This window comes from Verrucosispora sp. NA02020, from assembly GCF_013364215.1.
GTDB lineage: Bacteria > Actinomycetota > Actinomycetes > Mycobacteriales > Micromonosporaceae > Micromonospora.
Genome location: NZ_CP054923.1, coordinates 5616754 through 5672857 on the forward strand (window position 1 = coordinate 5616754; position 56104 = coordinate 5672857).

Consider the following 56104-nt stretch of genomic DNA (forward strand, 5'->3'; position numbering starts at 1 on the left):
GGCAGGGACCGGCCGGGGATCAACCGCGCGGCGAGCGACCACTAGACTCGGGCGCATGGCAAAGCCCCAGGAGAAGGTCTCGTTCGGCCAGCGGCTGAAGCAGATCGGGTTGGTGTTCCGGTTCACCGCCAAGCAGGACAAGTGGTTCGCGCCACTGGCGGCCGGCGCGGTGCTGATTCCGCTCGCGCTGACCGTGGTCGCGGTCATGATCTGGGGCTGGCTGTGGTTGCCGTTGGGCATCCTGTTCGCCCTGCTCGCCCTGCTGATCGTGCTCAACCTGCGGTCGAACCGGGCGATGATGAACGCGGCCGAGGGGCAGCCGGGCGCCGCCGCGCAGATCATGGAGAACATGCGGGGCGACTGGCGGGTCTCCCCGGCGGTCAGCTCGACCACCCAGATGGACATGGTCCACCTGGTCATCGGCAAGCCGGGCGTGATCCTGCTGGCGGAGGGCAACCCCCAGCGGGTACGCGGGCTGCTCGGCCAGGAGAAGCGTCGGCTCGCCAAGGTGATCGGCAATGCACCGCTCTACGACTACGTCATCGGCCAGGACGAGGGCGAGCTGCCGATCCGCAAGCTGCGGATGACGCTGATGCGGCTGCCGCGCAACCTCAGCGGCAAGGACGTCAACTCGCTGGACAAGCGACTCAAGGCGCTCACCGCCCGGCCGCAGATGCCCAAGGGCGCCATCCCGAAGAACCTCCGCCCGCCGCGCGGTGCCTTCCGGCAGAGCCGGGGCCGCTGAGGTCGGGTCGGGCGGTCAGCGCCCGGCGCGTACGGCCGGGACGACGACCGCGCCGCTGAGGCGGTCGTGCAGGCCCCGCCGGTGCTGGTCCATCAGCAGTGCGGGGACGACCAACGCCAGCAGGACGCCGCGCAGCAGGGCCCGGACCAGTCCGATCCGTCCGCCGTCGACCCAGGCCACGCAGCGGATCCTGGTGACGTACATGCCGGGGGTCTGTGCGAACAGGCCGAGGAAGAAGCCGTACATCACGATCAACACGACGACCGGTGCCCACGGGTCTCCGGTGGGGCTGGCGAACAGGCCCGACGCGAGCAGGCAGAGCACCCAGTCGATGACCAGTGCCCCGAAGCGGCGGCCCAGGTCGGCCGGGGCGAAGGTGGGGTCGGTGGCGGGCGGCGGCGCGTGGTGGGGCTCGGTCGTCACAGCGGACAAGACTAGCCAGCACACGGGCACGGGCCCGGCGCAGGTCCGGCACGTGATACCGAAAAGGGTCAATAGCAGCAATTTTCACTACACTGGCACAGCCGGACCAGTCCGTCGCGTATCGGGTCGGTCCCACCAGGGAACATGACACAACGCGAGGGACGTAACACGGCAGAAACACTGGAGACATGGCCGGGCAACCGCACGGCCATAGCGTCGCCAGGAGCCTAGCTACCCCGTGGACGTTGCCAGGAGGACGAGTGTTCGCCAATCCCGAGGAACTCCTGCGTTACCTCAAGAACGAGGACGTGAAGTTCGTCGACGTACGTTTCTGTGACCTGCCGGGTGTGATGCAGCATTTCAATCTGCCGGTGGAGTCTGTCGACGACAACTTCTTCACTGATGGTCTCGCGTTCGACGGGTCGTCGATCCGGGGCTTCCAGGCGATCCACGAGTCGGACATGCTCCTGCTCCCGGACGTCGCCACCGCCTTCATCGACCCGTTCCGGGCGCAGAAGACCCTCGCGTTGAACTTCTTCATCCACGACCCGTTCACCCGCGAGGCCTACTCCCGCGACCCGCGGAACGTCGCGAAGAAGGCCGAGGCGTACCTCGCCGCGTCCGGGATCGCCGACACCGCCTACTTCGGTGCCGAGGCCGAGTTCTACATCTTCGACTCGATCCGCCACGAAACCTCCGCCCACCAGTCGTTCTACTACATCGACTCGATCGAGGGCGCCTGGAACACCGGCCGCGAAGAAGAAGGCGGCAACCGCGGCTACAAGACCGCCTACAAGGGCGGCTACTTCCCCGTCCCCCCGGTCGACCACTACGCCGACCTCCGCGACAGCATCGTACGCCGCCTCATCGACACCGGCTTCACCGTGGAACGCTCCCACCACGAGGTCGGCACCGCCGGCCAAGCCGAGATCAACTACAAGTTCTCCACCCTGCTACACGCCGGCGACCAGCTCCAACTCTTCAAATACATCGTGAAGAACGAGGCCTGGGCCAACGGCAAGACCGCCACCTTCATGCCCAAGCCCCTCTTCGGCGACAACGGCTCCGGCATGCACACCCACCAGAGCCTCTGGCTCGGCGGCGAACCCCTCTTCTACGACGAGACCGGCTACGCCGGCCTGTCCGACACCGCCCGCTGGTACATCGGCGGCCTCCTACACCACGCCCCGTCACTGCTGGCCTTCACCAACCCGACGGTCAACTCCTACCGCCGCCTCGTGCCCGGCTACGAAGCACCGGTCAACCTGGTCTACTCCCAACGCAACCGCTCCGCCTGCACCCGCATCCCCGTCACCGGCAGCAACCCCAAGGCCAAACGCGTCGAGTTCCGCGTCCCCGACCCGTCCGCCAACGTCTACCTCGCCTTCTCCGCGATGATGATGGCCGGCCTCGACGGCATCAAGAGCAAAATCGAACCCCCCGCCCCCATCGACAAGGACCTCTACGACCTCCCGCCCGAGGAATGGGGCGACGTCAAGCAGGTCCCCGGCTCCCTCCCCGCCGTCCTCGACTCCCTCGAAGCCGACCACGACTACCTCCTCGAAGGCGGCGTCTTCACCCCCGACCTCGAGGCGATGTTCGGCACCTCCAACGCCAACCACCCACCCGGCGTCAACACCTGCCGCGCCGCCCGCAGGAACCGACGCGGATCATCCACGTGCTCCAACACATGCCACGCACACACCACATCCGCCCGCAACGACGGCGCGACCTGCTCGAAATACCCCTGCCGCACCGGCACACCCAGGTGATCCACGGCAAACGCCGCCGCCACCCGAGACACCTCCACCCCCGTCACCGTGAAACCGGCACCCCGCGCCGCCTCCAGGAAATAACCACCCGCACACCCCGCCTCCACCAACACCGACGGCCCCACCACCGACGACAACCACCGCAACCGCCGCCCCGCCTCGAACCGGCGCTGCCGGCCGGAGGCGAAGTAGTCCTGGTAGCCGCCGGTCAGGTAGTAGTCCTCGTCGTACAGTTCGTCGGGAGGCGGGGCGGCCTCCGCGGTCCACCGGAAGTCGCAGTCGGTGCAGCGGCGCAGCACTCCGTCGAGCGCCGGGGCGGCGTGCCCGTCCCGGCCGCACAACGCGCAGGTGGTCAGTTCGTCGTCTCTGAGCTTCATCAGCCGTTCCGTCCGTCGCGCGGTCTGCGGGCGATCACCCGCAGGAGGTCTCCCCGCCACCGATGGGTCAGGCGCGGCGAGCGCAGGGTGATCAGGTCCGGCGGCAGCAGCCGCCGCGCGTGTCGCATCCGGTATGCGACGGGCATGTAGAACCGGAAGACCGTGGTGTCCTGCCGGACCACCTCGAATCCGGTGGCGGCCAGGAGCCTGGTCAACGAGGTCGGGGTGAAGTGCCAGGGGTGGTACTCCGGTTGCAGGCCGGGCCAGCGGTGACCGAGGCGGGCGGCGGCGGGCGAGGCGATGTTCGGCACCTCCAACGCCAACCACCCACCCGGCGTCAACACCTGCCGCGCCGCCCGCAGGAACCGACGCGGATCATCCACGTGCTCCAACACATGCCACGCACACACCACATCCGCCCGCAACGACGGCGCGACCTGCTCGAAATACCCCTGCCGCACCGGCACACCCAGGTGATCCACGGCAAACGCCGCCGCCACCCGAGACACCTCCACCCCCGTCACCGTGAAACCGGCACCCCGCGCCGCCTCCAGGAAATAACCACCCGCACACCCCGCCTCCACCAACACCGACGGCCCCACCACCGACGACAACCACCGCAACCGCCGCCCCGCCTCGAACCGGCGCTGCCGGCCGGAGGCGAAGTAGTCCTGGTAGCCGCCGGTCAGGTAGTAGTCCTCGTCGTACAGTTCGTCGGGAGGCGGGGCGGCCTCCGCGGTCCACCGGAAGTCGCAGTCGGTGCAGCGGCGCAGCACTCCGTCGAGCGCCGGGGCGGCGTGCCCGTCCCGGCCGCACAACGCGCAGGTGGTCAGTTCGTCGTCTCTGAGCTTCATCAGCCGTTCCGTCCGTCGCGCGGTCTGCGGGCGATCACCCGCAGGAGGTCTCCCCGCCACCGATGGGTCAGGCGCGGCGAGCGCAGGGTGATCAGGTCCGGCGGCAGCAGCCGCCGCGCGTGTCGCATCCGGTATGCGACGGGCATGTAGAACCGGAAGACCGTGGTGTCCTGCCGGACCACCTCGAATCCGGTGGCGGCCAGGAGCCTGGTCAACGAGGTCGGGGTGAAGTGCCAGGGGTGGTACTCCGGTTGCAGGCCGGGCCAGCGGTGACCGAGGCGGGCGGCGGCGGGCGAGGCGATGTTCGGCACCTCCAACGCCAACCACCCACCCGGCGTCAACACCTGCCGCGCCGCCCGCAGGAACCGACGCGGATCATCCACGTGCTCCAACACATGCCACGCACACACCACATCCGCCCGCAACGACGGCGCGACCTGCTCGAAATACCCCTGCCGCACCGGCACACCCAGGTGATCCACGGCAAACGCCGCCGCCACCCGAGACACCTCCACCCCCGTCACCGTGAAACCGGCACCCCGCGCCGCCTCCAGGAAATAACCACCCGCACACCCCGCCTCCACCAACACCGACGGCCCCACCACCGACGACAACCACCGCAACCGCCGCCCCGCCTCGAACCGGCGGGGCGCGGCCAGGAAGTAGTCCTCGTAGCCGCCGCCGGTGAAGTAGTCCAGGTCGTAGCGGGCCGGAGCGGCGTGCGGGTCGGGCACGGTCCAACCGAGTCCACAGCCGGAGCAGCGGCGCAGCACGCCGTCCAGGTCACCCCGGTGCGGGTGGTCGTCGCCGCAGTTGAGGCAGGCCGTGGGGCGGACGTCGAGGCTCATCGGCGTACTCCCGGGGTCAGCGCGCGAGCCCGCCGGGCAAGCGTGCGCAGCCGGGCCCGCTCGTCGGTGCTCAGGTATCCGCCGCCGACGAGCAGCGCGGCGGCGAACGTCAGGGTCAGGCCGGCGCGGGTGGCCACGGCGAGCGCCGCGCCCACCCGTCCCGGCCCGTCCGGCAGATGCCCGAGCAATGCGGCGGTGGCGAGGCCCGCCACGGTCGCGGCGGCGATCGGCGGCCAGAGCGTGCGCAGCACCGGCCGGATCGGACGCCCCGTGGCCCGGTGGAAGTGGGCCAGGAAGTACCCGGTGGCGAGCACCACCGCGAGCGCCGTCGCGGTCGGCACGCCGAGCGGGCCGGCGAGCATCAGCAGCGGTACGGTCAGCGCCACGTTGAGCACGACCGACAGCAGGACGTAGCGGGTCTCGAGGCCGGGACGACCCTCGACCCGGGCGACGATGGTGGCCGCACCCATGATCAGGTTGAGCGCGTACGCCGGGGCGAGGATGGCGATGGTCGCCCCGGCCCAGGAGACCGGGTGTCCGAGCCAGAGCCGCACCAGCGGGTCGGCGCTGACCATCAGCGCCGCTCCGGCCGGTGCGAGGAAGACGGCCAGGTACCGCACCGTGGTCAGGTAGAAGGTGTCGAGCCAGGCCCGCCCGCCGGTGACCGCGCGTCGCACGGCCGCGGGAAAGAGCACCAGCAACGCGAAGCCGGGCGGCAGGCGCAGCAGGTTGAGCAGGCGGGTGCCGAGGTCGGCGTCACCGGCGACGGCCGGGCCGAAGAATCCGCCGAGCACCAGCCGGTCGAGTTCCACGTTCACCGCGGCGGCGCCGCTGGACACCTGGACCCGCAGGCCGTACCCGCCGACCCGGCGCAGGTCGGGTCCGGCCAGGCGGCCCCAGCGGGGCGTCAGGTCGCGGTGCCGGTGGTACGCGGCGGCGGCGAGCAGGATCGTCCGGATCGCGCCGGTGGACGCGGCGGCGGCGGCGAGCGCGACCAGACCGCCACCGAGGCGGACCACCGCGATCGTGAGCACCGCGCCGAGGACCGCCGTCACGGCGTTCACCAGGGCGAGCGCGCCGTACCGCTGGACTCCCTCCAGGACCGCCCGCCAGGGCAGTTCCACGCCGCCGGCCACCACGCCGAGCAGCAGCCACAGGGTGGCGTGCCACGCGTCGCGGGTCAGTTCGCCGAGCCGCAGCAGGTGGGCGATCCAGGGCCAGCCGGCGGCGAGGGCGGCGAAGGTGAGCCCGCCCAGGACGAGCCCCCAGGTCAGACCGAGACCGAGCAGCCGCCGCAGCACGTCGGAGGGGCCGGCCTCGGTCTCGGCCGCCGCCACCTCCCGGACCAGCGCCGAGCCGAGCCCGAGGTCGAAGAGGGCGACGACGGCGAGCAGTCCGGTCAGCAGCACCCAGACGCCGAACGCCTCCGGCCCGAGGTGCTGATAGACGACGGGCAACGAGACCAGGCCGGCCAGCGCCATGACGATCCGGGCGCCCAGCATGCTCAGCGTGTTGCGGGTCAGGCGTGCGCCGACCGTGCCGGCCGCGCTAGCCACGAGGGAATCCCCGGACCAACTCCAGGGCGGTCAGCGCCAGCAGGGTCAGGTCCACCCGCAGCGATCGACAGTTGAGATAGAGCAGGTCGCAGCGCAGCTTCTCCTCGACCGTGGCGGCGTAGCCACCGGTGAGCTGGGCGAGCCCGGTGAGTCCGGGCCGGACCAGGTGGCGCAGGTCGTAGTACGGCAACTGCCGGAACTCGGCGATGAACTCGGGCCGCTCCGGACGGGGACCGACCAGGCTCATGTCCCCGCGTACGACGTTCCACAGTTGCGGCAGTTCGTCAAGGCGGGTACGCCGCAGCAGGCGGCCGACGCGGGTGATCCGGGGGTCGTCCGGCTGGGCGAGTACCGGCCCGGTCTCGCGTTCCGCCCCGGGTCGCATGGTGCGGAACTTGACCATGGAGAAGAGTCGCCCGCCCGCACCGACGCGTTGCTGGCGATAGAACGGTGGCCCGGTGAACGAGACGACGACGGTGATGGCGAGGATCAGCGGGAGCACCAGGATCGCGCTGAGCGCGATGACGCCGAGGTCGAGGTAGCGCTTGACGCGTTCACCGGTGCGGCGGTGCGGTCCCGACCGGAGTCGGATCCAGGGCAGCCCGCCGAAGCGCCGCAGGCTGGGCGTGGGCAGCAGCCCGTAGACCGGCCGCGCCAGCACCAGGATCTCCACGCCCAGTTGCTGGCAGGCGGCCACGATCGGCTCGTCGATGCTGTCCAGCGAGTTCTTGAGCAGCAGGAGTTTGGGCCGCAGTCGCCGGAGGACCGCGGTGAGCTGCTCGACGTCGGCGGGTACGGGCAGCCGCAGGACGACGTCGAACTCGTCGTTGAGGCGGTCCGGCCGCGCGGGTGTCTCCACCGGTTCGATCACCAGCGCGCGGACGCGACCGCGTGCCGGTGGTGCCGCATGTTGCCCTGAGCCGCGTCGATGACCGTTGAGCAGGAACTCACGGCCGTGTCGGCGTACCGGCTCCGGGGCCACCGTTCGCAGGTCCTCGTCGAACGGGACGGCGACCGACGGTTTCTCCATGTGGCTTTCCTCCTCGCCACGCGGCGGAGCGCTCCCCCTGAATGCCCTCGACAGCACTATGAACGATTCAGCAGCATAAACAGTTCATTTGCCGCAAAACAAAGCTTTTTCGTTTATCGTAATCGACATCCCTTTGCGGGTGATATGTCAGAATGATCCCGCTGATAGTAGGGAATTGGCTGGTCACACCGCCGATGCCCACCAGAACTGACCACCCCGCCGCCAAGGAGTTCACGATGGAAGTTCCGCTGAACGGAGCCGAGCCATCCGCGCAAGGCAGCTCGGTTCCCAATCGCGTGCTGGTGACCGGTGGAGCCGGATTCATCGGAAGTCACGTCGTCGCACGCCTGATGCTGATGGGGATCCACGTCAAAGTGCTCGACGACTTCTCGACCGGTCGGGTCGAGAACCTCGCCGACGCCGCGTACGGCGGGCTGTCACAGTCGGATGTCCTGCGGGGTGACATCCGCACCGCCGAGGCAGTCGACGTGATCCACGAATGGAGGCCCGAGGTCGTGGTGCACCTCGCCGGTCAGGGCAGCCTCCAGGCAGCCCGGGAGTCGCCGCTGTTCGACGCCGACGTGAACACCTTCGGGACGATCAACGTGCTGGACGCCTGCGCCCGGAGCGGAGTTCGGCTGTTCGTACACGCGGCGAGCAGCGCCATCTACGGCAACGTCTCCTCGGACGCCCTGCCCATCCGGGAGGACCGGCCGCTGGCGGCCACCAGCCCGTACGGCATCAGCAAGGCCGTCGGGATCTGCTACCTGGACTGGTACCGGCGCGAACACGGCATGTCGTACACCGCCCTGGCCTTCGGCAACGTCTACGGACCGCGCCCGACCGGAGGCGGCACCAGCGTGGTGGCGCTGATGACCGAGGCCCTGCTCAACGGCCAACCGCCCACCATCTACGGCGACGGCCAGCAGACCCGCGACTACGTGCACATCGTGGACGTGGCCGACGCGGTGGCCCGCGCCTGCCACTACCCGGGTGCGGGGCTGGTCAACATCGCCACCGGCCGGGAGACCACCGTCAACGACCTCTTCGAGCTGGTCTGCTCGGTGGTCGGCGCGGACTGCGACCCGCACTACGCGCCGCATCCACACCCGCAGGAGGTGCGCCGGATGGCGCTGGACAGCAGCAAGGCCCTCGCCCAACTGGGCTGGCGTCCGACCATCGGGCTGACCGAGGGAGTCCAGCTGACCGTGCGGGAGGCACGGCGGCGGCGTACCGGCGCCCCGCGCAGCTACCAGCCTCGCCAGGGCCAGCCGGTGGGCGTCGGCCACTGACCTTCCGCACCGCCTCACCGATCTCCGTCACCTCGTAGCGCCCGGCGCCCGGCCGGGCCGGTCGGCCCGCGTCCGCGCGGCCCGACCGGCCGGCCGGTGGCCGGGCGCTACGCGCTGCCCCGGCCCAGCCGCCCGGCGCCGCCGACCCGGGCCGCTTCGCACACCCCGCCGATCGGGCCCGGAGCCCGTCCCGGTCCCGAGCTTTCGTCACGTTCTAGGAACATCCGCTACGTACGGTTCTGTCCGATATGTTCGCTTTGGCCCGCTTGGGGGCAGCGTTCCAACGGAGAGGTGACGGCGGATGTACCCGACGAAAGGTCCGGCGATCGGCGGAGGTCTCGCGACGACCGGAGTGGCGATTCAGTCCTGGCTGCTCGTGGGGATCGGGCTGGTCCTGCTCGGTGCCGCCCTGTGGCTCGCCACCTTCGTGAGCCGACCCAGATGAACGACCGGCCGACCACCCGGTCCACCGTGGCGAGCTGGCTGCAGGCGGCGCTCGGCGCCGTCTGCGGCGTCGCCCTGGGCGCCCTGCTGCTCAAGCGGTGGCACGACGTGGCAGTGGTCGAGGCGTGGCTGAACGCGCGGCTCGTCGCCGCGATCGGGCTCGCCGACACCGACTCCATCGGCGCGGCCGTCATCTTCCCGCTGGACCAGCGCTGGGTCGGTTTCCTGGTCTCCACCGGATGTTCGGTGGCGCTGTTGCTGATACCGCCGTTCGTGCTGGCCGCACTGCTGGTCGGCTTCCGGCGGGTGACCCTGACCCGGGGCCTGGTCGCGGTGGCACTCGCCGTCGGGCTGCTCGTGGTGGTCAACCAGATGCGCCTCGCCGCCGTCGTCGCCTCGATGCGGCTGTGGGGCTTCGAGGTCGGCTACCAGCGCAGCCATGTCCTGATCGGCTCGGCGATCAGCACCGTCGGGCTGATCGCCGTCGCCATCGTCTTCCTCTTCCTGGTGGGACGCGGCGGCCGGGTACGGAGGTCCGCCGGTGCCCGTTGAGATCCAGTCCCTGGCCGTCCTGAACACGGCGGCGTTCCTGCTCTGCGTCTACTTCTGCGCGTACGTGCTGAGCATCCTGGTGCTGCACCTGCGGACCCCGCGCTCCCAGGGCGGCGACCACACCGGCTTCGACTGGCACATCGTCATCCCGTGCCGCAACGAGGCCAGTGTCATCGCGGACACCCTGCACCGGCTGCTGCGTGACCTGCCGGACGTCACCGTCTGGTGTGTCGACGACGCCTCCGACGACGGCACCGACGCCGTCCTGCAGTCCTTCTCCGGCGATCCCCGCGTCCGGGTCGTCTCCCGCCGGTTGCCCGACGCCGTCCTGGGTAAGGGCGCGGCGCTGAACGCCGCGTGGCAGACGATCGAACGCCACCTGCCGGCGGACGTCGACCCGGAACGGGTCATCCTCGGTGTCCTCGACGCCGACAGCTACCTGGACCCCCGGTGCCGTTCCGCGCTCGCCGGCCCGCGCTACTTCGGCTCCATTTCGGTCGCCGCCGTCCAGGTCGAGGTCCGCATGATCCAGTGCGCCCGCCCGACCGCCGGAATGGGCCGCCTGGCCCGGCTGCTGGTCCGGTTGCAGGACATGGAGTTCCGGGCGCCGATCGCCGCGATGCAGTCGCTGCGCCGCTACACCGCGAGCGTGGCGATGGGCGGCAACGGCCAGTTCACCCGGGTGTCGCTGCTCAAGCAGCTCGCCGCCGAGCACGGCACACCCTGGCACGGGGCCCTGCTGGAGGACTTCGAACTCGGCCTGCACATCCTGCTCCAGGGCAGCCGCACCGAGTACTGCGCGGAGAGCTGGGTCGCCCAGGAGGCGCTGACCAGGATCCGGCCCCTGATCCGTCAGCGGACCCGCTGGGCCCAGGGCTCGATGCAGTGCGGTCGTTATCTCGCCGCCGTGCTGCACTCCCGGCGGGTCAGCAACTCGGCCACCCTGGAGATCGCCCACTTCCTCGCGGCACCGTGGTTCCAGCTTCTCGGCACCCCGGTCTACCTCGGCTGCCTCGCCGTCCTCGGCTGGTACGTCTCCCGGACACCGGGCGGCCTGACGGGTTGGTGGACGGCGGGTGGTTGGGGCGTACTGCCGCTGATCGTGGTCTTCGGGGTCCTGCCCTTCGCGATCTGGGGCCTGGTCTACCGCAACCGCTCCGAACCACACCTCTCCGTCTCCGCCGCGATCGGCCTCGGGGTCAGTCACTGGCTCTACAGCTACGTGCAGTCGGTGGCCGTCTGGTTCGCCTTCGCCCGGATGCTCACCTCCCGCTCGGAGTGGCAGAAGACCGCCCGCGACGCCGACCAGACCCCGGCCCCCGACGACGTGGCCGCCCCACCGGCACCCGCCGCCACCGGCACGGGCTCTGCCAGGACCGCCGGCCCTGTCACGGCCGCCGGCCCTGTCACGGCCGCCGGCCCTGTCACGGCCGCCGGCCCTGTCACGGGCTCCGGCACCGCCATCGGCACCGCCACCGTTCGGCGCCCGCACTACCGCCCGCGCGGCACGGTCTCCGTGCCGCAACCCCCGGTGCAGCCCACCCCGTTCGACCGCCCCGACGTCACCGTCAGAAGCAGAAAGAGAGATCTCACATGCACAAAGTAAGGTCCGGCGTCGCCCGGGCTGCGACGGCGATCGCCGGTGGTCTGGTGATGGCCCTGGCCGTCGCGTCGCCAGCGATGGCCGACACCTCGCAGTCCAGCGCCTCCGCACTGCAGATCAGCCTCGTCGGAGGCGGTCTGGCGAGTTCCGGCACCGCGAGCGCCACCAACGACGGCACCACGGAGTCGATCTCGGGCAACACGAACCCGCCGCTGGCCGTGCTCGGCGGTCAGACCGTCATCACCGCCGGTGTGCTCGGGCAGTCCGTCCGCGCCTACAACGACGGCACCTCCGCCGCCTGTGCCGGCGTGCTCGGTGCCGGTGGCGCCATCACCATCGGGGCCGGCGGCTCGTGCATCGTGACCCCCGGCTCCGAGGTGACCCTCACGCTGGGCACCAACGGGCTCGCCACGATCAGCCTCGTGGCGGACGCCATCTACTCCGAGTGCACCGCGACCAGCAGCCCGTCGGCGAGCGGCTCGGCGACCCTGGTCAACGCGCGCATCGTCTCGACCCTGCTGGGCATCCCGACGACGCTGCTCAGCCTGCCCGCCAACCCGGCGCCCAACACCGGGTTGAGCGTTCCGGGGCTGCTGAACCTGACCCTGAACGGCCAGACCAGCTCGACGACCGGGCAACTGACGGTCACCGCCCTGGACCTGTCCGCCCTGGGCGGCGCGCTCGCCTCGGTGGTCATCGGCACCTCCAGCTGCGGCGTCAACGCCGTGGCGCCGCCCATCCCGGTGATCCCGCTGGCCGGCGCTCCGGTCGCCCTCGGTCTCGGCGCGGTCGTCGCCGGCGCCGGTGGCTTCTTCCTGCGCCGTCACCGCGCCGCGCGCCGGAGCTGACCGATGGGTCGTGACAGAGTGGGGCCCCGCCAGATCATGGTCCTGGCCGGCACCCGTCCCGAGGGTGTCAAGATCGCGCCAGTGGTGCGCCTGCTCTGTCACGACCCACGCCTGACGGTGACGGTGGTCGACACCGGCCAGCAACCCGGCCGGGTGGACGAGGCGTTGGCGCCGTTCCGGCTCCACGCCACAGCCACCCTGAGCGTCGCCCGGGACACCGGCACGCTCGCCGAGCTCGCCGCCGGGTTGAGCACCGCCGTGGAGGGCCTGTTCGCCCTCCACCGGCCGGACGCGGTGGTGGTGCACGGGGACACCACCACCGCGCTGGTCGGCGGGCTGGTGGCCTTCTGGAACCGGATACCGGTGATCCATCTGGAAGCCGGCCTCCGCAGCCACGACCTCACGCAGCCCTTCCCCGAGGAGGCCAACCGGGCCATGCTCGCCCGGATCGCCGCGCTGCACCTGGCCCCGACCACCACCGCACGGGACAACCTGCTGGCCGAAGGAGTACCCGCCGACCGCGTCGTGGTCACCGGCAACACCGTGGTGGACGCCGTGCACACCCTGCTCCGCGAGGGCCTGGCCCGCGTACCGTCCTGGGTGGACCCCGATCGTCGACTGATCGTGGCGACCGCGCACCGGCGGGAGAACTGGGGCACCGGGATCAGCCAGGTGCTGCGGGCGCTGACCCGGGTCACCGCGACACACACCGACGTCGAGCTGGCCCTCATCACCCATCCGAACCCGCACCTGGCCGCACAGGTGCGGGCCGGCGTCGAGGGCGCGTCGAACGTCCGCCTCCTGCACCCGCTCCCCTACCCCGACATGATCGGCCTGCTCCGCGCCGCCCGGGTGGTCGTCACCGACTCCGGGGGCCTGCAGGAGGAGGCCGCCAGCCTCGGCGTACCCGTCGTGGTGACCCGGGCCGCGACCGAACGGCCGGAGATCGTCGCGCAGCACCTGGGCGACCTGGTCGGCACCGACCCCGACCGGATCGTCCGCGCGGTGCGCGACCGGCTCGACCACCCGACACCGGCCATGCAGAGCCGGGCCTTCGGCGACGGCCACGCCGCCCGGCGCTGCGGGCGGGCGATCACCGCCCTGCTGGGCCTGCCGGACGCCCCGTACCCGCGCCGTCGGCCCCCGGCCGTCGCGCCGCGTACCACCCGGGTCTGAGTCGTACCCGTCGAACGACCGGCCCGCAGGCGTCGCCGTGACCGGCCCATTGACGGCGACCGGCCCGGCAGCGCCGTGACCGGCCCAGTAGCGCCGTGACCGGCTGAGCCCGGGCGAAGCCGGGCGGATGGCCGACGTGACGCCGCACGTCGTCGTACCGTCAGGTGACGGCTCGCCGACCGCGCAGGTCAGGCCGCCGACCTGGCCGATGTCCGGACCACCGTGGGAGGACTCCATGTTCACCGACCCGCAGGAGCTTCCGCGCTATCTGGCGACCGAGGACGTGAAGTTCGTCGACGTACGTTTCTGTGACCTGCCGGGTGTGATGCAGCATTTCAATCTGCCGGTGGAGTCTGTCGACGACAACTTCTTCACTGATGGTCTCGCGTTCGACGGGTCGTCGATCCGGGGCTTCCAGGCGATCCACGAGTCGGACATGCTCCTGCTCCCGGACGTCGCCACCGCCTTCATCGACCCGTTCCGGGCGCAGAAGACCCTCGCGTTGAACTTCTTCATCCACGACCCGTTCACCCGCGAGGCCTACTCCCGCGACCCGCGGAACGTCGCGAAGAAGGCCGAGGCGTACCTCGCCGCGTCCGGGATCGCCGACACCGCCTACTTCGGTGCCGAGGCCGAGTTCTACATCTTCGACTCGATCCGCCACGAAACCTCCGCCCACCAGTCGTTCTACTACATCGACTCGATCGAGGGCGCCTGGAACACCGGCCGCGAAGAAGAAGGCGGCAACCGCGGCTACAAGACCGCCTACAAGGGCGGCTACTTCCCCGTCCCCCCGGTCGACCACTACGCCGACCTCCGCGACAGCATCGTACGCCGCCTCATCGACACCGGCTTCACCGTGGAACGCTCCCACCACGAGGTCGGCACCGCCGGCCAAGCCGAGATCAACTACAAGTTCTCCACCCTGCTACACGCCGGCGACCAGCTCCAACTCTTCAAATACATCGTGAAGAACGAGGCCTGGGCCAACGGCAAGACCGCCACCTTCATGCCCAAGCCCCTCTTCGGCGACAACGGCTCCGGCATGCACACCCACCAGAGCCTCTGGCTCGGCGGCGAACCCCTCTTCTACGACGAGACCGGCTACGCCGGCCTGTCCGACACCGCCCGCTGGTACATCGGCGGCCTCCTACACCACGCCCCGTCACTGCTGGCCTTCACCAACCCGACGGTCAACTCCTACCGCCGCCTCGTGCCCGGCTACGAAGCACCGGTCAACCTGGTCTACTCCCAACGCAACCGCTCCGCCTGCACCCGCATCCCCGTCACCGGCAGCAACCCCAAGGCCAAACGCGTCGAGTTCCGCGTCCCCGACCCGTCCGCCAACGTCTACCTCGCCTTCTCCGCGATGATGATGGCCGGCCTCGACGGCATCAAGAGCAAAATCGAACCCCCCGCCCCCATCGACAAGGACCTCTACGACCTCCCGCCCGAGGAATGGGGCGACGTCAAGCAGGTCCCCGGCTCCCTCCCCGCCGTCCTCGACTCCCTCGAAGCCGACCACGACTACCTCCTCGAAGGCGGCGTCTTCACCCCCGACCTACCTCAAGAACGAGGACGTGAAGTTCGTCGACGTACGTTTCTGTGACCTGCCGGGTGTGATGCAGCATTTCAATCTGCCGGTGGAGTCTGTCGACGACAACTTCTTCACTGATGGTCTCGCGTTCGACGGGTCGTCGATCCGGGGCTTCCAGGCGATCCACGAGTCGGACATGCTCCTGCTCCCGGACGTCGCCACCGCCTTCATCGACCCGTTCCGGGCGCAGAAGACCCTCGCGTTGAACTTCTTCATCCACGACCCGTTCACCCGCGAGGCCTACTCCCGCGACCCGCGGAACGTCGCGAAGAAGGCCGAGGCGTACCTCGCCGCGTCCGGGATCGCCGACACCGCCTACTTCGGTGCCGAGGCCGAGTTCTACATCTTCGACTCGATCCGCCACGAAACCTCCGCCCACCAGTCGTTCTACTACATCGACTCGATCGAGGGCGCCTGGAACACCGGCCGCGAAGAAGAAGGCGGCAACCGCGGCTACAAGACCGCCTACAAGGGCGGCTACTTCCCCGTCCCCCCGGTCGACCACTACGCCGACCTCCGCGACAGCATCGTACGCCGCCTCATCGACACCGGCTTCACCGTGGAACGCTCCCACCACGAGGTCGGCACCGCCGGCCAAGCCGAGATCAACTACAAGTTCTCCACCCTGCTACACGCCGGCGACCAGCTCCAACTCTTCAAATACATCGTGAAGAACGAGGCCTGGGCCAACGGCAAGACCGCCACCTTCATGCCCAAGCCCCTCTTCGGCGACAACGGCTCCGGCATGCACACCCACCAGAGCCTCTGGCTCGGCGGCGAACCCCTCTTCTACGACGAGACCGGCTACGCCGGCCTGTCCGACACCGCCCGCTGGTACATCGGCGGCCTCCTACACCACGCCCCGTCACTGCTGGCCTTCACCAACCCGACGGTCAACTCCTACCGCCGCCTCGTGCCCGGCTACGAAGCACCGGTCAACCTGGTCTACTCCCAACGCAACCGCTCCGCCTGCACCCGCATCCCCGTCACCGGCAGCAACCCCAAGGCCAAACGCGTCGAGTTCCGCGTCCCCGACCCGTCCGCCAACGTCTACCTCGCCTTCTCCGCGATGATGATGGCCGGCCTCGACGGCATCAAGAGCAAAATCGAACCCCCCGCCCCCATCGACAAGGACCTCTACGACCTCCCGCCCGAGGAATGGGGCGACGTCAAGCAGGTCCCCGGCTCCCTCCCCGCCGTCCTCGACTCCCTCGAAGCCGACCACGACTACCTCCTCGAAGGCGGCGTCTTCACCCCCGACCTCATCTCCACCTGGGTCGACTGGAAACGCGCCAACGAAGTCGACCCCGTCCGCCTGCGCCCCACCCCACACGAGTTCGCCATGTACTTCGACTGCTGACACCCACCAACACCACTCGGGCCGGCTCCGCTACCACGGAGCCGGCCCGAGCGCGTCACGGGCAGGCGGGCCACCAACCCACGACGAAGGGCGGGCCACCAACCCACGGCGAAGGGCGGGCCACCAACCCACGGCGAAGGGTGGGCCACCAACCCACGGCGAAGGGTGGGCCACCAACCCACGGCGAAGGGTGGGGAGATTTGTTGTCGCTCCAGCGACAACAAATCTCCCCACCTCCCCCAGCACGCCACAACGCTTCGCCGAGGCTCGGCAGCAGGCCGCGTTGGCACGACTCCCGGCGACAAGCTTGCACAGGGCCCACAGCCTCCACTCCCACACTCCGGTCCCAGCCCACGCCCCCGCACAGGGCCCACAACCTCCATCCCGCTCCCCGCCCCTCGCCCACTTACCTCCGCCCCATGCCCTCCGCGCATACCGCCCAGATCGGCAAGCGTGCCGGCTGTGCGGCGTGAGCCCACGCCGGGCCGCGCTGGCGCAGGCGCTGGCGGCAGGCGCGAGGGATCATGGCGGCGTCTCCAGCCGGGGCTGACGGTGTCGGTGCGGGTAGGTGGGGAGATTTGTTGTCGCTGGAGCGACAACAAATCTCCCCACCTCCGGCCGGCGGTCGGCGTGCGACCCGGCTTCGCGGCAACTGGGCTCAGTGTGGCTCACGGTTCCGGCGGATCCGGGACAGAAATCGGACCGCCAGGACAGAGACCAACAGGGTCATCGCCACCGCGCCGGGTGCCTTCACCAGCCGAGCCACGTTGGTGCCGTCCGGCAGGGCGAGGAAGGACGCCAGCGCGCTCGGCACCAGGAACCAGATGGTCCGGGTCGCCGTCACCGCGAGCAGCGCCAGCGGCCAGGTCGCGTACCAGGGGTGGAAGACCGGCGCGAGGACGACGGTGAGGGCCAGCGCCAAGCCCGCGCCGAGCAGCACCGAACGGTGCCGGCTCACCCCCGCGCCCACCCCCGACGGGCTGACACCGAACGCAGCAGGCGGGCCGTTGCCGGTCGCGCGGGCCGCAGGCGGGCCGTATGGAGCGGCGTCGGCGGCGCGGGCATCCCCGTGCTCACCGCGCTGTCCTCGGTCCGGCTGGCGGGGGTGGCGCAGCGCCGACCAGGTACGCCACCAGAGCAGCACCAGCAGGACCGCCAGCAGTGTCAGTGCCAGGATCCGGGCCACCGGCACACCGACGGGCGGCAGCCCGACCGCTTCACCGAGGTAGTCGACGAGCATGCCGACGGCGGTCGGCGGCGAGGTCCACTGCACGGTGTCGCCGCTGCTGCCGAGTCCACCGATCCAGCCCAGCCCGAGACCGGAGAGCAGTGAGGAGAGCAGGAGCGCGCCGAGCACTCCGATGGCGAGCGTGCCGCCGTCGCGTAGCAGTGCCGCCACCGTGTACCGGCCAAGGACGGCCGCCAGCGCGGCGAACGGCAGCACCACCACGGCGGTCGCCTTCACCGAGACCGCCAGGCCGAGCAGCACCCCGGCGACCAGCACCACGGCGACCGAGTGCCCCCTCGCAGCATCCGGCACACCACCGACCGGCGGCGGCGCCGCAGCGCCGGACAGCGCACCGGCAGAGCAGGCGGGACGTCGGACGAGCAGGAGCAGACCGAGCAGGAGCAGACCGAGCATCACGGCGTCGTTGTGCGCGCCGGACACCAGGTGCACCCCGACCAGCGGGCAGGCGAGCACCAGCCAGGTCGCCCGCGCGGGCGGCACCCCCGCCGCCCGCGCCAGGCCGGGCAGGCAGAACGCGGCCAGCAGCAGTCCCGCCACCGCCAGCACCCGCAACACCGCCAGCGTCCCGACCAGGGTGCCGCCGAGGACCACGGCGAGCGCGGCGAGAAGGACGAAGAACGGGCCGTACGGTGCCGCCGTGTCCCGCCACACCGGGGCGACGGCGTCCAGCCACGGACATCCCGCCTCGGCGACACCGGTGGCGTACGGGTCACCGCCGTCGGCGTACACCCAGCCCTGGCAGGCGTACGAGTAGAGGTCCCGACTGCCCAGCGGTGCGCTGACCAGCAGCGGCACCGTCCACAGCGCGGCGGTCCGTAACGCCCACCCGGTCGACGGGGCGCCCGCGCGCAGGGTCCACCAGGCGCCCACCATGGCGGTGGTGCCGAGCAGCCACAGCAGTACGGCCGGAAAGGGGTGGCCGGCCCGGGTGGTGATGCTGTCGGGCAGGGCGCCACCGGTGTACGCGGCGACGGTGAGGGCCACCGCCCCCAGCAGGCCGACGTACCGGACGCGGCGGTCGCGGGTGGAGGCGGGTCGGACGCCGGTCTCGGTCACCGGCGTGCCTCTCCTCAGTCGACGGGAACCGGGCGGCGGGCCGCCCGAGCCGACCGTACCAAGCGGACCGCCACCCAGATCACGAACAGCGTCATCAGCGGCGCACCGACCGTCTTGGTGTACCGGGGCAGGCCGGTGCCGTCGGCCAGCACCTGGAACGCGGCGAACACCGTGACCGCGCTGAACCACCAGGTGCGGTGGGCGGTGGCGGCGAGCAGCGCCAGCGGCCAGAACCAGTACCAGGGGTGGAACAGCGGGGCCAGCGCGACCGTAGCGGTCAGCGCCAGCGCGGCGTGCCAGAGCGGTTCCCGGTGACGCGCCCGGAACCACAACCACACCAGCAGCGCCGCCAGCACGACCATGCCGATCCCCCGGGTCACCGGCAGCGCGTCGACGTGCAGGCCGAACGGCAGCAGCACGTACCCGACGGTCTGCCCGACGGCGGTCGGCGGCGAGGTCCAGGCGATCACCTCGTTGCCGTGCGACAGCCCGGTGATCCAGCCGAGGTTCAACCCGGCGCCCAGGGTCACCCCGATCAGTGTCGCCACCGCTCCGCCGACCACCGGGGTGCCGTGGCGCAGCAACCCCCGCAGGGTGAAGCCGCCGCCGATCGCCAGCAGCGCCGCGAACGGGACCACCACCAGGGCGGTCACCTTGATCCCGGCGGCCATGCCGAGCACCACGCCACCGGCCAGCAGCGGCCACGGCCGGGCCGGTCGGCTGACCACGATCGCCAGGCCGGCCACCATGAACCCGACCATCAACGCGTCGTTGTGCACCCCGGAGATCAGGTGTACGCCCACCAGCGGACCGGCCAGCGCCAGCCAGAGCGCCCGGCCGACCGGCACACCGCAGTGGCGGGCCAGCACCGGCACACTCACCGCCGTCAGCAGCACACCGGCGACCGCGAGTACCCGGAACAGCGCGATGCTGGCGATCAGCGAGCCGGTCGCGGCGACGATCGCGCCGGAGAGCACCACGAACAGCGGCCCGTACGGCGCCGGGGTGTCCCGCCAGATGAACGACATGGTGTCCAGCCACGGACACGGCAACGTGGAGACGCCGTACTCGTACGGGCTGATGCCGTTGGCGAAGCTGGCCCCCTGACAGGCGTACGCGTAGGCGTCCCGGCTGCCCAGCGGCGGCGTGAACAGGAACGGCACGAGCCACAGCCCGGCGGTGACCAGCGCCCACCGTGCCGACGGCACCCGGTCCCGCAGCGTCCACCACGCGAACGCCATCGCGGCGGTACCGAACAGCCACAACGCGATGATCAGCGGCCCGTACGGCCCCTGCCAGATGCGCAGCGGAGTGGGCCGCAGGTCGCCGTCGGGCAGGGCGCCGCCGAGGAACGCCGCCACGGCGAGCATGATCGATCCGGCCAGTCCGGTCCAGCGCACGAGGTGATGGGACACGTCCGACATGCTGCCAGTACCGTGAGCGCGGTACGGAGGTGGGCATGCGGGGCAGTCGGGTGGTGGCGCTGGCCGCCGCGTCCGCCGGGGCGCTCGGTGTGGCGTACCTCATCCTTCCGGCGATGGGTTCGGACCTGGCGGCGCAGGTGGCCCGGGCCGACTTCTTCGCCGCACACGGCGCGACCCCGGTCGACCTGCGCTGGTACGCGGGGGTCCAGCAGTTCGGCTACAGCCTGCTGACCCAGCCGGTGATGGCCCTGCTCGGGGTACGCCTCACCGGCGTGATCGCGGTGGTCGCGGCGGCGGCCCTCCTCGCCGCGCTACTGGTCCGCACCGGAGTGCCTCGACCGCTGCTCGGCAGCCTGGTCGGGGTGGTCACCATCGCCGGCAATCTGGTCTCCGGCCGGGTGACGTACGGCCTCGGGGTGGCCTTCGGCCTCGCCGCCCTGCTCGCCCTCACCTGGCGCCGCAGTTCGTGGCGACCGCTCGTGCTGGCCGGTGCGGCGGCGTTGCTGGCCTCGGCGGCCAGTCCGGTGGCCGGACTCTTCGTCGGTCTCGCCGGGGTCGCCGTGCTGCTGTCCGGCCGGTACGCCGACGGGCTGACCGTCGCGGTCGCGGCGGCGGTGCCGCTGGGGGTGACCGCGGTGCTGTTCGGTGACGGCGGCTGGATGAACATCAGCCGGACCGACACGATCCGGGCGACGGTGACCGCCCTGCTGGTGGCCGCGCTGGTCGGCTACCGCCCGGTGCGGTCGGGTGCGGTGCTGGCAGCGGGCGGGGTGGTCGCGGCGGCGCTGGTGCACACCCCGGTCGGGCTGAACGCCACCCGGCTGGCGACCATGTTCGCCCTGCCGGTCCTGGCCGCCGCCGCCCGTCCCCCCGCCTGGCTGGCCCGCTCGGCCCACCTCCGCATCGCACCGCGACCCGACGCTTCGCCCCAGCCCGGCCGATCGGTCCAGGCCAGTCCCCCGACTCGGCCCGACCTCATCGGGCGACCCGAGGTGTCGGCGCGGCCGAGGCGGCGGGGCGTGGCGGCGGTGGCGCTCGCTGTGCTGCTGGCGGCGGTGTGCTGGTGGCAGCCGCCGGTGGTCTCCGCCGACCTGCGCAGCATCGGCGACCCGACCAGCCGTCCGAGTTACTACGCCCCCCTGCGGGCCGAGCTGGACCGGCGCGGGCTGACCGGCCGGCTGGAGGTGCCGCCCACCCGCAACTACTGGGAGGCCGCCCGGATGGGTGACGTGCCGCTGGCCCGGGGCTGGCTGCGGCAGGCGGACATCGACCGCAACCCGCTCTTCTTCACCACCGTGCCCGGCGCGGCCGGCACCGGTGTGCCGCTGACCGCCGACAGCTACCGGGACTGGCTCGACGAGTACGCGGTGCAGTACGTCGCGGTGCCCGACGCACCACTGTCCTGGGTCGGCCGCGCCGAGGCCGAGCTGGTCACGGGCGGCCTGCCGTACCTGACCGAGGTGTGGTCCGACCCCCACTGGCGGCTGTACGCGGTGACCGACCCGACGCCGCTGGTGGGTGGCCCTGCCGAGCTGGTCCGCTCCGACGGCGCCTCGGTGACCTTCCGCACCCCGGACGCGGGCCCGGTGCCGGTGCGGGTCCGGCACAGCCGCTGGCTGACCGCGTCCGGCGGCGCCACCGTCGACGCCGACGGGGACTGGACGGTGGTCACGGTGCCGGGCGCCGGCACGTACACCCTCGGTGGTTGATCCTCGGGCTCTCGACGGGGTGTTAGCAGGGGACCCCTGCTCTACCGCAGGCGTTAATAAGGTGCCCTTCCTTACATCTCCAGGACGCGTTGCATGGCGGCGCGGGAGCGGCGGCCGGTGCGCAGGTACTCGTCGAGGAACTCGCCCGGATCGTCGCGGCCGAGCAGCCGGACCACGCCGGCCAGTTCCACGCCGTGTCGGGGAAGTTGGTCGCCGGCCCGGCCCCGGACCAGCATGAGGGCGTTGCGGACCTGGGCGGTCAGGGTCCAGCCGGCGGTCATCGCCTCGGCGTCCGCCGGGTCGATCAGGCCGGCGTCGCGGGCGGCGGAGAGGGCGTCGAGGGTACGGGTGCCGCGCAGCGACGGGTGGGCACCGGCGTGCTGCAACTGGAGCAACTGCACCGCCCACTCGACGTCGGCGAGGCCGCCCCGGCCCAGTTTGGTGTGGGTGGCCGGGTCGGCGCCCCGGGGCAGCCGTTCGGTCTCCACCCGGGCCTTGATCCGGCGGATCTCGATGATCTGTTCCCGGGTGAGGCCGTCGGCCGGGTAGCGGACCGGGTCGACGAGTTGCTCGAAGCGGGTGCCCAGGTCGGCGTCGCCGCAGACGCAGCGGGCCCGCAGCAGCGCCTGCGCCTCCCACACCCGCGACCACCGGGCGTAGTACTGCTGGTAGGCGGCGAGACTGCGGACCAACGGCCCCTGCCGGCCCTCGGGGCGCAGGTCGGCGTCGACGCCGAGGGCCGGGTCGGGTGCCGGCATGCCGAGCAACCGGCGCAGTTCCTCGGCGATGGCGTGGGCGGCGGCGCTCGCCGCGCTCTCGGCGACGCCCTCGGGGGCCTCGTAGACAAAGAGGACGTCGGCGTCGGAGAGGTAGTTCGACTCGTACCCGCCGAGGCGGCCCATGCCGATCACCGCGAACGTCAGGTCGGGCATGGCGGGCTGGGCGGCGCGGACGGCCCGCAGCGCGGCGGCCAGGGTGGCGTCGGTGACGGCGGCCAGTGCGGTGCCGACGGTGATGACGTCGCCGAGCGTCGAGCGATCCGTGTCGGGGCGGGTGGGGGTCAGCGAGCCGGCGTGGCTGAGCACGTCGGCGCAGGCGAGCCGGAGCAGTTCCCGGCGGCGCAGCGCGCGGACCGCCCGGATCGCCTCGACCGGGTCGGTGTGGCGGGCGGCCGCGGCGGCGAACCCGTCGCCGAGCACCTCGCGGGGCCGGGGGGTCAGCTCGCTCTCCTCGGCCAGCAGACGCAGCGACTCGGGTTCCCGGCTCAGCAGGTCGGCGACGTACCGGGAGGAGGAGAGCACCCGGGCCAGCCTGCGGGCCACCGGGCCGGAGTCACGCAGCAGGCGCAGATACCAGGGGGTGCTGCCGAGGGAGTCGGAGACCTGGCGGTAGTTGAGCAGGCCACGGTCGGGTTCCGGGGCGTCGGCGAACTCGCTGAGCAGCACCGGCAGCAGGGTGCGCTGGATGGCGGCGGTGCGGCTCACCCCGCCGGTGAGGGCCTGGAGGTGACGCAGCGCCCCGGCCGGGTCGGCGAATCCGAGGATCTCCAGCCGGTTGCGGGCCGCCTCCGGGGTCAGGCGCAGGCCGTCGGCGGGTACCCGGGCCACCGACTCCAGCAGCGGCCGGTAGAGCAGTTTGGCGTGCAGTCGGCGTACCTCGGTGGCGTGGGTGACCCACTCGGCGCGGAACTCCTCGACGGCGCTGCGTCCCGGCGTGGCGGTGTAGCCGAGCGCGGCGGCGAGCCAACGCAGCGCGCCCGGTTCGGTCGGCACGGTGTGGGTGCGCCGCAGGCCCTGGAGTTGCAGGCGGTGCTCGACGCCGCGTAGGAAGCGGTAGCCGCGCAGCAGCGCCTCCCCGTCGGCCCGGCCGACGTAGCCGCCGGTGACCAGCGCCCGCAGGGTGGGGATGGTGCCGGGTGCGCGCAGGGACTCGTCGCCCCGGCCGTGCACGAGTTGCAGCAACTGCACCGCGAACTCGATGTCGCGCAGGCCGCCGGGACCGCGCTTGATCTCGCGTTCCTGCTCCTTGGCCGGGATGTTGTCGATGATCTTCCGACGCATGGCCCGGACGTCCTCGACCGCCTCGGGCCGCTCGGCGGCGTGCCAGAGCAGCGGCGCCAGCTCATTGATCCACTCCCGGCCGAGCGCCAGGTCACCGGCGGCCGGACGGGCCTTGAGCAGCGCCTGGAACTCCCAGGTGCGGGCCCAGCGCCGGTAGTACGCCAGGTGGCTGGCGAGCGTACGCACCAGCGGCCCCCGGTTGCCCTCGGGACGCAGCGCGGCGTCGACCGGCCAGGCGACCAGCCCGCAGATGTGGATCAGCCGGGTGGCGACGGTGGTGGCCGCCGCCAGGTCGTCGTCCTCGGCGGCCACGAAGATCACGTCGACGTCCGAGACGTAGTTCAGCTCGCCGCCGCCGCACTTGCCCATCGCCACCACGCCCAGGCGCGGCTCCCGGGCGCCCTCGGGCAGCTCGGTCACGGCGATCGCGTACGCGGCGGTGAGGGTGGCGTCGGCCAGCGTGGAGAGTGCGGCCATGGTCTGCTCCAGGCCGCGCCCGCCGGTCAGGTCGGCCGCCGCGACGCGCAGCAGCGCCAGCCGGTACGCCCGACGCAGCACCGCCACCGGGTTGCCCTCGCCGGTCAGGTCCAGCCGCCCGTCGGCGGTCGGGGCGAGCCCGTCCGACTCGGTGCGCAGCACCGTCCACTGGTCCGGGTTGGCGACGAGGTGGTCGCCCAGTGCCGAGGAGGCGCCCAGCACGGCGATCAGTCGACGGCGCAGCCCCGGGTCGTCGTGCAGCGCGGCCAGCAGCGGCGACCCGGCGCCGATGCCTCCGGTCGAGGCGGCCACCGGCTGCCCCTGGGCGGGGGCGGTGGCCTGGCCCGGTCCGGCGCCGCGCTGGCGTACCGCCGCACCGGTGCCGCCGTTCGTGCCGGCCAGGGCGCGGCGCTCGGCCTCGACCATCCGGTGCAGTTGGCGCAGCGCCAGGTCCGGGTCGGCGGCCCGGGACAGCGCGGTGAGCAGTTCCCGCGCCTGGTCGCCGGTGGGCTCCTGGGTCTGCGGGCGCCACAGGTCGAGCCCGTCCGGGCCGAGCAGGTCGGCGGCGCGGGCGCCGAGGTCGTCGTCGGTGATGCCGAAGCCGTACCGGGCGAGCCGGCCGGTGGCGTTGCTCGGGCGGCCCATCAGTGCCCGAGCAGCGGCAGGGTGCGGCGCGACCCGCTGTCGTCCAGTTCGCCCAGGGCCAGGGCGGCGAACCTGGCGGCGAAGGGCTGCCAGACGTCCTCCACGTCGGCCAGCACCGCGGCGCAGGCGGCGACCACCAGCTCCGGGTCGTAGTCGAGCTCGGCCAGCACCGCCGAGTCGGTCGCCCACTCGGCGATCATGTCGGCGTCGCACTCGATGTGGAACTGCAGGCCCCAGGCCCGGTCGCCGAGGCGGAACGCCTGGTGCGGGAAGCGGGTGGAGGCGGCCAGCAGGGTCGCACCGGCCGGCAGCTCGGTGATCTCGTCGGTGTGCCACTGGAGCACGTCGGGGATGAGCGGGACGTACCGGAACAGCGGATCGTTCTCGGCGGCGTCACGCCGGCCGACCACGGCGGGCCCCACCTCCGGCCCGGAGCGGCTGCGCTCGACCGTGCCGGCGTGCGCGGTGGCGAGCAGTTGCGCACCGAGGCAGACCCCGAGTGTCGGGACACGGTGCCGGACGGCCTTGCGGAGCAGCCCCTCCACCGCCGGCAGCCAGGACGCGCCGGGCTTGCCGTCCGGGTCCGGGTAGGCCTGCTGGTCGCCGCCGAGCACCACCAGCGCGGCGTACCCGTCGAGGTCGGCGGGGAGCGGGTCGCCCGCGTGCGGGCGGGACACCGACAGCTCCAGACCGGCCTCGGTCAGCCACTCGCCGAGCCGTCGCGCATCGTCGGTCGGGTCGTTCTCGATCACCAACGCGGTAGCCACGCCGTCGAGGCTATCCGGTCCGGCCGACGGGCCCGGCGCGCGGGACCGGTGCGGTGTCCAGGAACGTCGGCGGTGTCGCGGCGAGGTCCAGTGGACGTTCCTGGACACCGCACTAGGCTCTGCCGCTGTGTCCCACCACACCGCACCCGATCACGTCGTACGCCCGCCGGCGCTGCGCCCCGGCGACACGGTGATGCTGGTCTCGCCGTCCGGGCCGACCCGTCCGGAACGGGTGGCCCGGGGCATAGAGCTGCTCACCGGCTGGGGCCTGCGGCCGGTGCCCGCCCCGCACGTGTACGCGCGGCAGGGCTACCTGGCCGGCACGGACGCACAGCGGGCGGCCGACCTGAACACCGCCTTCGGCGACCCGACGGTGCGCGGGGTGATCTGCACCCGGGGCGGGTACGGCGCACAGCGGGTGGTGGACGCGATCGACATGGCGGCGGTGCGCCGCGATCCCAAGGTGGTGGCCGGGTTCTCCGACATCACCGCGCTGCAACTGGCGCTGTGGCGGGGCGCCCGGCTGGCCGGGGTGCACGGGCCGGGGGCGGCGTGGCGGGACGAGCGCACGCCGTTGGCGTCGGCCGAGTCCCTGCACGCGGCGCTGACCACCACCGCGCCGGTGACCGTACGCGCGGTCGAGACCGAGGACACCTTCCCGGTACGCACCTCGGGCCGGGCCGTCGGCCGACTGCTGGGCGGCAACCTCTGCCTGGTGGTGGCCTCGGTGGGCACCCCGGACATGCCGGACCTGAGCGGGGCGGTGCTGTTGCTGGAGGACGTGCAGGAGCCGCCCTACAAGGTCGACCGGATGCTGACCCAGTTGCGTCGGGCGGGCGCGTTGGACGGGCTGGCAGGGGTGGCGGTGGGCCAGTTCACCGACTGCGCGGACGGCTGGCCGGTGAGCGTCGCCGACGTACTCACCGAACGTCTGGGCGACCTGGGCGTACCGGTGCTGGGCGGGCTGCCGGTCGGGCACGGGCCCGGTCAGCTCAGTGTGCCGGTGGGCACCCGGGCCGTCCTCGACGCCGACGCCGGCACGGTGACCGTGGACCCGGCTGTCCACTGAACCACCCGAAAGTCCGGTTCATCCGGTATTCGCGGCGCGATTGCCAGCTCGCTGACAGGTCTGCCACGGCTCGACCCCAGCCAGGCTGGTCACTGTCGGTGACGTCATCGCATCACCGACGAGTTGGAGGACCGATGTCCCGCACGATCTCGAAGAAGCACCTGCTGGCCGGGCTGGCCGCCGCGGGTGTCCTCGGCGTGGGGATCGCCGCCCCCACGGTGGCGCTCGCCGACGACAAGGCCACCCCCAGCGCCAGCGCGAGCGCCGAGCAGCAGGACGAGAAGCGGCCGGAGCCGGGCGCGCACCGGGCGAAGTTCGCCGAGTCCCTGGCCGAGGAGCTGGGCGTACCCACCGAGAAGGTCACCGAGGCGCTGGAGAAGCTCCGTGAGGAGCACAAGCCGCAGGGTCGCCCGGACGGCGAGGGTCGCGAGCGTCCTGACGGGGACCGGGGGCCGAAGGGCTCTCCCGAGGACCGTACGGAGGCGCTGACCGAGCGGTTGGCCAAGGCGGTCGAGGACGGCAAGCTCACCCAGGAGCAGGCCGACGCGATCACCGCGGCCGTGGAGGCCGGCGTGTTCGGCGGGCCGGGCGGCTGGGCCGGCCGGGGCGGCCCCGCTGGGACCCCCGGGAAGTGACACCGCGCGCGGGGCGGCATCCGTCCGGATGCCGCCCCGCGGTCGTGTGAGTCGGCTTAGGCGATACAGGCGCAGACGATCAGCGCGGCACCGAAGTGGGTGGCGGCGCTGACCTTGGCGACCGGGTGCGGCTCGTCGGCGCAGATCACCTCGCCCAGCTTGCCGGGGGTGAGCAGGTCCAGCACGAAGAAGGCCAGCGCCATGATGCCCAGGCCGATCACTCCGAACAGGATCGTCGAGGCGAGCCCCTTGGCGAAGTCGCTGTAGCTGGTCAGGATCGCGGTGAAGACGATCCCGGCGACGCCGAGCTGGTTGGCGGCGAGCAGCAGGCCGGCGTTGGCGTTGCGGCGTATCCAGATCAGGTCCCGCAGCTTGCCCGGGGTCAGCAGGTCGACCAGGACGAAACCGGCGGCCATCAGCCCGACCCCGACCACCCCGAACACCACGCTCTGCCAGGCTCCGCTGAGCAGATCCTCCAGCACCGACTGCCTCCCCCACCGTCTGCGGCCGGCGGGCGCCGGCACGGTGATCGAGACGATAGCGGCACCGCGCAACGCCCGCCCGGGCGGTGGTGGCGGTCCTACAGCGACAGGTACCGCTGGCGCTCGTACGGGGTGACCTCGCGGCGGTACTGCTCCCACTCGGCCCGCTTGTTACGCAGGAAGAAGTCGAAGACGTGCTCGCCGAGCACCTCGGCGACCAGCTCCGAGCCGGCCATCACGTCGATCGCCTCGGCGAGGTTCTCCGGCAGTGGTTCGTACCCCATGGCGCGGCGCTCGGCGCTGGTCAGCGACCAGACGTCGTCCTCGGCGCCCGGCGGCAGCTCGTACCCCTCCTCGATGCCCTTCATCCCGGCGCCGAGCAGCACCGCGAAGGCGAGGTACGGGTTGGCCGCCGAGTCGGGCGAGCGGACCTCCACCCGGGCCGAGTTCGGCTTGCCGTACGCCGGGACGCGGACCAGCGCGGAGCGGTTCAGGTGCCCCCAGCACACGTACGCCGGGCTCTCGGTGACCCGGTCCGGCAACGCCTGGGGGAAGAGCCGCTTGTAGGAGTTGACCCACTGGTTGGTGACCGCCGTGTACTCGCGGGCGTGCACCAGCAGCCCGGCGATGAACGCCCGGGCCACCTTGGAGAGCTTCATCGGGTCGCCCGCGTCGTGGAACGCGTTGCGCTCCCCCTCGAACAGCGACAGGTGGGTGTGCATGCCGCTGCCGGGCTGGTCGGTGAAGGGCTTGGGCATGAAGGTGGCCTGCACGCCGGTGGAGAGCGCCACCTCCTTGACCACGTGCCGGAAGGTCATGATGTTGTCGGCGGTGGTCAGCGCGTCGGCGTAGCGCAGGTCGATCTCCTGCTGGCCGGGGGCGACCTCGTGGTGGCTGAACTCGACCGAGATGCCGATCCGTTCCAGCGACAGCACGGCCTGGCGGCGGAAGTCGCGGGCCACCGCGTGCGTGGTGTGCTCGAAGTAGCCGCCGCTGTCCACCGGCACCGGGACGCTGCCGTCCATCGGGCCGTTCTCCAGCAGGAAGAACTCGATCTCGGGGTGGGTGTAGAAGGTGAAGCCCTTCTCCGCCGCCCGGGACAGCGCCCGGCGCAGCACGTGCCGGGGGTCGGCCCAGGAGGGCCCGCCGTCGGGGAGCAGGATGTCGCAGAACATCCGGGCGCTCTCGCCGCTGACCCCGCCCTCGAACGGGAAGACCTGGAAGGTGGTCGGGTCGGGCATGGCGACCATGTCCGACTCGAAGACCCGGGCGAAGCCCTCGATCGCCGAGCCGTCGAACCCGATGCCCTCCTCGAAGGCGGCCTCCAACTCGGCGGGGGCGACGGAGACGCTCTTGAGCGTGCCGAGCACGTCGGTGAACCACAGCCGGACGAAACGGATGTCCCGCTCTTCGAGCGTGCGGAGGACGAACTCCTGCTGACGGTCCACTGCCCCAACCTTCCGCGACACGCTATGTCCGGCTTCGGACGGTGATTACCCGACCTGACCGACCAGTCTCCACCGACCCGATTACGCAGACGTTAACCGACCCGCGGCCACTGCGTCCCGCCCAGTCCCGACCCCCGGTCGCCGGGTGGCGTGGTCTGCGCGGACACCACGTGTCGAGTCCGCCCACCGTGGGCAAGATGAGGACATGCCCACCCTGCGTCTCGCTCTGTGCCAGGTCAACCCCCGGGTCGGCGACATCGCCGGCAACGCCGAGATGATCCGCTCGTGGACCCGGAGATCCGCCGACGCCGGAGCCGGACTCGTGCTCTTCCCGGAGCTGGCGCTGACCGGCTACCCGGTCGAGGACCTGGTGTTCCGGCGCTCCTTCGTCGCGGCGTCCCAGGCGGCGCTGCGCCGCCTCGCCGCCGACCTGGCCGCCGACGGGCTGGGAGACCTGCCGGTCGTGGTGGGATACCTCGACGCCGACGGCCCGCCCCAGGTCAGCCCGGACGCCGAGCCGGGCCGGGGGGCCCGCAACGCCGCCGCCCTGCTGCACCGGGGCGAGGTGGTGGTCTCCTACTACAAGCACCACCTGCCCAACTACGGCGTCTTCGACGAGGACCGCTACTTCGTGCCCGGCGACACGCTGACCGTCGTCCGGCTCGGCGGGGTGGACGTGGCGCTGACCATCTGCGAGGACCTGTGGCAGGCCGGCGGCCCGTTCGCCGCCGCCCGCGACGCCGGGGTCGGGCTGGTGGTCAGCATCAACGGCTCGCCGTACGAGCTGAACAAGGACGACCTGCGTCTGCCGGTGGTCCGCCGGCGCGCCGCCGAGGCCGAGGCGACCATCGCGTACGTCAACATGGTCGGCGGCCAGGACGAGCTGGTCTTCGAGGGCGACTCCATGATCGTCGCGGCGGACGGCACGCTGCTGACCCGTGCGCCGCAGTTCGTGGAGCACCTGCTCGTGCACGACGTGGAGCTGCCGGAGACGGGCAGCGGTCCGGGCGCCACCCTCGGCGGTGCCCGCGACGGCGCCGCGCTCACCGGCGGGCTGCGGATGGTGCGGGGCACGATCGACGCCCTGCCCCCGGCACCGGACGGCCCGCCGGTCCACGGCGGGATCGTCGAGCCGGTCGCCGACGAGGCCGAGGTGTGGGAGGCCCTGGTCCTGGCCCTGCGTGACTACGTCGACAAGAACGGCTTCCCCTCGGTGGTGCTCGGGCTCTCCGGCGGCATCGACTCGGCCGTGGTGGCCGCCATCGCGGTGGACGCGCTCGGTCCCGACCGGGTGGTCGCCCTCTCCATGCCCAGCCAGCACTCCTCCGGGCACAGCCGCGACGACGCCGCCGACCTGGCCGAGCGCACCGGCCTGGACTACCGGGTCGAGCCCATCCAACCGATGGTGGACACCTTCCTGGCGAACATGTCGCTCTCCGGGGTGGCGGTGGAGAACCTCCAGGCCCGGGTACGCGCCGTCATCCTGATGGCGCTGTCCAACCAGGAGGGCCACCTGGTGCTCACCACCGGCAACAAGAGCGAACTGGCGGTCGGCTACTCCACCATCTACGGCGACTCGGTCGGCGGCTTCAACCCGATCAAGGACGTCTGGAAGACACTGGTCTGGCGGCTGGCCACCTGGCGCAACGCCGAGGCGACCCGGCGGGGCGGGACGCCGCCGATCCCGGAGAACTCGATCGGCAAGCCGCCCAGCGCCGAACTGAGCCCCGGCCAGCTCGACAGCGACGCGCTGCCCGACTACGACGTCCTCGACCCGATCCTGATCGGCTACATCGACGGCGACCTGGGCCGCGACGGCCTGGTGGCCTCCGGGCACGACCCGGCGGTGGTGGACAAGGTGCTCCGGCTGGTGGATACCGCCGAGTTCAAGCGCCGCCAGTCCGCGCCCGGGGCGAAGATCTCGATGAAGGCGTTCGGGCGGGACCGGCGGCTGCCGATCACCAACCGGTGGCGCGAGGACGGCTGACCACCGGCGAGTGACATCCTCCACTGCGCTCTGCCGCGACCGGGGCCGCCGGTGCGACGATCGCGGCAGAGCCCGGGGACCGCGTACGCGGCCTCGAGGAAGGAGACAGTCATGGTGGAGTCCACCCCGACCGAGGTGACCGCCCTCTACGGCGGCCCGGTCACCCGACGGGTCCGCACCCGCGACCTGATCGCCGCCAAGGAACGCGGCGAGAAGTGGCCCATGCTCACCTCGTACGACCAGTACAGCGCCTCGATCTTCGACGCCGCCGGCATCCCGGTGCTGCTGGTCGGCGACTCGGCCGCCAACAACGTGTTCGGCTACGAGACCACCCTCCCGATCACCGCCGAGGAGCTGCTGCCGCTGGTCCGGGCCGTCGTCCGGGCCACCCGCCAGGCGCTCGTCGTCGGTGACCTGCCGTTCGGCTCGTACGAGGAGGGCCCCACCCAGGCCCTGCGGACCGCCGTGCGGTTCATGAAGGAGGGCGGCTGCCACGCGGTGAAGCTGGAGGGCGGCCGGCGCTGCGCCGACCAGATCGCCGCCGTCGTCGGCGCCGGCATCCCGGTGATGGCGCACATCGGGTTCACGCCGCAGAGCGAACACACCATCGGCGGCTACCGGGTGCAGGGCCGGGGCGACACCGCCGAGGACGTGATCGCCGACGCGCGGGCGGTGGCCGAGGCGGGCGCCTTCGCGGTGGTGCTGGAGATGGTGCCCGGTGAGGTCGCCAAACGGATCACCGCGGAGCTGAGCATCCCGACCGTGGGCATCGGCGCCGGCCCGGAGACCGACGCCCAGGTGCTGGTCTGGCAGGACATGGCGGGGCTGCGCACCGGCCGGACGCCCCGGTTCGTCAAGCGGTACGCCGACCTCGCGGGCGTGCTCGGCGAGGCCACCCGGCGCTTCGCCGACGAGGTACGCGGCGGGGAGTTCCCCGGCGCCGAACACACCTTCTGAGCGGACCGTCACGGCCCGTGGACGCACGCACGGGCCGTGACACGCCCACCGACCTGCCCGTCCCTGCGGCGGCACCGTCGGAACCGGGCAGCGGGATCTGCGGAAGGCGGCTAACGTACCGGCCCGTGAAGCGAATGCACACCTCCGTCCTGACCCTGGCGTGCGCCTGCCTGCTGGCGCTCACCGCCTGCGGCGGGGACTCGGCCGACACCGCCGCCGACACCGCCCCGTCCGCCGTACCCCCCACCGCCACGGTCGCGCCGCCCTCGGCCACCCCGACCCCCGCCGCCTCCGCGCCGTCGACGGCCAGCGCCGCCGACGTGGTCGGCGACAAGAAGTTGTGCCAGTCGGCGAAGAAGGCCAGTGACGGGATGCGGGCCGAACTCGTCAAGGCCCTTCAGTCCGGCGGCGAGCCGACCCCGGCCGTGTTCAAGGAGATCCTGGGCGGGTTGGAGAAGGAGATGACGAAGCTCGCCGCCAGCGGTGGCGGCGACAGCAAGGTGGCCGCCGCGATGGGCAAGTTCAGCACCGAGGCGGGTCGGGCGGCAGCCGCCGCCGATCCGGCCGCCGCCGCCGACAACCCGGGCTTCGCCAAGGCCGGCGAGAACCTCACCGCCGCCTGCAAGAAGGCCGGCGTCGAGGTCGTCTTCTGATCCCTGCGTACGACGCAGCGGCCCGCCGGGATCCCGGCGGGCCGCTGCGTCGTACGGTCACTCAGACGTCGGTGACGCGGACGCCCGCGTGCGCCTTGTAGCGCTTGTTGATCGCGATCAGGTTGGCGGTGAACGCCTCGATCTGGTGCGCGTTGCGCAGCCGTCCGGCGTAGATGCCCCGCATGCCGGGGATCCGGGCGGCGAGCGCGCCGACGATCCCGACCAGTTCCCGCTCCTCGGTGCAGATCAGCACGTCCAGCTCGATCCGGTCGATCTCCGGGTCGGCCAGCAGCGGCGCGCTGACGTGGTTGAACGCGGCGCAGACCCGGGAGTCGGGCAGTAGCGCGGCGGCCTGCTGGACGGCGCTGCCCTCCGACACCGGCAACGCGTACGGGCCCTGCTTGTCGAAGCCGAGCGGGTTCACGCAGTCGACCACGATCTTGCCGGCGAGCGGTGCGGCGAGCGCGGAGACGATGGCGGCGTGCCCGTCCCACGGCACCGCGATGATCACCACGTCGCTGCGCCGGGCCACCTCCTCGTTGTCCGCCCCGGTCACGCTGCCCTCCGCCGGTACGCCCGGCAGGGCCGCGATCTCCGCAGCCGACTCGGCCGCGCGCTGCGCGGAACGGGAACCGATGAGCACCGTCTGACCGGCCCGGGCGAACCGGTAGGCGAGCCCCCGGCCCTGGTCACCGGTGCCACCGATGATGCCGACGGTGAGCCCGGAAACGTCGGGCAGGTCGCTCGCGTCATATGCCATGGTCGTCATCCTCGCAAATCCTGCGGCCCCGCAGCAGCGCTCTGAGCTGTGACAAACCCCGCTGAGCAGGCCCGACGGCAACCGCCCGCAGCGTCGCGACTACGCACCGCCGACCGTTGCGGGGTCCCGGTGGTCGAGGATCGCGGCGAGCCGGGTCCCGCCGCCCGTCGGAGACCGCCGTGAGCCGGATCAGGCCAGGGCGAAGGTGACCGTGCGGGTGGCCGGGTCGGCCGCGACCAGTCGGACCCGGACCCGGGTGCCGAGCGTCAGCTCGCCGGTGCACCGGGCCCGTACCGGCGGATCGTCCAGGGCCACCGCGCCCCCGGGCGGACGGTTCGCGCGCCCCTTGCCGTTCGGCGGCGCGTCGACGTCCAGCACCGCCGCGTCGAACGTCTCCCCCACCCGGTGCGCCAACAACACCGCCTCGGCCAGGTCGATCGCACCCCGACTCGCCGCCGACGCGGCCCGGTCCGTCGTCGACATCACCGCCGGCAACCGGGGCAACGCCTCCCGGGCCCAGTCCGGCACCGCACGGCCGTCGTGCAGGGCCAGGCAGACCTCCGTGGCGTACCGGTCGGCCAGCCGACGCAGCGGCGCTGTCACGTGCGCGTACGCCGCCGCCACCCCACCGTGCACCGGCTGCTCCGGGACCTCGCCGTCGAACGCCGTGTACGCCGCCGACCGCATCAGCTCCGCCGCCTGATCGACGAAGGCGGCGGCCCTCGGTTGCGCCGGGTCCAACCCCAGCAGCAACTCCCCGACGCTCATCCCCTCCGGCCAGTCCACGCCCAGCGGCCCCGCCGCCGCCCGCAACCGCTGCACCGCCTCCGCCTTCGGCGCGGGCATCGTCCGCAACAGCCCGATCCCGCCGGCCAGCATCAGGTCCGCCGCCGCCATCCCGGTGAGCAGCGAAATCTGCGCGTTGTGCTCCTCCATCGGCACCGGTGCCCGCAGCACCAGCCGCCACCCGTCGCCGTCGGCCTCCACGTCCTGCTCGGGGATCGGCAGATTGATCGCACCCCGGCGCAGACCCCGCGCGGTCAGCAGCGCACCGATCTCCGGCAACAACGCGATCGGCTCCGGCAACCGGCCCGCGTCCGCGTCGGCCTGCACACTCGGATAATCCAACTGGGCCCGGCTGCGCACCAGCGCCCGCTCCAGCGAGACAGCCGTGGTCGCGCCCTCGGCGTCCAGGTCGATGGTCCACAGCACCGCCGCCCGGTCCACGTCCGGCAACAGGCTCGCCGCACCCTCACCGAGACTGTGCGGGTGCAACGGCACGTTGCCGTCGGGCAGGTACACCGTCTGCCCCCGCCGCCAGGTCTCCTCCTCCAACGCACCACCCGGGCGTACGTGCGCGGCCACGTCCGCGATCGCGTACCGCACCCGGAAGCCCCCACCCGTACGGCGGCTGAGGTGCATCGCCTGGTCCAGATCCCGCGACCCCGGCGGATCCACCGTGACCAGCGGCACGTCCGTCCGGTCCACCGCCGGCCGGGGCGGTGCGGCGACCGCCTCGTCGGCCTCCCGCTGCGCCTGCTCGGGGTACGCCTCAGGCAGCCCCAACTCACGACGTAGCCCGCCGAAATCGATGCGGGGTGCGACAACCCGTCGGATGACCATGGGCCAATCCTGACAGCCTCCCGCACACCCCGCCCTCCTCCGACCGACCACCCCACCACCACACGTCGGTGGCGGGTGCGGCGAGCCCGCACGCGTCGATCATGGAGTTGTGGCACCCGCCTCGCCCAATTTCGCGGCTTTCGCGGAGGGCCACAACTCCATGATCGCGCGAGGCCGACCGGCCTTGAGCGCGCGAGGGTGACCGACGGGCAACGCGTGGGTAGGGACCTGCTTCGTCGAAGTGGGGTGCCTACTTGGCGGTGGCTCGCTTGGCGGGGGCCTTGCGGGCCGAGGTCGTCGTCCGCTTCGCGGTGGACTTCGCCGCCGAACCCGTGGACTGACGCGCACGGCTCGCGGCGCTCGTCGTGGCCTTCTTCGCCGGGGCCGTGGACTTGCGGGCCGCCGCCCTGGTCGTCGCGCTCGCCGTGGACTTGCGGGCCGGTGCTGTCGACGTGCGCGCCGAGGCGGTGGACTTCTTCGCCGGTACGGCGGACTTCCGAGCCGCCGTGGCCCGGGTCGTCGTCTTCTTCGCTGCGGTCGCCGTCTTGCGTGTCGCGGCCGGCCGGGTCGAGGCCGCCTTCTTCGCCGGAGCGGTCTTACGGGCCGGAGCGACGCGACCTGTCGCCGCTTTCCTCGCCGGAGCCGCCTTCTTCGCCGGAGCGACGCGACTTGTCGCCTTCTTCGCCGGAGCGGTCTTGCGCGCCGGTGTGGCCCGACCAGTCGAGGCATTCTTCGTCGGAGCGGCTTTACGAGCCGGAGCGGCCCGACCTGTCGCCGCCTTCTTCGCCGGAGCCGTCTTCGTCGCGGGAGCGGCCTTGCGCGCGGAAACGGTCCGACCGGCCGTCGTCTTCGTCGCGGGGGCGGCGGTGGACGCCTTCTTCGCCGGGGCCTTCTTCGCGGGTGCCTTCGCCGCCGTCGTACGGGCGGGGGTCCGGGTCGACGCCGTGGTGGTCTTGCGCGCGGGTGCCTTGCTGGCCGCCGCCGTGGTCTTCGTGGCCGGTGCCTTGCGCGCGGTGGTGGCCCGCGCCATCGTCGCCTTGCGCGCGGGCGCGGCCTTCCGCGCGGCGGAAGCAGCCTTGCGCGCGGGCGCAGTCTTACCCACGGCGGAAGCAGCCTTCCGGGCCGGCGCGGCCTTGCCCACGGCGGAAGCAGCCTTCCGAGCCGGCGCGGCCTTGCGCGCGGCGGGCGCGGTCTTACGCGCCGGGGTCGCCGCGCTCGCGGACGCCTTGGCGGCCGTGGTGCGCGCTGCCGTGCCCCGGGCCGCTGTACTGCCGGCCGCCGCGCTCCGAGTGCTCGTGCTCCGGGTACCCGTGGTCCGCGCCGCCGTGGTCCGGGCCGCTGTGGCCGTCGCTGTGGTGGCCTTGTTGGCCGGTGCCCGCTTGGCCGCTGTCGTGGTGCGCGCCGGAGCCGGGCGCCCCTCGCTCGCCGCAGCCCGCGCCGAGGTGGTCTTCTTCCCCGCACCGGCAGCGGCCGTCTTCTTCGCCGCAGCCGCAGGCGTGGGCTTCACGCCGGTGGCAGCCGTAGCGGACCCGGGCGCGGTCTTCCGACCGGCAGCCGCAGGGGTCGCCGCGGTGATCTGACTGGCGGGGGACTTCACGGCGGCGCGCTTGCGGGCGGGGGCCGTCGTGGTGCCCGCTGACGCGGTCGCGTTCGCGGCCGGGGTCGCCGTGGCGGTGCGCCGGGCGGCCGGGGGCGTGGCGGTGGTGCGCTGGGAGGCCGGGGCCCGGCCGGCAGCACCGGACGCGGTACGGGTGGCCGGGGCGGTGCCGTTCGCGCGACGCGTGGTCGGCGTACGGGTGAGGCCGGCGGTGCGGTCCGTGGCGGCAGTCTGCCGGGCGGGTGTTCGCGTCGCGGCCGGTCGGGTGGCCTGTTGTGCTTCGGCCATCTCGGTTCCTCCTTGGGGACGTGCCGCCGCCCTCGCGGCGCACGTGGTGTCGCGACGCGAGGTCGTCCCGCGTCGGCTACTTCTCCTCCCCGTCCTCCTCGGCCCTACGGGCGTCCTCGGCTTCCCACGCTTCGTTGCGCTCCCGCACCTTCTGCAGGGCGTTCTCCGCGTCGGTGGCCGAGGCGTACGGGCCGAGGACGTGCCGGGCAGGGCACACGTCGGCTTCGTGCTCGACCCGGTGGTGTCGCGTACACCAGTAGTAGCGCCCATGTCCGCTGTCGTTCATGGGATCACTGTGCATCGGGACACGACGGCCCGCCACCGGAACACTGCAAGTCACCAGGCTTTTCCACAGTAGACCTGCTTGTGGCTTTACATGCGAAAACGGCGAAAAACACAAAATGTCGAGGTAGTGCGAACACTCTCCGTGCACGACAGGGTGTCGCTGCGACGGCGGATGTCGACGCCGACGGCACAATGTCGGCACGCCGCGACGGCGCGCGCACCGAGCGCGTCCGAGGCTCGCTAAATCCAAGCCTGCCAGGGAAATCGGGCCACCGGCCGGATCGTCCTGACCGGATGCGAGCGCCGATCGGCACCCGGCTAAGGTCGCCGGATGGGCGTACCGGAATACATCCTGAGGATGCGTGAACACGTCGGACACGAGCTGATTTGGCTACCCAGCGTCAGCGCGGTGGTCCGGAACGACGCGGGCGAGCTGTTGCTCTCCCGACTCGCCTACGACGGGCGATGGTCGGTGGTGAGTGGCTTCGTCGAGCCGGAGGAGCAGCCGGCCAGCGCGGTGGTCCGCGCGGTGCTGGAGGAGACCGGTCTGGAGGTCGAGCCGCTGCGGCTGAGCAGCGCGGTGACGCATCCGCGCACGTACCCGAACGGGGACCGCTGCGAGTACCTCAACCTCGGCTTCCGCTGCCGTCTGCTCGGCGGCGACCTGCGGGTCGACAACGAGGAGTCGCCGGACGTGCGGTGGTTCGCCCCGGGGCGGCTGCCCGACCTCGACGAGCACGCCCGGATGGTGATCCGGCACGCGCTGGGCACCGAGGTGTCGGCGTACTTCCTGCCCGCCGGGATGCGCTGGGGCGCGCCGGGCGAACTCGAGCATGCCTGACGCGCTGCTGCGCTACCTGACCGAGCTGGTCGCCGCCGCGCGCGAGGTGCTCGGCGACGACCTGCGCGGGGCGTACGCGGCGGGCTCGGTGGGGTTGGACGCGTACCAGCCGGGGCGCAGTGACGTGGACGTGGCGCTGGTCTGCGGCGGCCCGCTGGACCGCACGACGGCCGGTGAGCTGATGGCGCGGCTGCGACACGAGACGCTGCCCTGCCCGGCGCGCGGGCTGGAACTGGTGGTGTACCGGTGGGAGGTGGCCCGGTCGGGCACTCCCGAGCCGGGGTTCGAGGTGGAGCTGAACACCGGCGCGGGGATGGCCTTCCGGGTGTCGTACGGCCCGGCGGACCGGCCGCCCGCCGACGGCCTGTTCTGGTACGGCCTGGACCGCAGCATCCTGCACCAGAGCGGGCGGGCCCTCCTCGGCCCGCCCGCCGCCGACGTCGTCGCCGACCTCTCCCCCGACGACCTGCGGCGGCTCGTGGTCGAGGCGCTGCGGTGGTGGCTGGCGCTGCCGCTGCCCGCCGGCGACGTGCCCGCACCCGGAGCGGAGGACGCCGTGCTCGGCGCGTGCCGGTCCTGGGTACGCCTGCACCACGGGGTGTGGCTGCCCAAGGTGGCCGCCGGCCGGCGGCTGCTGGCCGAGGCCGGACCGCTCGTCGACGCCGCGACCACCGACCTGGTGGTCCGGTCGGTCGCCGCCCGCGACGGCGGCCCACCCCCGTCCGGCCCGCAGGCCCGCGCCTTCCAGCGCCGGGTGTTGGCCGACCTCACCGGTACGCCGTCCTGAGCGCTCAGGCCGCAACCGGCTCCACCGGGATCCACAGCTCCGCGTCGGCGTGAGCGCCGTCGGCCGAGATCCGGGTACGGGAGATCTCCGGACCGGGCCGGGAGCGGTACGGGTTGGACGGGAACCACTGCGTGAACACGTCCCGCCACAGGTGCTGCACCGCCTCCGGAAAGGCCCCGGAGATCTCGAAGACCGCCCACGTCCCCGCCGACACCGGCATGGCGTCCAGGTCCTCGGGCACGTCGGCGCCGGTGGCCACGCAGAACCAGTAGTCGAGTTCGGTGCCCTCGGCGCGACTGTCGGCGAGGCCGGCACCGACGTTGACGACGCCCGCCGGCTCCTGGTCGGACAGCGCCTCGATCCGGTCCCGGGTCGCCGCTTCGATGCTCCTGACGAACGCCACGATGGCCGGGTTCATGCCCCCGTGCACCAGCGGCACCCGGGCCTTGCGGCCGACCAGCCGGAAGGACTCCTTCTGCACGATGCGGTACCGCATGCTGCTGCTTCCCTCGACGGTCAGCCGGAAGGACATCCGGGGCTGGGCCCGCAACACCGCGCCGGTACGCCGGGCCTCACCGGGTCCGACCCCGTGCACCGCCTTGAACGCGCGGGCGAACGCCTCGGCCGAGCCGTACCCCCAGCGGACCGCGATGTCGAGCAGCGTGCGCTCCCCCGCGACCACCTCCGCGCCGGCCACCGTGAGCCGGCGACGCCGCACGTACTCGGAGAGCGGAACGCCGGCCAGCGCGGAGAACAGCCGCCGGAAGTGGTGCTCCGACGTGACCGCGATCCGCGCCAGCTCACCGGCGTCGACCGGCCGGTCCAGGTGCCGCTCGATGTGCTCCATGGCCTGGTTGAGTCGCTCCAGCACCTGGTGTCTCCTTCCCCTGCGCCACCCACACTATGGACGCGACGGCACCGGGCACCCGACAGGCTGTGCCCGGTGCCGTCGGTGGTACTCCATGCGCGTCCCCGGGTACCCGACGCCGCTCCGAAACGACGTCGACCCACCGACGATGCCCAGGTTGCAGACTGAGTAGCAGACGACGTCGGCACCGAGACATCAGCCGCAGCGACGAACTCGACCGGCCCGCCGGTCACCGAGCGTGGCCCACTCAGTTCGATCGCGCTGCCCCCGGGTGCACACCGCAGGTCAGGTGTGCCACCCTCGTCCGAGATTTGCTCACCCGGGGCCCGGCCCCCGGGAAGACCACGAGCTGGCGCGAACCCGGACGCCAGTCGAACCTGGAGGCACCGTGGCCAACCTCGACACCGCCCTCAAGGACGCCATGACGATCGACGGCGCGATCGGCGTCGCGCTCGTCGACTACACCAGCGGGATGACACTCGGCGTCGCGGGCGGCACACCGGAGATCGACCTGACCGTCGCCGCCGCCGGCAACACCGACGTGGTACGCGCCAAGATGCGGACCATCGAGATGCTCAAGCTCAACGACGAGATCGAGGACATGCTGATCACCCTCGGCGGTCAGTACCACATCATCCGGCCGCTGGCCGGCGCCAACGGCAAGGGCCTGTTCCTCTACCTGATGCTCAGCAAGACCCGCTCCAACCTGGCTCTCGCCCGCCACCAGCTGCGCAGCATCGAGGAGCGCCTCGAACTGTGAGCGAGACCTTCCTACCCCGCCGCACCGCGCAACGCCCGGCCGCCCCACCGCCGCCTGCCTTCCCGCCGTCCCTGGCCGGCAACCCGCGTCTGCCGTACCCGGCCATCGGCACCGAACTCGCCGAGCTGCGCCTACAGATCCCCGGCGTGCAGGGAAGCGTCCTCGGCGGCGTGGACGGACTGCGCATCACCCACGACGTACCACCACCGCTGGACCCCGACGACCTGGCCGCGATGGCGGCGGCGACCTTCGGCCTCGGCCGGCAGGTCAGCCTCCGACTCGGCCAGGGCGAGTTCCGGCAGTCCACCGTCCGCAACCAGGCCGGCTACTTCTCCGTGTACGCCGTCGGCCCGCAGGCCCTGCTCTCCGTGGTCGGCGCCGACGCGATCAACGTGGCCCGCCTCCACCTGCACGCCCCACCCGTCGCGGAACGCCTCGCCGCGCTGCTCACGCAGGTCTGACCGCTGCTGCTCACGCAGGTCTGATCGCTCTGTTGGTCGCGCGGTCTGACCGTTCTGTTGCTCGCGCAGGGATGACCGCTCTGCCACGAGCCGGGCTCACCGCCATCGTGTGCGCCACGCGCCGCGCGTGATTCCTCGCCACACGATGGCGGTGAGCCCACCACCCTAGTCACCCGTCGCGCGAGGACGTCTCGCTGACTGCCGCCCAGGCAAGCCGGAAGCCCTTCTGAGACCGGCGACGAGGACGAACACCGACCGCCGCTCGGTGGCCTGACCACGGTTGCCGATCTGGTATCCCTCAAGCCAGATCCAGCCGTCGAACGTCGTCCAGTCGAGAGCCCTGATCAGTCGGAAGTGGATCGGTCTGTGGAACTGCGGACTGGCCTCCCGGGTGAGGTAGAGCAGTTCTCCCGACCGAGGTACGCCAGGCGTTGACGGTCACTGCGGCGTCTTCGAGCCTTGGGCAGGCGGTGTGCGGTTGACAGCGCGTACAGACGCCCTTGTGGTGGGCGTCGATGACCGACCACGCGAGTTCGACACGGAACGGGACCTCAGGCCGGGTCATCGGCGGAGCCGTCCGGCCTCTCGTCAGAACTCGGACGGTGGTAGGGACGCTGGTTCGTCGACCCGCTGTGCGCCAGTCCAGCTCGGACGCGCACTTGGTCGACCGAGATCACCTGCCAGACGACGTCGATGGGCTCGTCCGGCCTCTGGAACCACTTCGACCGCGTCACTGGTTGCCTCCGGAAGTCGTAGGGCAACCGACACAGACACACCTACCCCTAGGTCACTCTCCGTGCCGGTTGCGTTGCAACCCTAAGCCCGTCCAGTCAACCTGTCTAGACAGGCTCGCCTAGGGTGCGGCGCAGAAGAGACTCCGGAAGATCGGCGGTACGGTGACGGACGTGCCTACCCCGCACCCAGAGCCACCCCGGTACCGGTTGATGGCGGAAGAACTGCGCCGCCGGATCATGTCCGGCGCGATCCCGCCTGGGGCGCTACTGCCCAGCGAATCGACCTTGATGACCGAGTTCTCCGTGGCGCGCGGAACGGTCCGGGAGGCGCTCGCCCTGCTGCGCGCCGAGGGCTTGGTGGTCACCGAGATGGGACGCGGGACGTACGCACGGCCCACCATGCCCGTACGGCGTCTCGGCTCCGACCGCTACCGTAAGGAACTCGACCAGGTCCGCTCCGGCGAACTTGGTACGTCGTTCACAGCGGACCAGCAGATCCCGTGGTCGGCGTACACCCTGGACAAGACCTTCCACGAGACGCCCGCAAGCGAGACGATCGCCGACCTCTTCGGCGTCGAGCCGGGCACGATGCTGCTCGAACGCCGCTTCGTCTTCCGGACACACGGCACGCCACAGCAGATGTCGACCTCATACCTGCTGCTGGAGATGGTGACCGGCACCCCTGTGGCCGACCCCGCCAACGAGCCGTGGCCCGGCGGCAACACCGCGCAACTTCACAGCCTGGGCCACACGATCACGTCGGTGCGGGAGCAGGTCCGGGCGAGGATGCCCGTACCCGACGAGGTCGACACCCTGCGGATTCCCGGCGGCGTGCCGGTGGTCGTCCTCACGCGGCAGACCTATGCCGGGGACCGCGTCCTTGAGGTCGCCGACATCACGATCCCCGCCGACAGGGTCAGCCTGGACTATCGAATCGACCTGGGTTAGGTCGCTGCTGGATGCCTGCGGAATTCTGCTCGCCGACAGCCAGCGCGAGCCGCCGTCCAAGGTTCGAGGCGATCGGGCAGCACTTGGGCCGTTATCGGCTCACCGGGGCCAGCGGTGAATGCGGTGGTGTCGGTCGCGGGCGGCTCGGTACTGTCCGGGCTCACGATCGACGGGAATAGCGGGGTCGAGTTGAGCAGTGGCGTGGGTACGACGGTGTTGTGGCGCCCGACCGGGCCACAGGAGCTGGAGCTTGTCCGCGCCTCGGGGTGGCGGCAGTGGCCGCCGCGCCTGCCCGATCAGCCGATCTTCTACCCGGTGTTGAACGAGGACTACGCGATCAAGATCGCCCGGGACTGGAACGTGCCCGCCTCCGGCACGGGTTACGTGACCCGCTTCCAGGTCGAGACGGAGTTCCTGAGCCGCTACCCCGTGCGCCAAGTCGGCGGCGACACCATCTTGGAGTTGTGGGTACCCGCCGAGGAACTGGACGAGTTCAACAAGCACATCGTCGGTGCGATCGAGGTCATCCACGAGTTCCGGTCGCAGTGATCAGGAGGGCCAGCGGTTAGCGGACGCCCCCCGTCCTGCATCGCAGCAGGTTCGGGCGATCCGTCTTAACCGACGGCTTCAGGCCCCGGCTGATACGCGGCGATCCAGTCCCGCAGGCGCTTCATCACCAAAGGATGCACGTCGGCCAGGAGTTCGATTCGCTCGGCGACCACGTCCGGTCTCACCAGTCCCGCTCGGAGCAACGCGTCAGCGAACTTGTTGTCCTTCTCCCTGCCGGCTACCAGCTTGGACACCACACAATCGTGCGGATCGAGCGCATAGCCACGTCCCGGCTGGGTGTTGTCGGACTCCACCAGCACCAAACGGTCGCGCCAGCCATCAGGCAACACCGCAGTCGACACACTCACACCCTGGGCGTAGTAGCCGAACGTCTCGTGGAACGGCGAGAACTCGCCGATGAACGCGTCGATCTGGTCGGCCTTCTGATCGTCCGGGTCGTCAAAGAACGCCACATCCACCTCCATCGAGGCAGTGGCTTCAAGCGGAAGATCACCTTCCAGGAACGTCCCTAGCACCGACTGACTGCCGATGATGAGGACGTTCCGGTCCTCGACAATCCGACCCGTCGATCTCAGGACATGCTCCAGCTCTGCGCGCTTCATGCCGCCCGGTCTCCGACGCTGCGCTTGAAGGACTCAAGAACCTTCCGACGCTGCGACTGCGAGAGCACGCCGGCGAAGGGCGAATTCTGCCGCAACTCGACAGCCTCCGGGTCTTCCGACGTCAACGACCGCAGGACAGAATCCACGCCTTCGTTGATCTTGTCCTGCCAGCGCCTCAGCCAGACCTCGGCCATAGTCCCCCGATGCTGTCGGAGCAGTCGATCAAGGTTCTCCGCAGCCTTACCCAGCACTTCGTCCGGATCGACGACCAGGCCGCCCGCCACCGCTTGGTGCAGCCACAGCGACTTGAGCTGATCACGGGTCAACGCCCGCTTTGGCCGCAACAACGCCTCGACATGCTCCCGCCTGACCTTGCGGTGCGCACCCACCCGCACGAACGGCAGGTCCCCACGTTCACACAGGTTGACCACCTGCTGACGCGACGACCCCAGCAACTTGGCCGCTTGGCCAGTGGTCAGGAGTTCCCCACTCATCTTGCCAGCATGCGCCGTAAACGCTAAAAACGCAACTCAGCAACTGCATCTGCGCTGCTCGCACCGCATCACCAGGCAAGAAGAAGAGACCGTCGATCGCCGTTGCGGGTGCGCTCCGCCGAGATCAGTTGATGCACTCCTGGGCCACCTCTTGACCGTCAGGGCGCCCTCAGGGCGTCAAACGCCGACCAACGTTGACCATGAACGACCATCGACGCCCGGACATAGGACCAGTTCAGAGCCTTGATCGGGGCTCTGAACTGGTGGGCGACGGACGAGTCGACCTGTACGCCGGATTATGAAGTTCATTAGTGCCCTGAGCAGGCGATTCGTTTGCCAGATACCCGCTCAGGGCGTCGCCAGGGCGTCAGAGAGAACCAGGCCACCCTCAGGCCGTCGGAGGTCGCACCTTGGCGGGATCAACGTCCCACCGGAGAACGGTTCGGGATGAGTGGTCACTGGTAACCGTCACCGGGTAGACGTGACCCGCCGCCCGCTCCCCCCGGTGCCGCATCGAATGGTCGCCCTCGTTCCAGCCGATGCCGAGGACGGGACAGCCGGCAACTTCGACCGGCCCGACGTGCAGCGGATGGTTGGCAGCGGACCGGCGAAAGTTGTCGTAGTCAGTACCTGGCTCCACGGATGGGCCGGCCCATGAATCGAGCGCGACGGCGTCGCCCAGGACCATGCCGCACCGGTCGGCCGGTAGGTCACCGAGCAACCGGCCGGCGCTTTCTCCGCCCAGACGAACCTCAAGCATCGTGATGGCGACCTCGCCGAAGAACGGGGACGGCTGGGTAGCCGCCAGCACGGGTAGGAGACGGTCTGGGTCGACAGGTACGGCGACCGCCTCGAACAGCCATTCCTGGATATGGCCACCACCAGTGGCAGCGACCGCCGCCGCACGATCGGAAAGCCGCTCGCCGATGCTCGGCCAGATGTAGTCGAGGTGCCCGACCGTCGCGAGGACCAAGACACCGGATGGGGCAGCGACCATACCCAACTCAACGAGATCCACCCGGACGAGTCTGGTCTTCTGGCACAACGCTGTCACCGGCGCGGACCCGGAACCTCAGCCGCAGGCCCGAACAGATTGTCGATCGCGTTGCGGGTGCGTTCCTCGCTGGCCGGCATCAGGTGCGTGTACACCCGGAGGGTGAAGCCGGGGTCGGCGTGGCCGAGGTAGGAGGCGAGGGCCTTGATGCTCTCCCCCGCGTCAAGCAGCGACGAGGCGTAGAAGTGGCGCAGCGCGTGCATCCCGGTCGCCCGGGTCGGCGTGATGCCGGCCGCCACGACGGCGGGACGCCAACTCTTGTTGTCGAAGGTGCGCCGATTGATCGCACCGCGCCGGGTGGTGGTGAACAGCAGCGGCACCGTGACCCGCTCGTCGTCCGCCGGGTTCTCCCACGGCAGGGTGAGCGATAGCGGAGCGAAGTCGTCGATGTGCTGCCGCAGCACCAGGCCGACGGAGTCAGGCAGCGGCACCCGGCGATCCCGGTCGTTCTTGGGTAGCCCGAAGACGAGCCGAGAGCGGACGAGCTTGACCTGACGCGAGACGTGCAACCAGCCCGCGTCAAGGTCGATGTCGTCGACACCGAGGCCCAGGATCTCCCCCTGTCGCAGTCCGCAGCCGGCGCCCAGGTCGACCATCGCGCGGTACCGCTGGGCGAGGCCACCGCGAATTGCCGAAACCTGTTCGTACCGCCACGGCACCACCCTGCGCTGCACCGGTCGCGGTGGCTTTACTGACTTTGCCGAACACGGATTCTTGGTGATCCGTTCGTCGTCGACCGCCGCGCCGAGGATGGTCCGCAGGTGGGCGAAGACCACGGCCCGGGTAGCCGGAGCCAGCTTGCCGACCATGCTCGCGTCCCATTCCCGGATGTGGCCCGGCTTGATCTCCGCCAACTTTCGAGAGCCGAAGCACGGAAGCAGGTGCTTCCGTACCCGAAACTCGGTGCTCTCCCGGGTCGACTCGTCGAACGAGCGCGTCCGTAGCCACGTCTCGGCGTACTCGGCGAAGGTCATCCGACCGGCGACCGGGTCGACGTACGAGCCGCGCAGCTTGTCCGTCTCGGTGGAGACGAGGAACGCCTCAGCCTCGCGCTTGGCCCGGTCGGGGTAGGACTTCTTCCGTTCCTTGCCGTCCGGCCCGACGTACCGCACCCGGTAGCGCAGCCCTTTGCCGAACAGGTTCGTCTTGACCCGCTCCCGTCGCCCGCCCGGGTGGTGAACCGTCTTATACCAGCGATCCTCTACGTGTCCCATCAGGCCGCAGCCTGCTCACGTACCCAGGACCGGACCGCTTCCGGCTCGTACCGCAGGTGTCGACCGACCCGAGCGGCCGGCGGACCGTACTTGACCTTGCGCCAGCGGTACAGCGTCTCGGTCGGTACCCGCAGGTACGCCGACACGTCCCGGATCGTCCAGAGCCCATCGTTCGCCACCGTCACTGCCCCTCCCCCGTCATGCCGTTCGTGCCCGACGTCGATTCGGTGTCGGGGAGCTGGGCGGCGCGGTCCTTGGCGGCGAGGAGTTCGGAGCGCCAGCGGGCGCGTTCGCCGATGGCCCGCAGGAGTCGATGCGCCAGTGGACCCACGTCGGGATCGTCGGGTCGGGCGAGTTCCCAGGCGTGGCGGACGGGTTCGACGGTGGCGCCCTGGTCGTCGACGCCCTCTAGACCGACAGTGACGCCGAGCAGTGCGCGCACCCATGCCCGCACGTCGTGCTTGTGGTCCGAGAGCGTCTTGCCGGACCAGTCGCGGGAGATGAGGATGCGCCGGCCGCCGATGCCGAGGGTGTCTCGTTGGTGGACTTTGCCCTTGCAACGGCCGGGCTTGAGTTTCGCGTTGGCCTTGCGGGGTTGGATGCCGTAGAGCAGCCAGTTCGCGCAGCGTTCCGTGCACGGGGTGACCTGGAGTTCCTGCCACAGCCGGTCGAGGTGTGCGCGCTGCCTGCTGCTGGTGATCTTGTGGACGTCGCCGGTGTGTTTGGTGATGTACTTCGTGACGTAGCGGATGGTGCGTTCGGCGTCGTCGGTGCCGGGCATGACCCCGCGTGCGTCGACCTGGGAGCCGAAGCGCACGACGTGCACCGGTTCCGCGTCGGGGTCGGCGTCGATGGCGTCGAGTGCTTCCGTCCAGGCGGTCAGCGGCGCGCGGGTGTCCGGGTCGACCCACGCCGAAGCCTGCTCGTCCCAGAGCGGGAGCCGGTCGAGGGTGTACCGCTGGACGTCGACCGAGGGCCACCACACCTGGTGGTACGTCGCCGACGCCACGGTGCGGAGCACGTCGCGGGGGATGGTGCCTCGGATGGCGAAGTGTGCGTGTGGGGCGAGTCGGCGTTGGGGCTCGACGCAGCCGGCGTACTGGACGTTCCATCCTTCGCAGCGGCGCAGGTTCTGCCAGAACCGGTCGAGCAGCCGGGGGAAGTGGACGGCGTCCCAGGCGGCGCGGCGGTAGTCGTACCGGTCGGGGTTGAGCGGGGTGCCGTCGGGCCTGACGGGGCCGTAGGAGTCGAGGGTGAGCGTGAGCCACATCGACGGCCGGTAGGCGGTGCCGTCGGGGGCGGTGTAGGTGCGGCCGACGGTGCGTCGCTCGACCTTGCGCCGAGGTAGCTCGGGGGCGTCCTGTCGACGGCGGGTGGAGCGCTTGCGGCGGCGGCCGTTGTCCTCGTCGGCCTGGTCGTCGTCGCCGGTCGGGTGTGGTGGGGCGACGCGGCCTCGGAGTCCTTCGGCCGTGATGGCGTCTTCGATTTCGCGGATGGCGTCGTCGAGGTCTTCGACCTGGTCCCATTGGCTTGCTCGGGATGCTTCGTCGCGGGAGAACTCCAGGTGACCGCGCAGCAGGATGAGCGCCTTCTGTTCCTCGGTCGCTGGTTCTGGTGGGGGTAGGGGTTCGTCGTTGCGGTGCCAGCCTTCCCGGATCTGGGCCTGTCGCAGTCGGCGGTTCTTCTTGGCGCACGGGCCGCACTTGTCTTCCCGGGTCGCGCCGCAGGGCAGGTCGATGACCTCGGTCAGGCCGGTGTTCAGGTCGGTGCGCCGCATGGCGAGGGGGCGGACGCAGACGCCGTACTCGGCCGCGATCTCCTTGAGCACGTCGACCGAGCGGGGCAGTGCCATGCGGGCCGCCCGCGATCCCGGCCGAGGAGCGGCAGCCGGGGTCGGGGCGGGTTCGAGGCCGGGCAGGGTGGCAGCGGTCATCGGATGATCCCGACGACGTGCGGCCGGTTGGGCTGAACGGCACGCGGAGGCAGCACCACCGCCGGAGCCGGGACAGCCGGCGGAACCGGGACAGCCGGCGCAGCAGGCTCGGTCACGCGGACCGGTTCGACATCGGGGGCCGGGCCGGGTTGCTCGGTCCGGTGCGCAATTGGCTGGTGTGGCTCGACGGCCGGTGCGGTAACTGGAGCGTTGGACAGGACAACCTTGACCAGGGCGAGGAACGCCAGCGACGGCACCGCCGCCACGATCCAGCCCCACACCGACGGTTCAGCGCCCGCGACCTGGGCTGCGAGGGAGAGCAGCGCGAACGCCACCAGGAGCGAGCCGACCAGGCCGACGGGGCGACCGGCGCGACGGCGGGCGCGTAGTTCCAGGCCGAGGTAGATCGCCATCAGTTCGACGGCTACGGCGTTGGCCCAGCCGATCCAGTGTGGTTGGCCGTGGGCGACGGACAGGTCGTGGACGTGGGTGAAGGCGGCGGCGCCGGCCATGGTGCCGATGGCGAGCAGGATCACCAGGCGTACCGCGGATTCGGTGCGGGCGGTCATCGCCATTCCTCCAATGGCGTCTCGCGGATGGTGAGGTCGATGCGGATGCGTCGGCCGTCCATGTCGGGGCGGCGGTGGAGCATCTGCGCGACGCCGTGGAGGGCGGCGGCGGTCTGGTGGGCGGGGCCGACGAGCCGGATGTGCAGCGGACGCCGGAGCCGGTTGAGGACGCGGGTGAGGGTGTTCACGGCGGTTACCTCCGGGCGGGTCGGATGTCGGTGCGGATGTAGTCGGGTGGGGTGCCGAGCGAGGCGACCGCTTCGGAGAGGCAGCGCCACAGCGCCCACGCCTCGTCGGGGGTCAGGGACATCCGTCGCCGTCCCGCACCGACCGCGAGATAGACCGGGTACGGGTCGGGCCGCTCCGGGTCGACGCGGACGGACACGGCGGTGACCGGGTCGGGGGTGCGCAGCCGGTAGAAGCGGCGACCGGGCGCGGTCATCGGCCCTCACCGCTGGTGTCGCGGTCGAGGAGGTTGCGCAGCGATTCGGGCAGCAGCGGTCCGGACGGCGTACGCGGCAGCGGTGGTCGGGCCGGTTCGGGGGCGGTTTCCCGCCGGACCTGGGCGAGGATGTCCGCCGCATCGCCGGGTGCCGGGTACTGGCGGGCCATGTCGCGGATGTCGTCGTCGGAGACGTACGAGAAGCGGACCCGCATCGGGTCGGGGGTGCCGTCGAGGATCACGTACCCGACGCCCTTGGCCCATCGCGGCATCTGGTCAGCGAGGGCACCCCGAGTGCGGGCACCGTCGCCAAGGACCATGTCGACCTGGGACGCCTCGGTCAGGCCGAGCGCGATGCGGGTCGGGAACAGGTCCCGGAACGGCAGCACGTCCTTACGCGGGTCCTGCAACGCCGCCACCACCAGGACACCGACCCCGGCCCCCTGGGACAGCAGCAACCCGAGCGACGAGGCGATGCGCTTACGCAGCTCGACATCTTGCAGGTAGGCGGTCAGTGCGGCCATCTCGTCGACGACGACCACGACCAGGGGGTCAGCCTCCGTCGGCGTGTGCACCCGCACCGTGCCCGCAAGCCGGGTCTGCCGCTCCCGGAGGACGGTGACGGCCTCGTCGAGGAGATCGGCCATGGCCTCGAAGGACTTGCAGGCGAACCGGGCGAACATCGGACGGCCGAGCGCGAACTCCATCCCGCCCTTCGGGTCGATCACCCAGAGCCGGACGAGGCCGGAGGCGATCCCGCCGCCGAGGACCCGCACCAGCGACCACAGCACCGACCCCTTACCGGAGCGGGTCGCCCCACCCACGAGAACATGCGTGGCAAGCAGGTGCAGCGACCAGGGACGCAGGTCCTCCCGACGGGCCAGGGGCAGCGCGGTGAAGTCCGGCACCGCCGGCACGTCGAACGGCGGGACCACGGTGCGCAGCGCGTCGGTCCGCACCACCGCCAGGTAGACCAGCGTCGGCCGATCCCGGAACCGCACCCGATCCACCAGGCGCAGCAGCCACGCACCATGGCCGGTACGGGTCGGTGGGTCGCCGGGACGTTCCGAGTAGACCCGGACGTGCCGCCGGCCGAACGCGTACGCGAGATTGGCGCTGACCGCCTGGAACTGTTCCGGCGTCTGGCCCCGCACCATGCGGACGGTCAACACGTCGAGCGCCTGATCTGAGCGCACCCGCAACAGTTGCGGCAGGACCGGCTGAAGGTCGTAGGTGTCGGCGAGCCCGCACAGCGTCATGGCCTCCCGCCACACCCGCCGGTACACGAACACCCGCCGGAACGAGCCGAGCAGCGGACCGGCGAGCCAGGTCCACCAGGACGACTCGTCCCGCCACCGCCACACCGCCGAGGCCGCCGACCCCAGCACCAGCGGCACCACCAGCCCGGACCAGCCGAACTCGACGAACAGCCACAACGCCAGCACCGCCGTACCGGTGGCCACCGGATGCCGCAGGCACCACCAGACAGCCCGGCCGGACCAGCGCAGCACCAGGCCGAGCAGCACCGCCCACATAGGCAGCGCGAACCGCTTCGGCCGGAACACCACCAAGTCCCCGGCCGAAGTCATCACCACGTCACCGCGAGGCCGCCCGAACATCAGGCACCCCGCAGCGACACGAACCGGCCCGCCGCGTCACGCACCGGCGGGAACGGAAGAACGAGCTGCCCGGCGCAGCACCCACACCGACCGTCAACACCGGTGGATGGTTCGAACCGGACCTGACACGCGACACACCGAGGCCAACCACGGCCAGCCCGACGCCTACCCTTGGACACGTCACGACCTCTCTCGACAGAGCAGGGGAAGAGACACCAGGGGGCGGGGCTGCCGTCCGCCAAGACCAGACAGCCCCGCCCCCACCTGAAACGGCTACGCCGCCGCCTTCTTGCCACCGACCACCGGAGCCCGCAGCCCGGTCGCCCGCAGCGAATACGCCATCCGACCGTTGTTCGCCACGTACGGCGTCACCGTCATCCCGTCGAACTCCACCGCCTCGAACGGCGCACCCGACGGCGGCACCGGCTGATAGTCAGCCGAGATCTTCACCGTCGTCTCCCGCGAGCGCTTGCCCAGCTCAGGGTCAAGATCCATCACCCGGACCTGCCACACCCGCTGACCAGTCAGCTTGTCCTTCGCCGGGGACCGCCGACCCGTCTTCTCGTCGTAGTCCTCGACCTCACCCAGCGACTCGGGCACCAACGCGCACCCCGCCGGGAACACGTCCTCGAACCGCACGGCGAACCTCGTACCGCCACGCAGAGCCATCGCTCCAACCTCCAACTTGTTGACTTGTCTGCCAAGTTGCGAGGTCCAAGGTAGACGGCACTTGGCAGACAAGTCAACAAGTTGGCTCGGCGCTGCGCTGTCGACGCGGGCGCGGGCGCGGGTTGCCACCAGCAAGCTGCACTCATCGGAAGTCATCACGGCGAGCGCGTGTGACGTTAATTACTGGAAGGCCAGTCCGAGACGCCCAACGAGAGAGCGGATTTACGTTACAGAAGGGGTCTAAGGAGAATGTCCAGAACTCCAGACAAATCGATCTAGCGCCACATATTACCGATTCGAGAAAGCCTGCCTCGGTACCGCATTTTTCCTGCTCAGGAGCCACGTGAACGCTAATCAAATAATAACATGTGCGAAGTTGCGCGACTTCCAAATATTACCACCGCAATCACCGGCGACCCGCCACAAGCCAGCAAGCAAGAGACGGCTGGCGACGCCGAGCTGCCTGTTTCCATTACCCTCGAAACCGATGCCGAGGGAGGTGAGAATGGAGCTTGTTTTCGCACTACGAATCTCGCGTCAGGTGATCATCCGCGTCATCGTCGTCGTGACGGTCGTAGTGGTCAGCGGCAACGTTTGGATCTACTGAGGACCACAGATGGCAAGGGCGGGACCACCGGGTCCCGCCCGGCCTCGTTCACCGAGAAGCGGGGTGCTGCATCACCGCCTAGCGGGTATCCGGCGGTCATGTCCGACCGTGTTCCAAGAACATCCGAGCGCGAGCACGCGCGTCCTCGCGGCCTCGATGACCCGACTGTCGAGGCGCTCGGCGAGCTAAGCAAGGCGTTGGAGACGATTCACCGGGTGCGTGGGCACCTGTACGCCGCTCACCAACTCGTCGGCGGCGCAGACCTCACCCTGGACCGCGTCGTCGAGCTGCTACGGCAAGCGGGCCACGACGAGGTAGCCAAGCGGGTAGAGCGGGAGTTGCTGGGCCGGAACGTCCTACCCGGTCGCTGGACCTTCCAGATCATGGAGGAGTTCGACGATGGGTACTACGCCGCGTTCCAGGAGGTCGAGCGGTACGCCCGCGAGACGCTTGCCGGCGGCCAACGGCACATCTTCGAGGCAGAGATGAAGGAGCGTCGGCGCACTCATGGCATGCCGGGACATGAGGCTACGCCGCAAAAGTGACCGGCAGCCCGTTCGGGAGCATCGAGGCCAGGGCAACGGCTCTGGCCTCGATGATCTTCATGCGGCCCTCGTACTCGACGGGTTCGCGGTGCGCGGCTTGGCTCGTGACCTGACCTGGCCACTTGCGGTAGAGCAAACCGTGTTCACGGGTGAAGTAACCCTCGCTGACCGCGCTGGCAGCGAGGAGTAGGCCAGTGTCCTCGGAGGCCGGGAGTGCCATCCAGCCGCCGAGGGCGAGGAGCAGATCCCGGCGGATGCAGAGAGTGGCGGGGTGGACCTGGGCGCGGTAACCGTTGGCCTGCCAGAAGGCGAGCACGGCACCGCGGCTGATGGGTCCGCCGGCCGGATCCTTGTCCCATCCGACGGTAGACCCATCGGGCATCAGGTCCAGGACGCGCGAGGTCGTCCAGCCGATCTGCGGGTGGATGTCGAAGGCGGCGATGTCGCGGGCGAGTGCACCGGCCGTGAGTTGGTCGTCAGCGTCGAGCACCTTGACCAGATCGCCGGTGACACGGGAAAGAGCGAGGGTGCGGGCAACACCCGGGCCGCCGGAACGACCACCGCCGAGGCTGATGCGAGGGTCGTCCGGCAGAACCCCGTCCAACGCACCGGTCTGCCCGTCCTCCTGGACGAGCCACTGCCAGTCCCACCCGTCGGGCATGTCTTGCTTGACCAACGAGTCGTACGCACCGGCCAGGTACTCGACGCTGGGCGCATGGACCGGAGTGATGACCGTGACGAGATGCGTCAAGTTTTCCACCGTTGCAGTTTGTGGGAGTACACAAGCTCGGTCCGGTCCCCTGGCATCACCACGTCGGCCACCTCGACGGCCCGGCCGGTGGTGTCGATGGACGTCTTGCGCACGGTCAACACGGAGACGCCGGGGTCGATGTCGAGGAGTTCGGCCTCATCCGGCGACGGCGGACGCGCCCGAACCTCGTCCTCGATGCGGTCCAACTCGACGCCGATCGTGTAGAGCTGGTGCTGGGAGCCACCGGGCCACGGCTCGTTGCTGGCGTCGAGCAGGTCCGGGTTCGCGGCCACCAGGTCATAGGGCAGGTACGAGTACGACATGGTCAGCGGGGCGTTCTCATGCCTGGACGAGGTCCAGTAAACCCGGCGCAGCAGCGGCGTACCCGGCTCGACCCGCAGCGCCGCTGCCATCTCCGCATCGGCCTCGACGCGGGTGTACTCGGCGTGGAACTTGAGGTCGTCGACGGTCAGGCCGGTGTCATGCTCGGTCGCGCCGGTCTTGAGCCGCTCGTCCTGGTCGAGCAACACCCGGTCCTTCTCCCACTGGTACCGCTCCGCGTTACGACGCCGTACCCGCTGGCGAGGTGCCCGAACGTAGGTGCCGCGCCCCTGCTCTGCGCGGACCAGGCCCCACTCGCGGAGCTGGCGGATGGCGTTGCGGACACTCGTGCGCGACAGGCCCGACGTCTCGGCCAACTCCGTCTCCGACGGCATCAGGGTGCCGGGCGCGAGTTCTCCGCTCGTGATTTTGACCCGCAACTCTTCCGCGAGTTGCAGGTAACGAGGGCGCCAGTCCCGGCCATGCACACCGGTCACCGTACCCCCTAGACGTTCCAACGACTGCCAGGTAGTCCCACCCGCCGGCCGCTCCGGCACCGCCGGTACTTCCACCACCGGCCCACGACGACGAGACACCGCAGGAGTACGGCGAGAGTTGCGGCGATCAGTCGCGGTCATAGGTGCCCTCCAACGGTCGTCCCTTGGTCATCACTCGCCACCGGACATAGGTCAGTTCATAGATCAGCCGGTCGAGCTGCACCCGCGACAACAACACCGATTCGGTTCCCCCGGAACGGGTGACGTCGACCTTGACCATCGGGTCGCGGCGGCGAAACCGGTCCAGGAGCAGTTGCACACTCACCCATCCGCTGCGTTCGGTGCCGACCGTGGCGAGCAGCCCCCGATGCATCGGATCGCTCGGCCCGCAGCCCTGGCACCAGTCGGGACACTCGGCGTCCTTAGCCGGTCGCCTGCCAGTCGGCTCGTCAGGCATTGCCATCCTCGCCCCCATGAGGTCCGACCTGGGCCAGCAGCGACCGCAGTTGCTCCACCAACTGCCGGACCTGAGGCAGCGGCAGTTCCGCCCAGGGGCCACCGATCCGGCAGGACACATGGACCATGACTCTCGGATCCTGACCATCGGATCCGACCAGGTACGACACGACCGACCCGGACGCCCAGGCATCTCCGACCTTCAACGACGCGCCCCGGTGACGCCGAGGCATGTGCGCCATCACCGGCGGGACCAGATGGCCGCACCGATCCGGCGCACACCAGTCCGGATGCACAGGCGGCCACGTCGGCCGGTGCGGCGCAGTCACTTCGACCACCTCCCACCGTTGCCCCGGTACGCCTGCCCCGGGGTCATGAACGGTGGCTGCCGCAGCGTCGGCATCGCCCGCGTCCACTCCGTCGACCAACGCGACGAGTTCCGGGAGGTAGCGACGGGACGAACCTCGTCACGGCTGCTGGCTGCTGCCGGAGCGGTTCGGTCTGCTCGTCGGCGTGAACGCCAGGACGAGAACCAGGAACGTCGACGATGAGAGCCAGGCATCGCACCTCCACACGTAGGGAGCCGGCGACCGACCAGGGGGACCAATCGGCCGCCGGCCCGACAGAGGGCACGGCGCACCGTCCGACACCGGACGGGTCGGATATCGCCGAGCCACCTCGTGCACGCGACCACCGCAACCGGCCCACCAGGAC

At 71.1% G+C, this 56104-nt stretch carries 53 protein-coding genes and 1 pseudogene; 24 read left to right on the plus strand and 30 right to left on the minus strand.

All coding sequences use genetic code 11. The features are described 5' to 3' along the window. The first annotated feature begins 55 nt into the window (after positions 1-55). Complete coding sequence (locus HUT12_RS24950; RefSeq protein WP_131055719.1) at positions 56-745, plus strand: DUF4191 domain-containing protein; 690 nt, start codon at positions 56-58, stop codon at positions 743-745. Between the two features lie 15 nt (positions 746-760). Here HUT12_RS24950 and HUT12_RS24955 read toward each other — a convergent pair whose 3' ends face one another. Continuing rightward, a complete protein-coding gene (locus HUT12_RS24955; RefSeq protein ID WP_254877077.1) occupies positions 761-1105 on the minus strand; it encodes an RDD family protein in 345 nt (114 codons plus the stop codon). Positions 1106-1428: 323 nt separating this feature from the next. On the opposite strand from HUT12_RS24955, the pseudogene glnA (HUT12_RS24960) reads away from it, so the two are divergent. Next, positions 1429-2757 (plus strand): annotated as a pseudogene (gene glnA, locus HUT12_RS24960) (type I glutamate--ammonia ligase); the annotation flags it as partial. Here the strand turns inward: glnA (HUT12_RS24960) and HUT12_RS33395 are convergent. Genes HUT12_RS33395 through HUT12_RS24985 form a run of 5 tightly spaced genes read right to left on the minus strand, consistent with a single transcriptional unit; the run spans position 2721 to position 7605 of the window. Further along, positions 2721-3317 (minus strand): bifunctional 2-polyprenyl-6-hydroxyphenol methylase/3-demethylubiquinol 3-O-methyltransferase UbiG, encoded by a 597-nt coding sequence (locus HUT12_RS33395; RefSeq protein ID WP_176094944.1) that lies wholly within the window; start codon positions 3315-3317, stop codon positions 2721-2723. The pseudogene glnA (HUT12_RS24960) and the gene HUT12_RS33395 sit on opposite strands and share 37 nt — an antisense overlap. Then, positions 3317-4171, minus strand: a complete 855-nt coding sequence (locus tag HUT12_RS24970) for a class I SAM-dependent methyltransferase (RefSeq protein WP_176094945.1) — start codon at positions 4169-4171, stop codon at positions 3317-3319. Before HUT12_RS24970 ends, HUT12_RS33395 begins: the two co-directional genes overlap by 1 nt. After that, positions 4171-5019, minus strand: coding sequence for a class I SAM-dependent methyltransferase (locus HUT12_RS24975; RefSeq protein WP_176094946.1), 849 nt, complete (start codon positions 5017-5019; stop codon positions 4171-4173). Before HUT12_RS24975 ends, HUT12_RS24970 begins: the two co-directional genes overlap by 1 nt. Continuing rightward, positions 5016-6575, minus strand: a complete 1560-nt coding sequence (locus HUT12_RS24980; protein WP_176094947.1) for a lipopolysaccharide biosynthesis protein — start codon at positions 6573-6575, stop codon at positions 5016-5018. Before HUT12_RS24980 ends, HUT12_RS24975 begins: the two co-directional genes overlap by 4 nt. Next, positions 6568-7605 (minus strand): sugar transferase, encoded by a 1038-nt coding sequence (locus HUT12_RS24985; RefSeq protein ID WP_131057589.1) that lies wholly within the window; start codon positions 7603-7605, stop codon positions 6568-6570. Before HUT12_RS24985 ends, HUT12_RS24980 begins: the two co-directional genes overlap by 8 nt. A 236-nt stretch (positions 7606-7841) precedes the next feature. On the opposite strand from HUT12_RS24985, the gene HUT12_RS24990 reads away from it, so the two are divergent. The 8 genes from HUT12_RS24990 (at position 7842) to glnA (HUT12_RS25025) (ending at position 16477) form a co-directional block, all read left to right on the plus strand. Then, entirely contained in the window at positions 7842-8897 is a 1056-nt protein-coding gene (locus HUT12_RS24990; protein ID WP_161595070.1) for a GDP-mannose 4,6-dehydratase, read from the plus strand. A 301-nt stretch (positions 8898-9198) separates the two neighbouring features. Continuing rightward, positions 9199-9342 carry a hypothetical protein gene (locus tag HUT12_RS24995; RefSeq protein WP_161595048.1) on the plus strand — a complete coding sequence of 48 codons (144 nt, stop codon included), beginning with the start codon at positions 9199-9201 and terminating at the stop codon, positions 9340-9342. After that, positions 9339-9893 carry a hypothetical protein gene (locus HUT12_RS25000; RefSeq protein ID WP_131056399.1) on the plus strand — a complete coding sequence of 185 codons (555 nt, stop codon included), beginning with the start codon at positions 9339-9341 and terminating at the stop codon, positions 9891-9893. The genes HUT12_RS24995 and HUT12_RS25000 overlap by 4 nt, the downstream gene beginning before the upstream one ends. Then, complete coding sequence (locus tag HUT12_RS25005) at positions 9883-11499, plus strand: glycosyltransferase family 2 protein (protein WP_176094948.1); 1617 nt, start codon at positions 9883-9885, stop codon at positions 11497-11499. Before HUT12_RS25000 ends, HUT12_RS25005 begins: the two co-directional genes overlap by 11 nt. Continuing rightward, on the plus strand, positions 11487-12344 hold the full coding sequence (locus tag HUT12_RS25010; RefSeq protein ID WP_131056403.1) for a choice-of-anchor P family protein: 858 nt from the start codon (positions 11487-11489) through the stop codon (positions 12342-12344). Before HUT12_RS25005 ends, HUT12_RS25010 begins: the two co-directional genes overlap by 13 nt. Positions 12345-12347: 3 nt before the next feature. Beyond that, positions 12348-13520 (plus strand): non-hydrolyzing UDP-N-acetylglucosamine 2-epimerase, encoded by a 1173-nt coding sequence (gene wecB, locus HUT12_RS25015; protein WP_131056405.1) that lies wholly within the window; start codon positions 12348-12350, stop codon positions 13518-13520. A gap of 127 nt (positions 13521-13647) precedes the next feature. Further along, a complete protein-coding gene (gene glnA, locus HUT12_RS25020; protein ID WP_217706044.1) occupies positions 13648-15129 on the plus strand; it encodes a type I glutamate--ammonia ligase in 1482 nt (493 codons plus the stop codon). Further along, on the plus strand, positions 15101-16477 hold the full coding sequence (gene glnA / locus HUT12_RS25025) for a type I glutamate--ammonia ligase (RefSeq protein ID WP_176094949.1): 1377 nt from the start codon (positions 15101-15103) through the stop codon (positions 16475-16477). Before glnA (HUT12_RS25020) ends, glnA (HUT12_RS25025) begins: the two co-directional genes overlap by 29 nt. Positions 16478-17135: 658 nt before the next feature. Here glnA (HUT12_RS25025) and mptB (HUT12_RS25030) read toward each other — a convergent pair. Next, positions 17136-18782, minus strand: coding sequence for a polyprenol phosphomannose-dependent alpha 1,6 mannosyltransferase MptB (gene mptB, locus HUT12_RS25030; RefSeq protein ID WP_176094950.1), 1647 nt, complete (start codon positions 18780-18782; stop codon positions 17136-17138). A gap of 14 nt (positions 18783-18796) precedes the next feature. Beyond that, positions 18797-20197 (minus strand): polyprenol phosphomannose-dependent alpha 1,6 mannosyltransferase MptB, encoded by a 1401-nt coding sequence (mptB, locus tag HUT12_RS25035; RefSeq protein ID WP_176094951.1) that lies wholly within the window; start codon positions 20195-20197, stop codon positions 18797-18799. A gap of 44 nt (positions 20198-20241) precedes the next feature. On the opposite strand from mptB (HUT12_RS25035), the gene HUT12_RS25040 reads away from it, so the two are divergent. Further along, positions 20242-21915, plus strand: coding sequence for a hypothetical protein (locus tag HUT12_RS25040; protein ID WP_176094952.1), 1674 nt, complete (start codon positions 20242-20244; stop codon positions 21913-21915). A 71-nt stretch (positions 21916-21986) separates the two neighbouring features. Here HUT12_RS25040 and HUT12_RS25045 read toward each other — a convergent pair whose 3' ends face one another. Then, positions 21987-25097, minus strand: a complete 3111-nt coding sequence (locus HUT12_RS25045) for a bifunctional [glutamine synthetase] adenylyltransferase/[glutamine synthetase]-adenylyl-L-tyrosine phosphorylase (protein ID WP_176094953.1) — start codon at positions 25095-25097, stop codon at positions 21987-21989. Then, complete coding sequence (locus HUT12_RS25050) at positions 25097-25864, minus strand: type 1 glutamine amidotransferase (protein ID WP_131054869.1); 768 nt, start codon at positions 25862-25864, stop codon at positions 25097-25099. The genes HUT12_RS25045 and HUT12_RS25050 overlap by 1 nt, the downstream gene beginning before the upstream one ends. A gap of 193 nt (positions 25865-26057) precedes the next feature. On the opposite strand from HUT12_RS25050, the gene HUT12_RS25055 reads away from it, so the two are divergent. Both HUT12_RS25055 and HUT12_RS25060 read left to right on the plus strand, forming a co-directional pair. Then, positions 26058-26933: an LD-carboxypeptidase gene (locus tag HUT12_RS25055; protein WP_131054875.1), complete on the plus strand. Its 876-nt coding sequence runs from the start codon at positions 26058-26060 to the stop codon at positions 26931-26933. 134 nt (positions 26934-27067) lie between these two features. Continuing rightward, entirely contained in the window at positions 27068-27568 is a 501-nt protein-coding gene (locus tag HUT12_RS25060) for a hypothetical protein (protein WP_176094954.1), read from the plus strand. Between the two features lie 56 nt (positions 27569-27624). Here HUT12_RS25060 and HUT12_RS25065 read toward each other — a convergent pair whose 3' ends face one another. Both HUT12_RS25065 and glnA (HUT12_RS25070) read right to left on the minus strand, forming a co-directional pair. Beyond that, positions 27625-28050: a DUF350 domain-containing protein gene (locus tag HUT12_RS25065; protein WP_131054871.1), complete on the minus strand. Its 426-nt coding sequence runs from the start codon at positions 28048-28050 to the stop codon at positions 27625-27627. A gap of 98 nt (positions 28051-28148) precedes the next feature. Further along, positions 28149-29498, minus strand: a complete 1350-nt coding sequence (gene glnA / locus HUT12_RS25070) for a type I glutamate--ammonia ligase (RefSeq protein WP_131054872.1) — start codon at positions 29496-29498, stop codon at positions 28149-28151. Between the two features lie 205 nt (positions 29499-29703). Between glnA (HUT12_RS25070) and HUT12_RS25075 the strand changes: the two genes are divergently transcribed. The 3 genes from HUT12_RS25075 to HUT12_RS25085 all read left to right on the plus strand — a co-directional run bounded on the left by HUT12_RS25075 (position 29704) and on the right by HUT12_RS25085 (position 33095). After that, the gene (locus HUT12_RS25075; protein WP_176094955.1) at positions 29704-31485 is read left to right on the plus strand and encodes an NAD+ synthase; all 1782 of its coding nucleotides are present in this window, start codon (positions 29704-29706) and stop codon (positions 31483-31485) included. A 111-nt stretch (positions 31486-31596) separates the two neighbouring features. Continuing rightward, positions 31597-32442, plus strand: coding sequence for a 3-methyl-2-oxobutanoate hydroxymethyltransferase (gene panB / locus HUT12_RS25080; protein WP_131054874.1), 846 nt, complete (start codon positions 31597-31599; stop codon positions 32440-32442). 134 nt (positions 32443-32576) lie between these two features. Beyond that, a complete protein-coding gene (locus HUT12_RS25085) occupies positions 32577-33095 on the plus strand; it encodes a hypothetical protein (protein WP_176095959.1) in 519 nt (172 codons plus the stop codon). A 61-nt stretch (positions 33096-33156) separates the two neighbouring features. Here HUT12_RS25085 and npdG read toward each other — a convergent pair whose 3' ends face one another. Then, entirely contained in the window at positions 33157-33855 is a 699-nt protein-coding gene (gene npdG, locus HUT12_RS25090; RefSeq protein ID WP_176094956.1) for an NADPH-dependent F420 reductase, read from the minus strand. A 189-nt stretch (positions 33856-34044) separates the two neighbouring features. Further along, positions 34045-35478 (minus strand): RNB domain-containing ribonuclease, encoded by a 1434-nt coding sequence (locus HUT12_RS25095; protein WP_176094957.1) that lies wholly within the window; start codon positions 35476-35478, stop codon positions 34045-34047. Positions 35479-35843: 365 nt separating this feature from the next. Between HUT12_RS25095 and HUT12_RS33260 the strand changes: the two genes are divergently transcribed. Then, the gene (locus tag HUT12_RS33260) at positions 35844-37058 is read left to right on the plus strand and encodes a hypothetical protein (RefSeq protein ID WP_303393502.1); all 1215 of its coding nucleotides are present in this window, start codon (positions 35844-35846) and stop codon (positions 37056-37058) included. 381 nt (positions 37059-37439) lie between these two features. Here the strand turns inward: HUT12_RS33260 and HUT12_RS25110 are convergent, their stop codons facing one another. Next, positions 37440-37649 carry a hypothetical protein gene (locus HUT12_RS25110; protein ID WP_176094958.1) on the minus strand — a complete coding sequence of 70 codons (210 nt, stop codon included), beginning with the start codon at positions 37647-37649 and terminating at the stop codon, positions 37440-37442. A gap of 330 nt (positions 37650-37979) precedes the next feature. Between HUT12_RS25110 and HUT12_RS25115 the strand changes: the two genes are divergently transcribed. Together HUT12_RS25115 and HUT12_RS25120 are read left to right on the plus strand one after the other, a co-directional pair. Continuing rightward, positions 37980-38489, plus strand: a complete 510-nt coding sequence (locus HUT12_RS25115; protein ID WP_131052042.1) for an NUDIX domain-containing protein — start codon at positions 37980-37982, stop codon at positions 38487-38489. Next, entirely contained in the window at positions 38482-39276 is a 795-nt protein-coding gene (locus HUT12_RS25120) for a nucleotidyltransferase domain-containing protein (protein WP_176094959.1), read from the plus strand. The genes HUT12_RS25115 and HUT12_RS25120 overlap by 8 nt, the downstream gene beginning before the upstream one ends. A 4-nt stretch (positions 39277-39280) precedes the next feature. Here the strand turns inward: HUT12_RS25120 and HUT12_RS25125 are convergent, their stop codons facing one another. Further along, positions 39281-40147, minus strand: coding sequence for an AraC family transcriptional regulator (locus HUT12_RS25125; protein ID WP_176094960.1), 867 nt, complete (start codon positions 40145-40147; stop codon positions 39281-39283). 385 nt (positions 40148-40532) lie between these two features. Here HUT12_RS25125 and HUT12_RS25130 point away from each other — a divergent pair, with 385 nt between their 5' ends. The 4 genes from HUT12_RS25130 (at position 40533) to HUT12_RS25145 (ending at position 43596) form a co-directional block, all read left to right on the plus strand. Further along, the gene (locus HUT12_RS25130) at positions 40533-40904 is read left to right on the plus strand and encodes a hypothetical protein (protein ID WP_131052045.1); all 372 of its coding nucleotides are present in this window, start codon (positions 40533-40535) and stop codon (positions 40902-40904) included. Then, positions 40901-41365 (plus strand): roadblock/LC7 domain-containing protein, encoded by a 465-nt coding sequence (locus HUT12_RS25135; RefSeq protein ID WP_131052046.1) that lies wholly within the window; start codon positions 40901-40903, stop codon positions 41363-41365. Before HUT12_RS25130 ends, HUT12_RS25135 begins: the two co-directional genes overlap by 4 nt. A 905-nt stretch (positions 41366-42270) precedes the next feature. Beyond that, on the plus strand, positions 42271-43047 hold the full coding sequence (locus HUT12_RS25140; protein ID WP_217706046.1) for a GntR family transcriptional regulator: 777 nt from the start codon (positions 42271-42273) through the stop codon (positions 43045-43047). 189 nt (positions 43048-43236) lie between these two features. Continuing rightward, positions 43237-43596, plus strand: coding sequence for a hypothetical protein (locus tag HUT12_RS25145; protein ID WP_176095961.1), 360 nt, complete (start codon positions 43237-43239; stop codon positions 43594-43596). Positions 43597-43661: 65 nt separating this feature from the next. Here HUT12_RS25145 and HUT12_RS25150 read toward each other — a convergent pair whose 3' ends face one another. The 11 genes from HUT12_RS25150 to HUT12_RS25200 all read right to left on the minus strand — a co-directional run bounded on the left by HUT12_RS25150 (position 43662) and on the right by HUT12_RS25200 (position 52213). After that, positions 43662-44219 carry a DUF6036 family nucleotidyltransferase gene (locus tag HUT12_RS25150; RefSeq protein ID WP_176094961.1) on the minus strand — a complete coding sequence of 186 codons (558 nt, stop codon included), beginning with the start codon at positions 44217-44219 and terminating at the stop codon, positions 43662-43664. Beyond that, positions 44216-44713, minus strand: coding sequence for a helix-turn-helix domain-containing protein (locus HUT12_RS25155; RefSeq protein WP_176094962.1), 498 nt, complete (start codon positions 44711-44713; stop codon positions 44216-44218). The genes HUT12_RS25150 and HUT12_RS25155 overlap by 4 nt, the downstream gene beginning before the upstream one ends. A 388-nt stretch (positions 44714-45101) precedes the next feature. Next, positions 45102-45731, minus strand: coding sequence for a hypothetical protein (locus HUT12_RS25160; protein ID WP_217706047.1), 630 nt, complete (start codon positions 45729-45731; stop codon positions 45102-45104). 32 nt (positions 45732-45763) lie between these two features. Next, the gene (locus HUT12_RS25165; protein ID WP_176094963.1) at positions 45764-46981 is read right to left on the minus strand and encodes a tyrosine-type recombinase/integrase; all 1218 of its coding nucleotides are present in this window, start codon (positions 46979-46981) and stop codon (positions 45764-45766) included. After that, the gene (locus tag HUT12_RS25170; RefSeq protein ID WP_176095963.1) at positions 46981-47160 is read right to left on the minus strand and encodes an AlpA family transcriptional regulator; all 180 of its coding nucleotides are present in this window, start codon (positions 47158-47160) and stop codon (positions 46981-46983) included. The genes HUT12_RS25165 and HUT12_RS25170 overlap by 1 nt, the downstream gene beginning before the upstream one ends. Positions 47161-47162: 2 nt before the next feature. Then, complete coding sequence (locus HUT12_RS25175) at positions 47163-48914, minus strand: replication initiator (RefSeq protein ID WP_176094964.1); 1752 nt, start codon at positions 48912-48914, stop codon at positions 47163-47165. After that, the gene (locus HUT12_RS25180) at positions 48911-49483 is read right to left on the minus strand and encodes a DUF2637 domain-containing protein (protein WP_176094965.1); all 573 of its coding nucleotides are present in this window, start codon (positions 49481-49483) and stop codon (positions 48911-48913) included. Before HUT12_RS25180 ends, HUT12_RS25175 begins: the two co-directional genes overlap by 4 nt. Beyond that, a complete protein-coding gene (locus HUT12_RS25185; RefSeq protein WP_176094966.1) occupies positions 49480-49671 on the minus strand; it encodes a hypothetical protein in 192 nt (63 codons plus the stop codon). Before HUT12_RS25185 ends, HUT12_RS25180 begins: the two co-directional genes overlap by 4 nt. 5 nt (positions 49672-49676) lie before the next feature. After that, positions 49677-49925, minus strand: coding sequence for a hypothetical protein (locus tag HUT12_RS25190; RefSeq protein WP_176094967.1), 249 nt, complete (start codon positions 49923-49925; stop codon positions 49677-49679). Continuing rightward, a complete protein-coding gene (locus tag HUT12_RS25195; RefSeq protein ID WP_176094968.1) occupies positions 49922-51514 on the minus strand; it encodes an FtsK/SpoIIIE domain-containing protein in 1593 nt (530 codons plus the stop codon). The genes HUT12_RS25190 and HUT12_RS25195 overlap by 4 nt, the downstream gene beginning before the upstream one ends. Positions 51515-51817: 303 nt before the next feature. Then, positions 51818-52213 carry a transcriptional regulator gene (locus HUT12_RS25200; RefSeq protein WP_176094969.1) on the minus strand — a complete coding sequence of 132 codons (396 nt, stop codon included), beginning with the start codon at positions 52211-52213 and terminating at the stop codon, positions 51818-51820. 705 nt (positions 52214-52918) lie between these two features. Here HUT12_RS25200 and HUT12_RS25205 point away from each other — a divergent pair. Next, entirely contained in the window at positions 52919-53365 is a 447-nt protein-coding gene (locus HUT12_RS25205) for a hypothetical protein (protein ID WP_176094970.1), read from the plus strand. Here the strand turns inward: HUT12_RS25205 and HUT12_RS25210 are convergent. From HUT12_RS25210 to HUT12_RS32970, 3 genes are all read right to left on the minus strand, one after another. Next, entirely contained in the window at positions 53349-54125 is a 777-nt protein-coding gene (locus HUT12_RS25210; protein WP_254876950.1) for a glycosyltransferase, read from the minus strand. The genes HUT12_RS25205 and HUT12_RS25210 overlap by 17 nt on opposite strands. Continuing rightward, positions 54113-54934 carry a GntR family transcriptional regulator gene (locus tag HUT12_RS25215; RefSeq protein ID WP_176094971.1) on the minus strand — a complete coding sequence of 274 codons (822 nt, stop codon included), beginning with the start codon at positions 54932-54934 and terminating at the stop codon, positions 54113-54115. Before HUT12_RS25215 ends, HUT12_RS25210 begins: the two co-directional genes overlap by 13 nt. A gap of 127 nt (positions 54935-55061) precedes the next feature. Next, positions 55062-55391, minus strand: coding sequence for a hypothetical protein (locus tag HUT12_RS32970; protein ID WP_254876951.1), 330 nt, complete (start codon positions 55389-55391; stop codon positions 55062-55064). Between the last annotated feature and the right edge of the window lie 713 nt (positions 55392-56104).

Coding starts and splice junctions, on each gene's coding strand:
- HUT12_RS24950 (WP_131055719.1), top strand. CDS start 56: ATGGCAAAGCCCCAGGAGAAGGTCTCGTTCGGCCAGCGGCTGAAGCAG.
- HUT12_RS33395 (WP_176094944.1), bottom strand. CDS start 3,317: ATGAAGCTCAGAGACGACGAACTGACCACCTGCGCGTTGTGCGGCCGG.
- HUT12_RS24970 (WP_176094945.1), bottom strand. CDS start 4,171: ATGAAGCTCAGAGACGACGAACTGACCACCTGCGCGTTGTGCGGCCGG.
- HUT12_RS24975 (WP_176094946.1), bottom strand. CDS start 5,019: ATGAGCCTCGACGTCCGCCCCACGGCCTGCCTCAACTGCGGCGACGAC.
- HUT12_RS24985 (WP_131057589.1), bottom strand. CDS start 7,605: ATGGAGAAACCGTCGGTCGCCGTCCCGTTCGACGAGGACCTGCGAACG.
- HUT12_RS24990 (WP_161595070.1), top strand. CDS start 7,842: ATGGAAGTTCCGCTGAACGGAGCCGAGCCATCCGCGCAAGGCAGCTCG.
- HUT12_RS24995 (WP_161595048.1), top strand. CDS start 9,199: ATGTACCCGACGAAAGGTCCGGCGATCGGCGGAGGTCTCGCGACGACC.
- HUT12_RS25000 (WP_131056399.1), top strand. CDS start 9,339: ATGAACGACCGGCCGACCACCCGGTCCACCGTGGCGAGCTGGCTGCAG.
- HUT12_RS25010 (WP_131056403.1), top strand. CDS start 11,487: ATGCACAAAGTAAGGTCCGGCGTCGCCCGGGCTGCGACGGCGATCGCC.
- wecB (WP_131056405.1), top strand. CDS start 12,348: ATGGGTCGTGACAGAGTGGGGCCCCGCCAGATCATGGTCCTGGCCGGC.
- glnA (WP_217706044.1), top strand. CDS start 13,648: ATGGCCGACGTGACGCCGCACGTCGTCGTACCGTCAGGTGACGGCTCG.
- HUT12_RS25040 (WP_176094952.1), top strand. CDS start 20,242: ATGCGGGGCAGTCGGGTGGTGGCGCTGGCCGCCGCGTCCGCCGGGGCG.
- HUT12_RS25045 (WP_176094953.1), bottom strand. CDS start 25,097: ATGGGCCGCCCGAGCAACGCCACCGGCCGGCTCGCCCGGTACGGCTTC.
- HUT12_RS25055 (WP_131054875.1), top strand. CDS start 26,058: ATGCTGGTCTCGCCGTCCGGGCCGACCCGTCCGGAACGGGTGGCCCGG.
- HUT12_RS25060 (WP_176094954.1), top strand. CDS start 27,068: ATGTCCCGCACGATCTCGAAGAAGCACCTGCTGGCCGGGCTGGCCGCC.
- HUT12_RS25075 (WP_176094955.1), top strand. CDS start 29,704: ATGCCCACCCTGCGTCTCGCTCTGTGCCAGGTCAACCCCCGGGTCGGC.
- panB (WP_131054874.1), top strand. CDS start 31,597: ATGGTGGAGTCCACCCCGACCGAGGTGACCGCCCTCTACGGCGGCCCG.
- HUT12_RS25085 (WP_176095959.1), top strand. CDS start 32,577: ATGCACACCTCCGTCCTGACCCTGGCGTGCGCCTGCCTGCTGGCGCTC.
- npdG (WP_176094956.1), bottom strand. CDS start 33,855: ATGGCATATGACGCGAGCGACCTGCCCGACGTTTCCGGGCTCACCGTC.
- HUT12_RS25095 (WP_176094957.1), bottom strand. CDS start 35,478: ATGGTCATCCGACGGGTTGTCGCACCCCGCATCGATTTCGGCGGGCTA.
- HUT12_RS25110 (WP_176094958.1), bottom strand. CDS start 37,649: ATGAACGACAGCGGACATGGGCGCTACTACTGGTGTACGCGACACCAC.
- HUT12_RS25115 (WP_131052042.1), top strand. CDS start 37,980: ATGGGCGTACCGGAATACATCCTGAGGATGCGTGAACACGTCGGACAC.
- HUT12_RS25120 (WP_176094959.1), top strand. CDS start 38,482: ATGCCTGACGCGCTGCTGCGCTACCTGACCGAGCTGGTCGCCGCCGCG.
- HUT12_RS25150 (WP_176094961.1), bottom strand. CDS start 44,219: ATGAAGCGCGCAGAGCTGGAGCATGTCCTGAGATCGACGGGTCGGATT.
- HUT12_RS25155 (WP_176094962.1), bottom strand. CDS start 44,713: ATGAGTGGGGAACTCCTGACCACTGGCCAAGCGGCCAAGTTGCTGGGG.
- HUT12_RS25165 (WP_176094963.1), bottom strand. CDS start 46,981: ATGGGACACGTAGAGGATCGCTGGTATAAGACGGTTCACCACCCGGGC.
- HUT12_RS25175 (WP_176094964.1), bottom strand. CDS start 48,914: ATGACCGCTGCCACCCTGCCCGGCCTCGAACCCGCCCCGACCCCGGCT.
- HUT12_RS25180 (WP_176094965.1), bottom strand. CDS start 49,483: ATGACCGCCCGCACCGAATCCGCGGTACGCCTGGTGATCCTGCTCGCC.
- HUT12_RS25190 (WP_176094967.1), bottom strand. CDS start 49,925: ATGACCGCGCCCGGTCGCCGCTTCTACCGGCTGCGCACCCCCGACCCG.
- HUT12_RS25195 (WP_176094968.1), bottom strand. CDS start 51,514: ATGACTTCGGCCGGGGACTTGGTGGTGTTCCGGCCGAAGCGGTTCGCG.
- HUT12_RS25200 (WP_176094969.1), bottom strand. CDS start 52,213: ATGGCTCTGCGTGGCGGTACGAGGTTCGCCGTGCGGTTCGAGGACGTG.
- HUT12_RS25205 (WP_176094970.1), top strand. CDS start 52,919: ATGTCCGACCGTGTTCCAAGAACATCCGAGCGCGAGCACGCGCGTCCT.
- HUT12_RS32970 (WP_254876951.1), bottom strand. CDS start 55,391: ATGCCTGACGAGCCGACTGGCAGGCGACCGGCTAAGGACGCCGAGTGT.